This is a genomic window from Pseudanabaena sp. PCC 9330, assembly GCF_055795045.1.
In genome coordinates, this window is record NZ_JAYFES010000110.1 from 1 (window position 1) to 52,612 (window position 52,612).

The following is a 52,612-nucleotide window of genomic DNA, read 5'->3' on the forward strand; positions in this document are numbered from 1 at the left end:
GGCAGGTTGTCATGGCTTTTCGTCCAAGATCTTCTAGCCTGACCCTACCCCTTTCCTACAAATTCAGCCCCTGCCTCAATCCTTTGTGATCTACTGAAGCTAGGATAAAAGACACTGATAGCCCCTTTGGTTTTGAGCATGACCGGTAAAACCCTCTTAGTTGGCCTGCGGGCCGATCAGTTTCGGCATCCCCTTGACCTAGAGGCTACCCGAGCGCTAAAGCAACTGCCGGGGCTCGATGCCATGGTGCGTTTAGCCTTGGCTCCATTGGCGGAGCGATTCTTTCACCTCGATCATTTGGCGTCGAGCTTGCAGGTAAGCGATCGCCAGCTGCCCGACCTGTACCAGTCCCTCGTCGAGGCCTGCCGCATTTTAGACCTCGATGTGCCGCAGCTCTACGTGCGCCAAAACCCGGTGCCCAATGCCTACACCTTTGCCATGCGCGGCGAGCAGCCCTTCATCGTCATCCACACGGCCCTGATAGAGTTGCTGACCCCCGCCGAAACCCAGGCGGTGATTGCCCACGAGCTGGGGCATTTGAAATGTGAGCACAGCGTCTATCTCACCCTGGCCAACTTGCTGACCCTGGCAGCCAATGGGTTGCCCTTTGGGGAGGTGCTAGCCCAAAATCTGCAAAATCAGCTGATGGAGTGGGTACGCTGTGCCGAGTTTACCTGCGATCGCGCCGCTCTGCTGGTGGCCCAAGAGCCCCGCATTGTCGCCTCCCTGATGATGAAACTCTGCGGCGGGTCGCCCTCTCTGGTTGACCAACTCAACGTCGATGCCTTTATCGACCAGGCCCGCGCCTACGATGCCATTAGCACCGACGCCCTGGGCGAAGCACTCCGGCAAATGCGCACCCAGGGGCTGACCCACCCAGTGCCAGTACTGCGCGCCCGCGAAATTGACCGCTGGGCCACCACAAATGACTACTATCAGCTAGTTAAACGCCCGACAGTTGAGTATAATGACAACACATCCAAGGGCGGATGGCGGAATTGGTAGACGCACCACACTCAAAATGTGGCGACTTCGGTTGTGCGAGTTCGAGTCTCGCTCCGCCCATGATTCAAACCTTCATGACTTAAAGTCATAGCTGCTCGGCACCGCCAAGACCAGGGTGAGCGCTCGGGCCGCCATCAGCCCGACTAGGGCCAACCATAGTAAGTGGGCGCTGCCGAGCGATCGCGCTACCAAAGCCAGGGGCAAAAACCCCACCCCCGCCGCCAGCACCGTGGCGTTGCGCAGCACTCGGCCAGCGGTGAGGCCCAAAAAGTAGCCGTCGAGCATGTAGGCGATCGCCCCCAACCCCAGCACCGGCACCAGCCAGCCCACGTAGATCTGCACCGTCGCCATCACCTCTTGATGCGTCGTCAGCAGGCCAAACAGCGGCTGCGGGAACAGCACAAAGGCCAGCGCAAAGGAGAGCCCCAGGGCGATGCTGGTGCATCCTCCCAGGGTGAGCAGACGGCGTAGATGGCTGCTGTCACCACTGCCGTAGTAACGCCCTGCAAAGCTCTCGGTGGCAAAGGCAATGCCGTCGATAAAGTAGGCCGACAGGGTCACCACTTGTAGCAGCAGGGTATTGGCCGCCAGAGTCTGGGTACCCAGGGCGGCGCTGAAGCTGGTAAACAGGGCAAAGCTCAGCACCAGGGCAAAGGTGCGCACCAAAATGTCGCGATTCAGCAAAAACAAGCCTTTGATCGCCTGAGGGTGCCACCCCTGGGGCAGCACCGCCCGCAGATTTTGCCAGCCGCCTTCTCGCAGCAACAGTCCTAACCCGACAATCAGGGTCAAATATTGGCTCAGGGCCGTGCCCAAACCCGCTCCGGCGCTGGCCAACCCCAGCTGATTGATGAAAATGTAGTTAAACACCACGTTGCTGCCGTTGCCCACCATCGACAGGGCAATCACCCGGCGACCTTTTTCGCGGCCCAAAAACCAGCCCATTAGCACCAGGTTGAGCAGCACCGCCGGAGCATCCCAAATGCGGGCGTTGTAAAACTCAATGCCCGCCGATCGCACCTCCGGTTCGCCGCTGAGCAGGCCAAAGCCAAGGTCGCGAATTGGCCCCTGGAGCAATAGGATAGCGAAGCCAAAGGTGAGGGCGATCGCCCCGTTGCGCAGCAAGATCAGCCATAGATCTGCCCCATCTCCCCGCCCCCGCGCCTGGGCGGTGGTGCCCGTGGTGCCCATGCGCAAAAAGCCAAAGCTCCAGTAGACCACGTTAAAAATTACCGCTGCCAGGGCCACCCCACCCAGGTGGCGAATGTCATCTAGGTGGCCGAGAAAAGCGGTATCTACCAGGGCCGCCAGGGGCACCATCAGGTTGGAGATAATATTGGCCGCAGCCAGCTTCAGAAAGCTGGGTAGAAAGGCATGCGGTTGGGCCGCGATCGGGTTGCCTAGGATGTTTTTAGCCATGGGTAAGCCGCGAGTTCTTTCCTAGGGGGCTTTTAGGCTGGGCAATGAGATAGTGGGTCTCTCTTTTTAGACCCGGCTGGGCCACACCAACGTGGCGGTGTTGTCGATTGTCTGGGGGTTGCCGTCGCTGTCTATTGCGTTGTAGCAGGCCAAGCGCCGCTGCACATCCTCAGGCAGGTGCGAAAAGTCGATCTGAGTGTCGCCGTCGGCGATCGCCGCCCAAAAGTGTCGCAGCTGGGGCGCGATCGCCTCCGCCTCGGCCTGGGCCATGCCCACAGGGGGGCTAGTGAGAAACTTGGCCATAAACCCGCTGGCGCGATCGCACATCCACTGGTGCGACATGGCCTGCAAGTCATCCCAGGGATGCACGGCGGTGAGACGACGCGATCGCACCGCCATACACAAATCCCCATCCCCGTGCTCGATCTCCACAATTCGGTAGGGGTGGGGATAGCTCACCAGTGACCCAGTCAGCACCTCACACAGATCGCCCCGCCGGGCCACATCCTGCACATGCAGATGGCCGGTAAACATCAGCCGCACCCCCGCCGCCTCTAATCGTTGAATAATCGCCTCGGCATTGCTCACCATGTAGCGCTGGCCCAGGGGGCTTTGCGACTGCCCCGGCAGGTGCTCCAGCACATTGTGGTGCAGCATGACGAGAATCAGGTCATCAGAAAACTCTGCCAGGGTAGCCTCCAGCCAGTCGAGCTGGGCCTCGTCCACATAGCCCACCCGCACCTGTTCCCCATTGGGCTCAAAGGCGTTGGAGTTGAGCGCCACCAGCCGCACGCCGGGGAGAATTTCGTGCTGATAGTGGAGGGTTTTGCCGTCGCTGTAGCCAAAGTCTTGGTACAGACGCGGAAAGTCGGCCAGGCCAATGGCGCGATCCGTCGCATCGCGGGCAATCACGTCGTGGTTTCCCGGCACCACATAGGCCGGAAAGGGCAGCCGCCTGAGGCGCTCAATCAGCCACTGGTGGTTTACCCATTCACCATGCTGGGTCAGGTCGCCAGGCAGCAGCAAAAAATCTAAATCCAGCGTTTCTAAATGATCAAAAATTTGTTCAATACCCGGAATGCTGACTTCCACTAAGTGAAAGCGATGGGGGCCGTTGTAGATCGTCTCAGGTTGAGCAATGTGAGGGTCGCTGACGATCGCGAAGCGAAAACGCTGTCCCATGGAAATAAAACGCTGATTTTTATGCATGTCCATACCAGCCTAGCCGCTAGCTGCCCGATTCGGGAATGTTCAAACGCTCAAACGTTTGAACGGTTATCTGAAAGTGGCATCATAGGAAGCTGTGGTTTAAGGAGGTCAACGCTGTGGCAGTTGTTCGAGTGCGTCAGCATGTCAACCCCCTGAGCGGAAAATACCAGGCCCCGGTCGATAACCCCGTCTGGGAGACTGTCTACACCAACCCCCAGCAGCCTCTGCACATCGACATCGGCTGCGGCAAGGGCGTGTTTTTGCTGCAAATGGCCCAGCTAGCGCCCGAGTGGAATTTTCTCGGCCTCGAAATTCGCAAGCCCGTGGTCGAGTCGGCCCAAAAACGCCAGCAAGAGATGGGGCTGACCAACCTACATTTCATGTACTGCAACGTCAATATCTCCCTGCGCGCCCTGCTAGAGAGCTGGGGCGATCAAAACCCCCTCCAGCAGGTTTCTATCCAGTTCCCCGATCCGTGGTTCAAAAAGCGGCACCAAAAGCGGCGAGTGCTGCAACCCGAACTGGTCAGTACCCTAGCGGCGTTTTTGCCCTCTGGCGGGCGGCTGGTGGTGCAGTCGGATGTAGAAGAAGTGGCGGTGGATATGTGCGATCGCATCGCCGAAAAACCCCACTTCCTTCGCCAGGGCGACCTCTGGCTACCCGAAAGCCCCTTCCCCGCCCAAACCGATCGCGAGCGCGTCACCCTAGAGCAGGGCCTACCCGTGCACCGCGCCATCTTTACCCGCACTTGAAGCCCCACCTTCAGGCCAGGGTGTAAAATGGCTTCAGCTATATGTGCAGCAGACAAGGCAGATATCGGGACAGTCCAGAAAACTGGTAGGTCCCTTATTATCTTTTCGCCTTCATCCTTTTGCCTTTTAGCTCCCCCCTGGGGCTGTAGCTCAGCAGGATAGAGCGGCCGCCTCCTAAGCGGCAGGTCGTGGGTTCGAATCCCGCCAGCCCCGTACCCCAAAGTCCCGCCTGGATGGGACTTTCAACATTCACAATATGTCAGAGTATCCCTAGATATGTCAGAATCTTCCCTAGAAAGCAGGGAAGATTTAGGGAAGCTATAGGGAAGTGGCACGAGGCAAATTAACACTAGAGGCGATTAACGAGCGCCTGAAGTCTGCAAGTATTGGTGTAACAGTCAGGCAAAAGGGAAATCGTCTATATCTGCGGGCTACCCTGCCGCCCAAGCCATCCTCCAGCAAGGATCGCCCCCACCAGCAAGATGTGTCCCTGCAAATCTACGCCAACCCAGCTGGGCTGGAAAGGGCTGAAGCTGAAGCGAGTAAGTTAGGTGCGCTGATTGCATGTAAAGAATTTGACTGGGGTACCTATCGCCCTGATGTAGTCCAAACTGCGGAGACCTTGACCACTCGCCAGTGGGTAGAGCGATTCAAGACGGAGTACATGAGAACTCATAGCTTGAAGGAAACAACGTGGCATTTTCACTGGTGGTGCGTCTATAAGCGGCTGCCCTTGGATGAACCCCTTAAGGAAAGCACTTTGCTTTCAGTGGTTCATAAGACTGAGAAAGAGACACGGAACCGAAAGCAAACCTGTGAGAAGCTCCAAAAGTTAGCCGATTTTGCTGGGGTAGATGTAGATCTCAATCGTTATTCCGGCAGCTATTCATCATCCAAAGTGCAACCAAGAGATTTACCAACCGATGAAGTGATTTCTGAATGGCGGGAAAAAGTCCCTAATCTAGCCTGGCGATGGGTCTATGGAATGCTTGCTGCCTATGGTCTGCGACCTCATGAGGCTTTCTTTTGTAAATTCCTAAATGACTCTTCAGACCGTGTCATCCAAGTTACTGAAGGCAAGACTAAAGGAAGAAAAGTTTATCCCCTCTATCCAGAATGGGTAGAGAAGTGGGAGCTATGGAAAGTAAACTGCCCTGATATTACTGGCAAAACTTACAAAGAATACGGGAATAGGACAACCAGGCAATTTCAGCGCTATGAGATTCCTTTTCCTGCCTATGACTTACGCCATGCTTATGCAATTCGAGCATCTATTGTATTTAACTTTCCTGTGCCTACAGCTGCTGCATTTATGGGTCATTCTCCCACAGTTCACTGGAATCGGTATAACCGATGGATTTCTGAAAAGCAACATGCTGAGGTCTTTCAATCTCGAATCCAGGATAAGGATCGGCCTATAGCTCCATAGTCTTTTGCTTTTGTAGCGTCTTATTTTTTCCATCGTTTCTCTGGCCTCTCTGCCAAACGCTGAATGCACTTATCAATATGAAACTGATAACGTGGCAGACGAGCACTGGGCTTACGCCTATCCCTAACTTCATGACCTACTCTCAAGAGCCCTGAACGTACTGCATCTCTTAGCTGCTCAGCATTATCTAAATCAAGCAACTGATAGGCTGGATCGGTGTCATACCACTGCCGATTTCCTTGGGTCTGTGTCTCTTGCTGAAAGCCTAACATTTCTGCTAGCACCTCTCGGACGGCATTTTTTAACTCACTTTCAGGAATTAGCCTTTCATTAATTGCCGCGTTAGATTGTTGAGACTGTCCATTATTGCCAGAGTCAATCATCACTCGATTTCTCTTTGTTCAAAACTGAATTTGTCGACAAGGATTAGTGATCAAAAATTTGTTTTTGGCTTGCTTTCTATGCAGTCGAATGAGCAATAATAAAAAGCATTTTTGTCGCCAATGAGATCAGATCCTGGGCCGCTGCCTCATTAGGAATGTTGAAGAACAAACACTCCACACTGAGGCCCAGCAGGGGCGGATGGTAGAGGGCGTAGATCCCCTCCTCGTCACGCAGGTACAGCTCTAAAGAGACGTGGCCTAGAGAGATGCGGTCGTAGATCAGATAGCCCTGGTCAGCTAGCCAATCGACCCAGTTGTTCTCCCCTGCCTGGGCCAGGTCAAGCTTTACTTCGGTCTGAAGGTCGATGGCTTTAATCATGGTTCTGGGCCTCCTGCTGCACCCCCAGATAGGCCAGAATCTCGCTGACAGGTTTGCGCTGGGTGATCATGTCGTGGACTCGGTAAAGCTTCCCCGCTGGCACATAGCGCTTGCGGCAGGTGTCCCCGTCCAGCCATCCGTAGTAGTAGGAAACGCTAGGTGTCTTCCGCTTTTTATTGCCCTGACGTTCTTCTAGCCAGCCCGATGCCTTCCCTTTGGGGCTGTAACGGCGCTGCTGATTTCTTCGGATGGTTGGTATTTTCTCTAAGCAGTCCACCGGCAAGGGCACCTCGACCGGCCTGGCACCGCTCTGCCCGCGTAGCTTCACCCAAACCCGATTGCGGCTCAGCTTGTTGACTACTCCCCGCTGCCCGATCCAACGCTTCGGCTGGTGGAGCTGCACAGATAGAATTTTCACCTCGTCGCCAATGGCAAAGGCTTGTTCTGGGGATAGAGGCCGCTGATCGAACTCGGGCGACCGCTCGGTGACGATGATGATTGAGGGCGGAGGCTCCAGGCTGTAGAGTCCAGAGCTAGGTTGTTCTGGGGATAGTACGGCCTCACGCCAGGTACAGACTGGGCAAGAACCCGTCAGCCCCTTTGATACCCGCTGCTGAGTGCAGATGGCGCAGGCGGCGGGGTTGCTGACCAGGTAGGGGGCGACTCCTGGCAGCAGGGGAAGTTGGTACCCAATCAGGGGTTTCATAGCGTTACCTCCAAGATGCTGAGTTGTCCAAACCATTCGCGCAGTAAGGCCCGCTGCCGCGCGCGAAACTGGCGGTCATAGCGCAGGTGGCAGACCGTACAGAGAGCCTTCAAGTTGTTGTCGTCACAATTTGCCGGGGTTTGGTCGAGGTGAGCGACCGTCAGCAAGTACTGCCGGGGCTTGGCCTTCCCAATGCGCGATCGCAGCTGGGCCTTGGTTTCATCGGGTCGCTGGCACTGGCGACCGCATTGCTGACAGCACCAGTCGGCTTTCTCCTTCACCCCATAGGCGATCGCCTTCCAGTTGGCGGGATAGCGGCCTTTAATCATCGGCATTACCTTTCTCCTGTGGCCCACCAGGGCCGATAGTGAGATTCCAATCGGGGTTGTCGTCGATGGTCTTGCGGATACCGTCACGACAGATCGGGTTTGCCCAGAGCTGCTGGTATCGTGTGAGGCGGTCTGCCGGGGTGACTTCTTCGGGAGGGGGTAGGGCGGGTGGCCCGGTGTAGGCTGTAGGACTTCTCTGAGGCGCAGCAAGCCATGCCTGATACTCTGCGTACAGCTGTACTCCATGTTTTTCAATCCAGCCCCTTGCAGCGCTTCTAGGGGAGGCTGGCTTAGTCGGAAGTCGTGGAACCTTTTGGGTCAGCACCCAATCAAAAAAATCGTCGTCGGCCTCGGCGGAACCTTCAGTCCTGTCCGGTGGCTCTGGCTCAACAAGTGAATCTGTTAGAGCGTTAGGCTGAAGATAGGGATCCTGGGGTGGTGGTTCGGCCTGGTCGGTTTCGGTTCTGCCTGTGGAAAACTTTTCGCTTCTCTCTCTCTTTCTCTTGTTTAAAAGAGTATGAATAGTTTGATTAGTATGAGGGGATCTAGAGCCCTTGTCCTGCAAGGGTTTCAGAGGCCAAGTGTTGTCTACAGACAACAAGTGTTGTCTCAGGATCATGAGTGTTGTCTCAGGATCATGGGTGTTGCGTGGAGACAACAGTGTTGCGTCAGAACAACACCCCTCTTTAGGATCCAATTTCTCCCAAGAATCTTTCTGTGGATCCACTCCAGCGGCGCTATATGGAGGACTTTCGTTACCTTCGGGGACAGCTTCCAGGTGACGTTTCTCTAACCGCCGACTTCTGATCCGAACGCCCACCCTGAGCAAGTCGAGATTGATATGTTTTTGAGCATCCAGCGACTTTAGAGCACGGCTAACCGTACCGGGGTCATAGTTAAGAATGCGGGCGATCTCTCTCACCCCAAATTCCAGGTAGCGGTCGCCAAAGGGGTCGAGCGTTCGCAGGTAGTAGAGAACGTCCTTCTCAGCAGGTTTGAGGGTTCGGACAGCCTGAACCCATTCCTCATTGGTGAGGCGGTAGTGAAGGGAATTTTGCCGCTCTGATGGTCGGGGGTGCTGAGAATCTGTCATGATATTGGTAGATTTTTTAGAACCCCAGCACTGGATCCACAGGCTGGGGCATTTTTTAGGCAATCTTGTCCCCTAACCAGCGAAAACCGCAGGCAGAGCATTGATTGTCGTCAGGTTGTTGGATGGCTAAGCAGCGGGGGCAGGCGTCGGAGAGTTCATCCTCAGACCACCAACGATCGCCTGTGGTGGTCAGTTGGTAAAGCCATTGATCACGGGCTGGCTCATGCCGAATGCTTTGAATGAAGCCGCCTTTGCCTTGGTTAGGGACGTAAACACTGTCCTGAAAGTTATAACTGTGGTTGGGAAACGCCATGGGAACACGAGCTTGGAATAGATGCAGGAGAATCTGATGGCATTTGCGCGATCTGCTCCTTCACCAAACGTTCAAATACGGTCAGACAGGGACAGGCTTCGCATTGGGAACGAGTTCCAGGTCGGACGCAACCACACTCAGGCGACCAGCGCTTCAGTACCTCAGCAGCAGCGGCCTCATAGCGTAGAGCCGTTGTTTGTAGAAGCCGTGAAAGTGTCAAGCTGGCTCCTTCTGCAACTTCAAATGGGAAATTAACTTCGATGCCTTAGCCTCAGCAGCTTTGACTGAGTTCCAATCCTTACGCCTAAGATCAAAAGCCTTAAGCACTTCTTCCCGGTCAATCCCAAGAGCATCGGAAACGGTTTTAATGCTGGCCTCGGACATGCTTCGGGTGGAACTCCAAGCAGAAAAGTACCTTGCTGGAATATTGGTGAGAGCAGCAAGCTGAGTGGGCCGAAGATAGCGAATGTCTTCAACCGTTAGCATCAACCCATCTGAAAGGAACATCACAACAGCTCAGAACGCGATTGAATGTCACAGTAACACAATTTATTTCCTTATAGGGAAACAAATTTCCTTATAGGCTAATTTCCCTTGCTGTAAAGAAGCCGTTTCCTAACAAATCCTCCCTCAGGGGGTGTTCTGGTGATAAAAGAGAATAAGTGGGTGCAAATGATCAGGCTAATACTTCAGCTCAGTGAGAGTTTGTGAGGTTCTACGAAGCATTCAAAGAAACAATGCACAGATTCGACCTTAAAGGGGTGGATTTGTCCAAAAACAGCGGATTGAAACCTTCTCAGATCAGCAAGTTCCGAGGGGATCAGAATATCCGCATAGAGACTCTTGAGAAAATTCTGTTTGCTATGCCTCAGGATGCGCGTGAGTACATGCTTTCCCTGATAGCTCCAAATGATACGGAGGCAGAGCAGTTGCCCCCAAAGTCCAAGGATGGGGCTTAGCGTTCTTTTTACGTTTGACTTTTAGTCCAGCTTCACGTCCTCATGCCAACGGATGATGATCTCGCCGCCCATAGCTTTGACTAACTCTTCAATCGCCTGAAAGCTGGCCTTCTGCGGTTCTTTAAGGGTATTGCCCACGGCGGAGTTATACCGAGTCACTGGGGGGATCTCATCCCCCTCTGCCCGGAGTTTGCAAATTTCCTGAGTCACCTTGTACTGGGTATAGCCTAGCTGCTGCATTCGCTGGGCCATAGCCTCTCTAATGTCCATCAGGTTCATCCATGCCTTCAACGCCACGGTTATCATGCCTCATCCTCATCGCCGTAGGCAAAGGTTAAACATTCGGTTGCTCGGGTCAGCCACACGTATTTCAGGTTCATCTCCTGCTCTTTCTCCCAAGGCTTCTTAGCATTGGGGTGGGGCAGTAGGTGGGGATGGAGCAACACCACTCGGCGCGCCTCTAGCCCCTTGGCCTTATGGATGCTGGAGAGCCACACCTTCGCCCTCTGGTCGCTGAACAAATCAGTGATCGCCCGCACTAGCTCAGCCATATTCCGGGGTACGGTCGCCGCCTGAATGGCCAGGATCGTATCTACTCGGTCTTTGAAGTTGGTCATCACCATTTCAACCTCGTCCCTGTCCTGCCCCTGCCGGAGCTGACGCTGTTCGTCTAAGTACTTGTGTAGATAGACATCCAGGCGGTTGAAATGAAACCCTTGGGCTTCTTCAAGCTGGTGGAGGATGGCCACCAGGTTCTTGCCAATGTCCGTTCCCCGGATCCGGGCCGGGATACCAGCTCGAATCAGCTCAAAGCACACCGTCACTAGGGGTGCATTCGTCCGGCATAGAATCAGGTCGCCATCGTAGACGTTCTTGATAATGTCGGTGTCCTCAATCTCTCTCACGGTGCCGATGGGCGCTCCAGGGCGAGGCTCAATGCCGGGATAGACAGCATTGGCCAGTTCGATGTGAGAAGTGGGGCAGCGATAGCAGATGGACAGGGGCAACACGCTGGCCTGGGTGCGATCGGTAATGTTGGCAATGCTCTGGGTGTCTGCGCCTGTGAAGCCATAAATCGCCTGCCGCCGATCTCCAACGAACAGCATACGCCCACCCCTGGCACGGGCCTTCAGCACTAGCTCTAGCTGGGCTTGGTTTAAGTCCTGGGCCTCGTCCACAAATACCCAATCGGCTTTCCTTGGCTCCAGCCCCAGGGCGTGGGGTAGCCAAACCATATCGTTGTAGTCGATCACCTGCCGGGCCAGGTCAGTGCCGTCTTGCAGGATGGGTGCGATCGCTTTCCAGGTAAACTCCCAGTCTTTGCGGTCGAGGTCAAATCGGTCAGCGAGGGCTTTTAGGGCTGGTTCATCCTCGGGGTTGGTCAACGTCAACTGGGTGAGGCGCAGCAGTCCTCGTATGCGATCGCTGGCGTTTCTCAGCGCTTCTGGCTCGGTCACGTTCTGGTCAATAACGTACTGACGGATCAGTTTGCTGTATTTCTTTTCATCCAGCTCCGGGCGGCCCAGGCGGCTGAGGGCCGATAGGCCCAGGGAATGAATAGTCTGTGCTCTCATTCCCTGCAAGCGGGTCTTTAGCTCGGTGGCGATGTGTTTATTGAACGCGCAGAACAGGGCGTTACGGGACTCCAGACGCTTCGATGCCTCGACACAGGTAGTCGTCTTGCCGCTGCCGGGGACGGCATCCACAACGGCATCACCCGCGCCGCTGGCGACAAAATCAAAAATATCGGTCTGGTACTGGGAGGGTTGAAACATGGTGTTGACTGTAGCGCAGGGTGGGCAATGGGTTAAGCAGCAATCTGGTCTGTCCAGTGGACGGTCGCGTGAGACTGTGAGACTTGGATCTGAGCGGCGGCGACCTCGGCTTTGGGATGGCCCAACAGGCTCAGAATGTCTTCGATGTCTTCTGGGGTGATCGGGGTCTGGCGCAGGCGATCGCCCATTTGAATTTGGAGGGTGAAGTAGGTCATGGGGTGTTCTGGGGATAGGGTGGGGTTGCCCCTGTTTCCAGGGGCTTGGAACTAAGCGGCTTCAAGGATGACGACTGGGGCGACCAGCTCACGGATGATGGCGGCGGTTTCTTCGATGGTCTGGGCGTTCTTGCGGATCCTGCCGTCAAAGATGCAGACTCGTTGCCACTGGGCATGAGAGCGATTCCAGTTCACAGACCCCAGGCGCTCCAGGGTTGGGGCTACATCATCCAGGGGCAATAGGTCGTGAGCTACCCTGCCTAGGGCCGCAAGGCCCACGGCATTGAAGCAGAGGTAGTCCAGCCGCAGCAGCTTGCCGCTGGTGCCCCGCACCGCCTGGGGTTGCCATTCAGGAATCACGGCGGCAATGCCCGCCCACAAGTCGATCACCTGGTCAGGGTCAATGGCCTCTTGCTTGCCTACCGTGAGGGCGATCGCGTCATAGAGGGCTTTGAACGTCCATAGCTCCGGGCCTTTGTAGGCCGGGGAGAGCTGGGTCTTTTCGTGGTTCACCAGACCTCGGAACTGGGGGACAGCGGCCACCATCGCACGGGTCAGCTCAGCCACCCGATCCCGATGGTCAAAGTAGTGGGAGGTAGATTTGCTGGGCTTGCTCAGGTTGAGGTTGAGGTCAGTGAACATCTGGCGGGCTCTTTCTAGGCCCAGGTCACAGTGCAGGTCAACGCTTACGGATTCATCGGCCAGGTACTCAGCGATCGCCGGATCTAGTAGGGCGATTCTTAACCCCTCCATCCGGTGCTGGCCATCGTTGATCGTAAAGCTGGCTCCCTCGGCAACGTAGAGCGTGCCCAGGTCTGAATCGGGGCCGATGGGCCTAAATTCCATGCTGCCGCCCACGCTCACCACGACAGAGGCAAAGATGTAGCTTTCGAGGTGCTGGGCTACATAGCGGGCGATCTTCTTGGCGCGGGTGTGGTTGATCTGGCGCTGTACTTCCTTCCCGGCTTCTACTGAGTCTTCCTGAAAGACAAACAGGTTCACAGCATCGGCAATGCGAACTTTGGCGGTGTAGCATTCCCGGCCTGCCTGAATGCCGCGCATGGCTTCGAGGGCGATCGCCTTGGGGAATAGCTTGATTGAGGCGCGGATCGGGGTGTGTTCGGTCAGGGGTAGTTTGCGGCGGGTCATGGTGGTTTCTCCGGTAGTGGGGTTGCCCCTGTTTCCAGGGGCGTGGAACTAGGCCAGGGCAGCAGCAGCTTGGCGGGTAGTGTGGCCAGCGGCATAGAAGGTATCCACCTGGGCCACCTCGGCATTGGTCAGGTCGCGCTCCAGGCAGAGCTCCACCTCGGCTAGATAATCGTCGTACTCACTTGCTGCCCAGGGCCGCAGGGCGGTCTTGAGATCGGCTAAGGCAGATGCAAACTCGTAGTTGTCTATACAACTGGCTCGAATCACAGCGCGGGCAGCGGCAATTAATCGGTCTTCATTGGTAAGAGATTCAGGGGTGCTCATAGGGTGTTCTGGGGTTGGGGTTGGCAGGTGGGGCAGGGTTCTTCTTTGGGGCCAAAAGTGGACTCGAAGCGGCGGGTGATCGTCTGGGCCTGGTCGGCAGGGCAGGTGGTAACGTCCACCTCAAAAGCTTCTTTGGCCCACTGCTGGAACAGATCCCAGGCGGGGTTAGGGGCGGTGCCGATGTCTCCACAGGCAGGACAGATCGGCCCCCCTTCGTTGGGTGGTGTGGTCATGGTTGTTCTGGGGTAAAAGGTGGGGTGCCCTGGCGGGGCCAGGGCGGTGGGCCTACTTAATGGGGAAGATGGAGTCGATTTCTATGTCTGTATTGGCCTCAAGTAGGCGGGATGACCGCATTGGAACGCTGGCGCTACGGCCATAGGTACTTTGCAGCAGGGGCGTAATCTCCAAGCCTCTCAATGCCGCTTCCATGACATAGGGCTGTAGCCGTTCGTGCATGAACTCCAGGTTCTCCTTGGCCCGATCCTGCATGGACGCTTTGCTGAACTTGGGCTGAAACACAGCAATCAAGGGGTCGTCGAGCTGGGGACTGGTCAAGACTTCCACAGCGGCCTGAATCTTGGTGGCCAGGGAACGAATGGTGTTCAGCAGATGGTCATCGGTCATGCAGCAGATCAGCAGGGTGTCGCCGTTGGTGGTGGTGTGGATGTCGTACATGATGAGTTCTTAGGTAAAGGTTGATAGGTGTGCCCTGGCAGGGCCAGGGCGTTGACTTAGCTCGGTTTAGGCAGAGGGCAACTGAGGGGCTTGTAGCCGCTGTAAGACTTCGTGGGGCGTTAGTTCAGGCTCTAGCTTGGCGGTGTCTACCATCTGCTGCACCAGCAGGGATGGCAGGCCATCGACACACATCATTTCGCGGGTGCCGTCCAGGTCGAGCAACTGGGGGGCAGACTCCACAAAGTCAGCAATCTGCTTGAGCTGATCCACCTCTGGCTTGCCCTTACGCTCCCGCCAGTCAAATTTGACTGAGGCGTAGTTGCGATCGCCGTTGCTGTGGCGCTGGAAACTCACCCCAAAGATGCCTTCAGCCGGATTCACCCCTTCTCCCACCAGCCGGGTCACGGTCTGCTGTAGGGCGCTGAGGGAACGGGTTTTGATATAGCTCACACAAACCGTATTGGCGGGAAGTGCTTGACAACCGGGGGCGGGCACATAAAACAACTGCATCCAGGCAACGTTCCGGGTGCGGCCCAAGCTGCCAAAGTATCGGGATACCTTGATCACTGAAATTTCAGCTTCAGTACCCAAAAACTCAGTTTCGCTGATAGCCAACTGGCCAGCTTGGCAGTTAAACCGAACAGCAAAGGGGGCATCGGGCAGGTAGATCGCATTAGCGGGCTTGCAGCCAAAAATTTGAGAGAGTGCATCAGACATGGTGAATTTTTCCTTTTTGTTCTGGGGATTGCCCGTGTGGTTGGTTACGGGGGGCAGTTTCAAGCCATGCCCAGGGCGGCGGGTTAGAGTTCGTCGCAATTACAGAGATCTGGGCTGTCGTAGCCTCCGGTTAAGTAGGCGTTGCTGGGTAGGCTCCAAAGAACCTTTGAGCCGTCGGGGTGTACCCGCTCGTGGATGGTGGCTAGTTCTGTGATGACTCGCTTGGTACCCCAGCGGCGGATCATTTCCTCCAGGGCCAGGGCATCGAAGCCCCAGGTTTCTGCCATCTGGTCTTCGGCCTGCTCTCGGCGGGCCTGGTCGTGCTGGTAAGCAATCTCAATTGGTTCTCGTACAATCATGGGTAGATCCTCTTGTTCTGGGGATTACACCCCCTGTCGATCTGTGGTTGGAGAGGCAGGGGGCCGAACTGAGCCTTTTAACGCCATGCCCAGGGCGGAGGTTTATCGCAGATAGCAACTAACCATCTGGCGCTCAAATCGCTGCATTTGCTTAGCCCGGTTGCCGCTGAGAATGGATTGAAACTGCTGGGCCACAGTGCCACGCTTAACAGCGTGGTGGTTGTAATACTCAGTCACGCTATGTAGCAGACCGTAGGCGGTGTTGTAGGCCGATAGCTCACTTGAGCCTTTGCCCATGCCGTTGAAAAGCTTCAGGCAGGTTTGAACGATGCGGGGCTGTTCTTCAACGGGCTGGCCAGGTTCACCAAACGCGGCGATTAACTGCATGGTTGCCTCGGCCTTGTCGATGCCGACCGCCGCTAGGTTGGTCATCGTTTCTTTCTCTTCGTGCAGTGTGGCGCGGGCAGATTCCAAAATGGTTTCGATTCGGCCAGGGTTAAAGCTGCCAACGTGGGCGATGATCCGCTGCCCAGCCCTAACCGGAATCTTCATGCCGTTGGTGCAAATCAGGCGGTTGGCGTAGATGCTGACGCTTAACCCTTTGCCGTTGAGGTGCGAATCCTCAAGCAGCAGATACCCTTCGGTCAGGTCGCCCACCGCCTGAGCCGGTGCGATTCGCTCGGGCATCTTGGCGGCGGCGTACAGCATCCGGCCACCGTCCAGACTGCCCAGGTGGGTCATGGGCAAATTGGCATCATCACAAAAGCGATTGAAGGTTTCTACAATCTGGGCATTTTGCCAGGGTTGGCGCTTTGTGTAGATGTCAAAAAAAGTATTATTGTCGCCACGATAAGCCGCAAAGACAGGGGCTTTATGCTGCCCTTCTGGGCCATAGAAAACAGGAGATAGCTTAACTTCCCAGTCCAGTCCAGCGGCCTGCAACTGTTGCTCAACAGTGGAGCCGGGGATAATTTGTTTAGCGGTGCCACGGTGCCAAGTAGTCATGGTAAATCGTCCTTTTTGTTCTGGGTATATAGCCTGTGTGGTTGGTCACAGGGAGCCGTTTAACGCCATGCCCAGGGCGGCAAATTAAGCGGCGTAGGCGGCGGGTGCTTCGGCTGCTACCGGGAATGGGATAACTTTTTGGGCCTGGATGTAATCGTGTAGAGACCCAAAGCCCAGGTGGGCCAAGACTGCATAGCCGTGTTTGCAACAACCCCGCCCAAAAAACTCAAGCTGGTTGTTTAAGTCGTCGCAGGTGCAAAACACCCCATCAGCCCGCTTCTCGACCACATAGGCGGTATCTTTGGTCAGATTGCGAACGGTGTAGTGGTTGGTGATGTCTAGGCGCTCTGTCACCTTCAGGCTGCGGGCCTGGGCCTTGCGCCAGTCTGCAAAGTGGGCCTTAAATTTGGCCTTGCTGATGAAGGTGGGGCGCTGCCCTTTGACATGCACCCAAATGACTTTCTGAAAATCTTTAATCTCGACGGGGGCCGACGACTTGAGGCCCAGCAAGCGACGGGCGGCGGCGGCGGAATAGAGGATGTTACAGGCTGTGAGCATATAGTACGCTTGAACTCATAGCCTTACTATATCATCACAATGATATATTTGAGTCAGCAAAAATGCTGAGATAGAGCAAATGAACTAAAGCAGTGACCCTTGTACTGCTGGCGGTGCGATGTGAAACCAGCCGCCCTCAAGCGATCGCAACCCCCAACTCACCGGAGGCAGCACCCCAGGGGGCAGGAACACCAGGCAGGGCAGGCCCAACCCCACCGCAAAGGCCAGAGAAGCCCAGGTGCCCGAACCCTTGCCACAGAAGCAGCGGGAAGAGCGGCCAGAGGGCACCAGACCAGCCGGACAGGGGCCAGAAGGGAAGGCAACCCAAAGCCCCCTAGCAGCAGCCACAGCCCGCACACAGGCCACAGAACGAGCCGCAAAGGCACCCCGACCAGACCCAAAGGCCGCAGCCTGGAACACCTGAGCCGCAGGAAAGGCAAGCCGCGCCGCCTGGTCGATGCCGGGGGCGCAGCCTGTGACCACAGACACCCCATGAGTAACCTGGCCAGCCAGCCAACCCAAGGCCGATAGTGAGGCCGCACTGGGACGGCGGGAACCGGAGAAGCCCAGGCAAGACACCCCGGCCAGGAGAGCAACAGCAGAACGAGCCACAAAATAACCTAGATAATATCGCCCAATTATATCACTGCAATGATATAATATGAACAGGCAGGGGGCAAAAGCAGCCCGTAAGACGCGAAGGGGCTATACAAACGGCAGAAACCGGGAAACAACAGCGCAAGCCAGAAACAAGGGGAAACCGGGAAACGTGCCCGCTGGGGGCGAAACCCCAGCTAAGACGGCGCAGGGCAAGCCAAGCCAGCCACCACCCAGGCGGAAACCGACCGGAGTAAATGTGAGAGCTGCCCAGGGGCGCAAGGGCAGCAGCAGCAGAGCAACGGCAGCAGATGCAAGCCTGGGAGGAACGGCAACTCACCCACCCCAAAGGCCACGGGGTGGGGCCACCCCACCACCGCCGACCGGAACCACTACGAGGGGCACACCCTACCGGACGGAGGCAGAGGGGAGAACCCGAGAGGAACCCCTACCGGGGCCGTGCGGGGCCAGCCACCCGGCCACTATGGACTCTCGGCAGTGTGGCCCCGTTGTCAAGGGCGGAACGAAGTGGAGAGCGCAGCGGCCCTTGATCAATGGGGCTGCCGTGATAGCCTTTTTCGGCGGTGGCCTGGGCTGCACGGCATAAATTGCCTAACGAGAGTGTTTTGCCTGTCCAAGGGCGCGGCTGACGGCTCTGAGGAAGCGGCGCTGCTCCCCTGGGCCAGCGGTGGCCAGCAAGGATGGTTGCAGGAGGAAATAACAAGGTCACGGCTGGGCCAGTCGAGAGGATGCCTTAGCGAGACAGTCTCATAGGACAGAAGCGATCGCCATGGTCTACGGTGAATCTTCCTCTGACGCCAGAAGCTTGTAGACGGCTTTCTCTAGTTGAACGCTTTGACAATCAAAACCGGGCGCAAAAAAATGCCCCTAGCCAACAAAGGCCAAGGGCAAATTCAGAGTGCATCAACTATGTCTATGTAGAGAGTGCCCGTGGGCAGTAAAAACAAGTATCGACTCAGCAAAAAAGCTGAATTTGACCGCTCACTCAATCGGCGATCGCATCACTCGCTTATCACGCTGCATCTTCAGTGCTATCGGCATCAATCTGCTTCAGGTGAATATGCTTGTAGCCCAGCTTAATCTGAAACTCATCCCCAGTCTTGAGGCCCATTTCTTGGGTATAGGCTGCCCCAATCACGATCTGACCATTCTTATGAACAGTAAGGGTATACGAAGCTTCTCGGCCTCTACCATCGGTACTCTTCTCAGGCTCAAGCTGAATGCCCTTTGCTGCCAGTAGAGCATCATAAAATTCAGCCAGGTTCACACGAGTTTGCCCTTCTTTGCCCACCGTGTAGTAACCACATTCCTTGGCGAGTTCCCGCTTAGTGAGGCCATCATTCTCCTTGACCTTGGCCAGAAGATCCTTGCCTGTCAGAGCTTCCTTACTTTTCACCGCCATAATTCAAACCACCTGTAGGGTTAAACATCAAAAAACATGATGACCGGCATAAAGCTTACGCCAGGGTCATTTGATTCCCTTGGCCTTTCACTCTAACTATCAATTTGAGTGGAGGAGTAGAGACAATTAAGTTTATCTTACACTCATTATAGTTATCAATTGATTCAGTAACTCGTAAAGCTGATGTCAATAGTTAGTGAGATATACCCCTAACCAATTTTTTGCGATTCAGTCTACGAACCTAACCACTTTGCGAGTTGTTGTAGGGTAGGCACGATTTACGCTGGAAGACGCGATCTCTATAGTCAAGACGGCCAACAACACAGAGGATGCCTGGTTCTATGAAATGGTGATTTGTGGAGAAGTAGAGCAAAATGAATCGAGATCATGCTAGCCCGCTGTTAAATCCTCTACCTTTAGAGGGATGACAGTTTTCCCTTGTTTTTCAACCACTTCAACGCTTCCCGCCTGCTGAGGGATGCCAAGGCTGTTCTGGAGACAAAGGATTGAACCGCCCCAGGATCAGTTTTAGAGTATTCTCGCAATGCCCACCCAATCGCCTTTTGGATAAAGAACTCTGAGGAGTCCTGGTTCTCTTCTATCAGGGCAAACAGCAGGCTCTCATCTGTTTCTGTTTTATACCCAAGCTGGAACAGTAACGTGGTTCGGCGTAGCCAAAGATTATCCTGAACACGCCACTGATTGATCACACTGTCTCGACTAGACGGATACTGCTTCAACAGTCTTCCCACATTGTGACTCGCGATGGAGTCCACGGTATCCCACCAGGACTTGGTCGTGATCAGGTGCTCTAACAACGGCAAACAGTCAGGCGTCAGGTGCTTTTGAAATTTACCCAGAAAGGTGAGGGCCAGATACTGATACTCACGTTTAGGCCACCTCCAGAGTTCTCGTACAATCTCATCTAACTGGGATAGGTCAGGCAGACCATGCTCGGCGACGAACTGCTTGAAGAGGACTTTTTGAACAGGAGATTTGATGCCCAAGAAGTCAAACTGATTCCTCATGTACTGCTTCATCGGCTTGGCCTGGGCCGAGTCTGCCTGCTGCGCATAGAAGGTTTTGAGGTTTTGAAGATAGAGAGACATGGCCAATTGATGAGAACTAGGTACAGACTATGCGATCGCCCTCCTGCGATTTTCCTATCTACCCCCTAAGCTGATCAAGTGCTCAACCCATCGACGTGAACCCTATGAAGCAAAGAGATCAGAAGCCCGTTGCTCTAGTTACCGGAGGGGCGCAGGGTATTGGCCTGGGCATCACAAAGCATTTGCTCAATCAAGGCTGGCAAGTCGCTATAGCCGACATCAATGAAGCCGCAGGCCATGCCGCCCAGGAGATGCTGGCCCAGTTCCACGATTCTTTACTCTTTGTCCCCTGTGACGTTTCCCAGGAGGGCGACGTAGAACGCTATGTCCAGGCCACCATCGACCAATTTGGCCACATCAATGGCCTAGTCAACAACGCTGGCATTGCTAACCCCTATAGCGGCCCCGTGGAGGAATTATCGCTGGCAGACTGGAACCGCTGGATTGAAACTAATCTCACTGGCTGCTTCTTAATGGCCAAGTATGCCGTGCCTCACCTCCGGCCCACTAACGGCGCGATTCGCGAAGCGATCCCTGCGGGAATCGTTAACATTGCCTCTACCCGAGCGCTTCAGTCTGAGCCCCACTCAGAAGCCTATGCAGCCTCTAAGGGAGGCATTGTGGCTCTCACCCATGCCCTTGCCGTTAGCCTAGGCCCAGCCATCCGCGTCAACTGCATCAGCCCTGGCTGGATCGACGTGAGCGCTTACAAACATCCACCCCAAGCAGCAAACCTCAGCCCCATCGACCACGAACAGCACCCGGTGGGGCGCGTCGGCCAGGTTCAGGACATAGCCGAGATGGCCCACTTCCTGCTGTCGGATAAAGCAGGGTTCATCACTGGACAGAACATCGTTATAGATGGTGGTATGGGCCACAGGATGATCTATGAGGAATAGGAGGAACGCAAAAAAAGGGGCCGTAGCCCCCGAGAAACTACTGCCTGAGACGAACCCGGCTAGACAAGAGCACTTGGTACTCTGCCCTGAGCGGCTGCCCCAAGGCCAGATGGTCAGCTATCTCAAAAGCCATGAGACAGGCGTGTAATGGGCCAAACAGAGCAACATTGTCGTTGTAAGCCACTTGCTGAACAAAGTCGTAGTAAGACTGGTACATGATGGAGAAACCCCACGCAACAACGGGGCTAAGAGCGGGGGAGGGCAAGGCCAAAGCAGCCCAACAAAAAAGCGAAGCTCCTTGTTCCATCGGGCTGCTGTAGTGAATTTCAGCCTTGCGCCCCCCGCTACACTAGAGCCCCCTGCGTGCGGTATTCGGTGAGAGATTAGTTCTACGAAAAGTGCCTGATGGGAAGTTTGAGCGAGTTTGCCAGATGCGATGACGAAAGCCGATCCGTAATCAGTCAACTTCTCTTTGTATAAATTCGTGTGCCAGGAATCCAAGTGAGCTTTGCTTTCAAGCTTGCTCCTTTCTGTCTCTACTGGCTGAGCTTAATTCAAATGATTGACGATATTGACGTTGAGTATCTAAAGAATCGGCTCAATCTGCCGCTTCTACAGCGGCATGAGCTGATTAAGTTAGCGGTCTGCCACGGCAGCTATATTAATGAGCGCTACGGTCAGGAACCCCTTAAGAGGGAGAAACTACAGCGAGAGATTAAGCGTCTGGCCCACATTGGTGACGCCATCATGAATGCGGCTATCACGGATTACTTCTTCCACCGCCTCTCAGAGGCAGACCAGGGGAGGCTGACATTAAAAGCGATGCCCTTTAAGGAGCGCAGACGAGGGGCCGTATCCTTCGCCAAGGAGGTAGGGCTGAGCAATCTCAACGTTTGCAGGCTGGGCAAGGGTATCGGTGACAAAGCCTTAGCGGGTGACATGCTTGGGGAGATGTTCGAGGCGCTGATGGGAGGCATATACCTGGAAAGCGATCGTAATTTCACTGTCGCCCGTGACTGGTTTCACCAGGAATGTGGCGGATTGCTCAACTTCTAAACGATTGGGCTACTCCAAGCCAATTTCCAGGCGCTGCCCCTGGCGGCGCACTCCATAGAGAGTTTACTTATGGAAAACAAGGCGGTGGCCCGCAGGTTGCGGAGGGTCACGGCCTATACTCCTTACCGGAGTAAATTTGGAACCATAAAAAAACCCGACAGAGGCCGTAGACTCTGCCGGGAGAAACCTAAACCGCAGCCTGAACCAGAACGCGAGCACCCCGACGCTTGCCTAGAGTGCCCTTGCCGGTGACCAGCAGAGGAGTGGCACCGCTGGGAGCCGGAAACCACAGAGCCAGCTTGGCTGCTAACTCTGGGCTGGCCTGGAATGTGACCCACCGGTAGCCAGGCGCTGTAGAGCACTCGCCTGCCTGCTCGATAACTGCACCCTGGGCCTGAAGCCGCTCGATCGCCTGGGCGCTGCCGCTGACTGGGATGCCCCAGAGACAGTAACACCCGGCCCCGAGGGAGCGCCAGAACCGGACAGACGCCCACGAGCGGGGAACCTTGGCACCGGAGACAAGCGAGAGCTGTTGACGTGTAAACATGGCTGAATCTGCCGAAACTACAGCCGTTCTTCCCCGGTGCGATCGCCTCATACAGAGCGAGGGCTACTAGTGCCAGCGGCCTAAGCGACTCCCTTGGCACCAGCCCAAGCTCTAGCCTGGTGCCCTAGTGGAGCGCAGCACCAAGGGAGGGCCTTAGACGGTATTGAAGTCCTACCGATCACTCTGGAAAGGCCCGGAATAGGCGAGGCTGGCGCGGGTTGTTGTAGGGATAATGCCGACGGCTGGCTGTGGAGAGCATAAGCCGCCTAACGTGGGGCACTGTCTCGGGATTCCGGCCTAGCGATCGCAGTGGAATAGCACGCCGTGAACGGTTGCTTGAGCTTGGGGTGGGGGCTTTATGGAGCAGATTGGCTAAGAGTAAGGGCGGTACGAGAGCACGGGCCTTGTTCCTTCAGAGAGGGTGTGTTCTGAGGGAGATAAAGTGCGGTGCTCTTTCAGATCGGCATTGCCAACGCAGACTACGACTTTCTAAACACCCAAGTCATTCAATGCAAAGCGAATTTGCTCCAACCGTCGTCTATTCACGCCTAGATCGGATTCTCCCAATCGGGCTGCTGCTCGAACGTGGATGACTGGCTCATTCTCTGGAAAGTAAAATTCAGTATCGTCTATAAACCCCAGAAGTCGGCTGGTGGACTTCACTCGGATGTAACTCTCCTGCTGCGTTACAATCTCAGTCCGGGGCACAACTCCCAGCACTTTAGTTAGCAACTCCCGAGCGTCTTCTCTGCTGCCTGTATAGGCAATCGGCGCAATTGCATGGTCTTGGTCAGCCCCCTGGCTCACGACACAGTTGGACGTTGATGGGCAGGGGAATAGCTTGCCCTCCTGAATCCCTAGTTCAGGTGTCTTTCCTGCGAATATTCCTGATAAGACAGGAATCGCCCCTAGAGACTGAGGAGCAGGCGCTGCGATTGCAAAGGCTGAGGAAGTTGGGAAGATCCACAACGCGATCGCTAAAAGGGACGCAAGGATTGAAGCCATAGGATTTCGTCGAGGTATAACCTCACCATAGGCCAATCAGGCGCGGAGGGGGCAGGCGGTGTGCAGGCCTAGAGCGTGTTTGCTGGGGGCGATCGCAGAGGTTGAGCAAGTGGGATGGCCTGCCCCCTCGGCGGGGCATGGGGCGGGGCTTAGAAGAAAAGCTGGCGGCGAGTAAGGGCGGTGCGGTAGCTCGGCCCGTGTTGCTCCAGCGAGGGTGTTGTTCTGGAGAGAGTGCGATCGCCTTCCTCAATCAATGCAAAAAAAGGGGAGCCGAAGCCCCCCTGAGAACTAGCCCCGCAGCTGCACCCGTGACCCACGAGAAGCAGGCCCCAGAGACACCCGACCACCTGGAACAGTGCAGGGAATGGAAGCCGCAAACGCCCCCGGCCCTGAGGACACCCCACGCACCAGGATGGAGTAACCCACCACCGCTGCCCAGCGAGTGGAGAACTCAGACGGCAGCTCAGCGAACCACACCTCAGCCACGAAGCCGGTAAACGACCTATCGGACTCCCGCCAGTAGCACTCGACCGCACCGAACTCAGTAGCTAAACCCTGAACGAACTCGTAAGAAACTGGAAGCATGACAAAGCACCAACGCAACGCGCTTTCTATACGCCTGCATAGAGCATTCAGCTACCGAGAGTAGGCGCAAGGGCAAGGCAGGCCCAAGAACAGCCGCGCAGCACCTCTCCATCGGCCTGGCGCAGCTTGGGAACCCCTTGCGCCGATTCTAAGGCGTACAATAGCGTCCCCTGCGTTGGTCGCCCAGAGAGGATTCTGCTTATAGCCAGTCAGCGACAAACCCAAAGATGTATTGATTGAACAGGCTTACCTAGCATCCCAAGTGCGATCGCACCCCCAAACCCCTACAGCTGAGCCCTTTGGCGCTAGCACTCATTGAACGACCTGGACATCGGCCTAGCGGCAATAGACATACGCAGCGCAGATGCTTACGATCTACAGTAGCGACTCTAAAATCCACGCCCAATGCCCCCGACCCTGAACGAAACCCTTTCCCTCGAAATTTTTGAACAAATCAAAAGCAAAGCAGGCGCTCCCTTTGACAACACCCATCGAGCTGTGCTGACACTGACTGGAGCAACCTACGTTCAAGGGTTTGTGGTTTTGAATAACGGGCAGTATGAGCCTATCGAACACGCCTGGATTGAACTGGGTGAAGATATTATCGACCCGACGCTACCGCATATAAATAATGCCCGGCAAGAAATCTACTACTTTCCTGCCCAAAGCTTGAGCATCAAGGCATTAAAAGCCTCTATTGCAGAGGCCCAGGAAGATTACCCAGAGGATCCTCCGCTGCCGATTTACGGTGCTCCGCCCTACGAGTATTACGGTGACGTGATGCTAGGGGGAAAAGATTATGTGAATGCTTACCAAGCAGCCGAATCAAAGAGCAAAGAACTCAAGGCAGCTAAAGCAGAACACAAACAAAAAACCTGAAGGCCTATGGTGCCCGTGTCGTTGGTTGCGATCTACAGGGGTAAGCCATTTGGCTTGGGTCGCGGGGATATTTACTTGTAGGCGTATTCGCGATTCATCTATACCGAATCATCTACCCAACCGCAATGTCCACAGTCCCAGTGGATCTGGCCCTCAGTTGCTGTGGGAACAGGCATGTCACAGTTGGGGCACCGCCCAGTAAACAGCGGGTGAACATCCAGCAGCTCTAACTGCTGCTCCCGAACTAACCGTTGCACTGGGTCTAAAATCAGCTCACCATCGTAGTAGCTGGCCCCCTCTGGCTGCCATTGGTCGTCGTACCAAGCCAACGGATCATCGGGAACAGTCACCGCCCTGGTGGCCAATCTGAAGTCTGAGCACCTATCCCCCTCAACGCCACCAGGATGATCAGCACAGACCAGGTAGGGGCTATGGGCGCAATTTTCACAGAGATCGCAGCAGTCAAGCTTCATCAGTACCCGCAGTTCTCAGCCCCAAAAGACCTATTGATCGTACCGTCTGGCTCTAGCGTTGCGCACCAAACACCACCAGCCCGCCAGAGTTGATAGCGGTAGCCACCCTCGACTACAAGGAAGCAAGCAACCCCGATCAGGACAGCACCAACGGCGATCGCCCCCAATACCCGCAGAGGCCGAACCGTAGTAGGCGTAATCGATTGTGTGTCTTTCATTCTGCACCACAGACCTATGTTCGTAGATTGCCCGGATCCCTACAGAGTTGATACATCAGCTTGTCCAATAGCCGAAGAGAGTAGTAGTTAACCGAAAGATAAACTTTGGTATCAACTGGATAAATCCTTTTCTATCAGGAGTATTCTAATAACAAGAGGCGAAGAAAACTTCCCTCGATGTCAAAGGTTCAGTCCCGTTAAACAGGAGGTTTTTATCTCGTTAACGTCTGAATTTATCTTATCAAAATCAACGGTACTCCACTTAGCTGTTGATATTTCCTCCCCTAAAGCTTAGAGAGCACTGCGACAGATACCCAGTGGGTCAACGACCTCAAAAGGCTGTATTGAAGCATCTCTAAATAGCACTACCAATGTGAGGAATTCCCTCTGATCAGCGGTTGAGTGTCGTAAACGGAATATTCCACTTCAAAATTTCGTTTGAATCACATTAATAAATGCCCTGGATTCTGCCGTCAGAATCTGGGGCATTTTGCACTCTATCGACATCAACTATTCAGCTATCAACTCACCTGCCGCTTGTTATTAGCGTAGGCGTTGTAGTCTTCGGGGGAGAGAACCATTAGGGGAGTGATACAGCCTTTCTCTTCTCGGCAAAGCATCCGATAGCGGAGGCCCACCGGAATGCGAACCACCGATTTATCAAAATGCATCCGCTTACCGCTGAGCTTTTGAAAGTGTCTGGCCCTCTCCAGCTCTCCCAGGATATGCCGCGACTTGTTCACCACATGGACAGGTAGCCCTCTGAGGTCCACCACATTCCGCTCAAAGCTGGCCAGCCACTCGTTCCGCCGTTGCTATAGTTCTGCCGCCTCCTGGGCCAGTCTCGCGGCCTCCTGGGCCTCCTGCCGACAGCGGACACACTCTTTGCCGTGGCCTGTGTGGCCACAGGGAAACGTCTTCCTATGCTTTCGTTTGGCCATCGCTCAGCACCCGCAGTGATAATTAATACCCAGCATCTCTACATACTCCTCACCTGTCGTGAGGCTATTCAACCCCCCGCAGATAGAGAAGATGTTTGGTCGCGGCGCTCTATGGCTACCCTACCAAAAGCCCCCAGCGATGCCGGGGGCTTTGTCAAAAATGAAACCGGGGGCAGCTCAGGCGGCGGCTTGGGGTGGATCCACAACTTTCTTCAGTCAGTCGGTAGCCCTTTGATAAAGGCTAGTAGGGTGCTCTGAAGTTCTCGATGAACCCGTAAGCCAAGTTCAGTCATCTGAATTTCAACCACAGTTTCCGATGGATCGATGAGCGAAACTCCCTCCTTATCAACTTCAATCAAGTTGTGCTGAAGCAATCTATCTATCATGTTCTGATACTCTGGAGTTATTTGATCGGGCTTGAGCTGAAGACTACTTTCTCCCAACTCCAGAACAGCTAGTAGATCTTCGCGCCCAAGCTCATTGATCAAATTCATAGCTTCAAAGTCAGAACCTCTAATAAAGCTATCTGCATAAACCTCAATCTCTACTCCAGCGATATTAATCTTGCTTGTCCTTGACAAATTTGACGCAAGATTATCAATCAGACCGCTTATATCTGAATAAAAGAAAATCGAGAGAAAGACAACTGAAAAAGGCCAAACGAATTTACTTAGAAGCTCTATTGTTGATTCATACTTGTCAATCAGAGCGTTAACTAAGAAGCCTCTAAAAATTGATTCCTTGACCTTTTGAGAAGCAGATTCAACATCTTTTACAGCCAAATCAATACACCTCCCAACAGATCTTTAATTAAATGCCTGGGGCAAACTCTTACTCACAGACAATATAACTTCTGCCGTTACTACCAACCATTTTAACTGGATTGGTTCCCGCAGGGCAGACCAAAATTTCTGGGCCATTGAAGCCCGAATCGGTGGCACAATCCATCAAATCACCTAGATTAGCTGAATCGCCATAAAGTCCACCTGCCCATGCAGTGGTCCGAATAGGAGGCGTCAATGTTCTAAAATTCTCAGAAAATGTTTTGACGGTCACGACTACCGAAAACTTATCTCCATCAGATGAATTGTTGTAGTCTTCTATTGCGCGACCAAGATTTTCAAGTGCGGCGACAATCTCGGGAGCATTCTTTACTGTGGCTTCCATGGAAATCACCCTTTTAAGTACAACAACTATCCCTTCATACTTGAAGGGATTCTATGGTGTGGCCAATGCCCTGTCCCACTAGTTGCTTATACCTAATTAAACCACTCTAAAACTTGAAGAGCTTGGTTCCAATACAGCCTGCAAAGCTTCTTTAAGTAATTTAACTTAATTCCTGATCACGCTTTGCCGAAACTAGCCTCTGAAATAGAAGTTGAAGATAGAGTGCATAGGAAAAACGAGCCTATTCTTTGGGTTAACTTACTAGCCAATACTTCAATTTTGCTCATGCAACCTGATTGAGGACGGTGTTCACAGACCAGGCCACTACCACCCGGCCATAGTTCCCCGGCGATTGCTCTCCTTCCGCCTCAAAATGCTGCAACCGCTCGATCGCCATGCCCTCAGCAGGCGCAATCCATTCCTCCCGCTCGACCAGCTCCCAATGGGGCTCACCAAACTCGTTCGCAATCAGTTCTCCACCAACAGCAGCATGAACCACCATTAGAGGGCCGCTGCCATCGTGCCAGGGCTCACGGCTGGGCACTGAGCCCGATCGCCAGGTGGAAGCTCTCTAGAGTTGTCTCAGGCTCTAAAGGTTCGTAGGACTGTACCCGCGCGATCGCCCACCCATGGCCATAGGCTTCAAACTGCTGGCCCACCGCTGGGGCATCCTCACCAAAGGCCAGGTCGTAGTCCTCAATGCTGCCCTCTGGCACATAGCCCTCTGGAGCTTCCCAGCCGCTGGGGATATGGCCAGGAGGATAGACCATCACAGTCTTGATTAGATGCGTCATAGTTCACCTCAACCTCTGAACGTACAAACCCAACGGCCACCACTGCCGGGGGCGCTGCCGGGTTAGCCCTAACCTAAACTGCTGGCCCCATCACCAGGGCAGCAGAAACTGTGAGTGCTGCTGCACCCTTCCAATGGTTCATAATGCTGCTCCTAAACAAAACCCCCGTATCCGGGGGTCAACCTGGTCAGAACGCTAAATTGCCAGGACTACATCATTTTCAGCCCAGCGATCGCCCCTAAGGACTGCAAGTTCTCCAGGCGTTTCCCGCAGGCCATCGGATGTTCTAAGCCCATTGTCTGGGCCAGCTTGCCTACGGTGGTGACGGTGTAGATAGCTCCCTCCTGGAAGGACAGCAGAACCTCATAGAGCCGCCGTTGCCCTAGCGATAGGCTCCCCTTGTACTCAGGATCAACGGAGATGTAGGAGCAGTCTTCTAGCACCCCTGCCTGAGTGTCACCGCAGAGAATCAGCTTTGTTCTGGCAATGTCATCCAGCACCCCCTGCTCAATTTCCAGGCAATCGTAGGCATCGTCATGCTCGTACTCGACGGCCAGGTTCTCTAGGTGATTTAAGCGTGAATAGGTCATAGCGACCTCCAAGGTAAAGACGGGAGGGGAGTACAGAAATACTCCCACATTCTACTCTTATCGACCACTACCACCACGGGAAACGCGAAGCGGGTTGTTCAGAGCGCTCCTCGTCACTGGTATCGTCCTCCTGGTCGTGGGAGTCCTCCAGGTCTTCGCTCTGATCTACCACTGGCGCAGAGCGATAGCGATGTTGCTTGGGATCCCGACTGTCCACGATCCGGCTGGGCTGGTAGGTGTTGAGCAACTGCTCATCATTATCTCGATTCACTCCCGCATCGCGCAGAGCTTTAGTCGTCTTATCAACGTCAGCGGTTGGGATATTAGCAACCCAGTGATCACCGGCATCGTTGCTGATCTCAACCAGGCTTTGGTCTTCAGGTTCTTCTTCAGGCTTGAGCCAACCAAAAAATTTCATCGTTCTTGTCTCACTAAGTTGAAAATGCTTTGTCTGTGGTGGTTCTAGGCTTCACCCGTGTCCTGTATCCGCTTTTTCTTCAGCAGGTTGTAAGTGCCCAACTCGGCCTGGGTTTCGACCTTAAAGCGCCGCACCCCACGCATGGCCCCCTTGGCGCGGAACATATCGAGTTCGGCTTGGGTGAAGTCGTCCTCGACCTCGCCCAGCTGCTCCACAAAGGCTTCGATGTCAGCCATCTCTGCGGCAAGCTGAGTCTGAAGACTGCTGCCCTGGATCTGGAGTAGCGCCAGGGCATTGCCCACCTCATCGGGCATGAACTCCCCGTCGATTACCCCAGCATTGCCCCACTCATGGGAAAACCGCGCCTTGGCATCCTCCACCCAGGCTTTGGAGTCCATGCCCTCACGCTTCACTTTCTGAGCAAAGTCGTCAAAGAGTTCTGCTGCCAGGTCGGTATACAAATGCCCCTTCTTCAATAGCGGTTCTGGGGCTACCCGCTCTAACCACACGTACCAGCGAGTTCTGATAGTGACCTCCTTCACACCAATATCGGAGTAGCGCTCGGCAATCTGTTTAGCGCTGTAGAGGTTGCTGCCTGTGCGCCCTGGTGTGCGATCGCCCTGTGCAGGGGTGTGCGGTTGCACAGTATCTGTTACCTCCTCAATGTGCAGTGGTGCGTACTTGGGTGCGTTTTCCATCCGTGCATTCTCCTTTGGGAAAGTGATAAAACCCTTGAAATCAAAGCATTTTCACCTGTGCGGGTTGCTGCATCGGCCCTGCGCTTGGGGTGTTTGTTCCCCGTGCGGCTGACTGCGCAAAAACTGTGCGCCAGGTGTGCGCCTTCTCTGTTCGATAGCACGGCTGTACTGAAACAGTAAAGTACAGTAATGTACTTTTCATTCCCTGACTTTACTTTCAAGGATTTAGGATGATGGCTATCCCCAGAACAGCCCCTATGCCCACCACCAAAGAAGCGCTCTCGGTCTACCTAGAGCCAGAACTAAAAGAAGACCTAGCCACCATGGCTCAGGAGGAGGATCGCTCGATGGCTTACATCGCTGCGAAAGCCATTGAAAAAGCGGTTCAGGAGTGGAAAGCCTCGAAGCAAAATAAAACCCCCAGAAACGTTCCTGGGGGCGGGTAGGGAGATTTAAGGGATGTGGGCAATTGGCTAGTTCACCGGGGCGTAGAACGTCCCCTCCACCTCAAAGATGTCATCCTGGTTCAGTCGATCCACTTCGATGATGGTGCGGGGTGGGTAGGGGCCATCTCCCCAGAGCTCAGCCTGAATTTTGTTGGCAATGGGACGGTAGCGGTACATATCCGTCACATAGACCACGATTCGCACAGCATCTTGTAGGCTGGCCCCCTCAGACTCCGCAATCAGCTGCATATTCAGAAAGGCTTGTCTAATGCGCCCTTCCTCGTCGGGCACCAGCGTATTGGTGGCTGGGTCAATGCCGCGCATCCCAGCGACAAAGACAAAATCCCCAGCCCGAGTGCCCAGGTTCCAGGTGCCAGTTGGGGTGATGGCCCTCTCTGGCGCGAGCGTTCTAACGCCATTGGGAGAAACCGGGAACTCTTCTTGGGCATTACCTCCGGTGGCAAATGTAGCCCACAGACCCAGACTTGAAGCAAACGCCAAAATGAAACGACTCATAACTTGTAGACTCGATCACACCACCGAGAACTATAAGGACTGCCACAATTCCACCGCGTAGCTGGGATCACCAAACCCAGGATTTTTGAGCCATGGCTCACAAAAAAGCCCCAGAACTTAGTTCAGAGGGCTGGTGTGGGCGTGTTTCTATAGTGCAATTGTACTGCATCAGAGGTGTTCTGGGGTTAACAAACCCCTACATCCGCCCTAGATTAACTAGGACAGGCGGGGACCAGATTCCCCAACAAGCGTCACAGCCTGTAGTCGCCTGACCTCAAGGATTTCAGCTAGTCCACTGAACTGTTCTGGAGTTCACAAAACCTGCTGCTGTGGCTATGGTGTCGAGACAGTCCAGTGGACAACCACCATGTCTCAGTTTGAAAGCGTTCTCGTCGATGAACTGCCGGTTCAAAGCCTGCCCGACCGCTATGGGGTGGCCCGCTCCCAGGTCTACAACCGCATCAAAGCCCTGGGCATCGAAACCATCAAACGCAAGCAGAAAGCCTACGTCAATAAAGACCACCTGGATCTACTCGACCAACTCCACCAGCTGCTACAGCAGGACTACTCCCTCGATTCGGCGGTGCTGCTCATCCTGGGCGACCGTCCTCACCAGCAGGGCATGGTTCACATTCCCCAAGGGGTTGTAGAACAGTCCCACGGGACAGCCGGACAGTTGGAGATGATGCAGGCCTTGATGGCGATGATTGCTCACCAGCAGCCCGCAGCTGCACCCCCAGCTAACCCGCTCTCTCACTTTGAACAACTTCAGGCGATCGCAGACAACGACTGGCGACCCAGCACCAGTGAACTTGCTGAAATCCTTGGCCTCTCCTCGCTCTCTGGGCCAACCTTTGAGCGTTACGGCTTCCGCTTCACCAGGGCTGGGAAGAATGGCGCACAGTCGGCATGGAAAGTGGAGAAGCTGTAGTTATGGACTATCAGCTGACACGTCATGCTGTTGAAGAAATGAGCGATCGCAAGATCCCGCTCCAGTTAGTTGAGATGGTCTTGGCCGATCCAGAGCAGCAGTTCGAGGAAGATGGACTCATGATTTACCAGAGCAGATTCGAGGGGACACAGGGCAAAACCTACCTACTGCGGGTCTTTATCAACACCTCTGTTGCCCCCGCTAGAGTTGTTACCGTTTATAGAACCAGCAAGCTCAACAAGTACTGGAGATAGCCATGCAAGCCAAATATGACTCTGAGGTAGACGTTCTAAGAATCCGTTGGTCAGATGCCCCTATTGATGAAAGCGATGAGGATAAACCAGGAGTCATTCTTGACTACGACAAGGATGGCAACATCGTTGGGGTCGAGATTCTGAATGCCTCTAGACGCATTGAGGACATAGCCCAGCTATCGATCCAGGCCACCCAGGTTTCCCAGTAATCATGACGAAGGAGGAGATCGCCCTATGCCTTCTAAACCCAAAGACTTAACCTGCGGAGACCTGGTGAAGCTCAAAGACCCCTACCATGGCCGCTATGGCTGTGATGCGGTGGTCGAAATTGTCAGCTGTACTCGCTATAAGCTGCTATGAGCCTTGATCTGTTGAGAGGAGATTGGCTAAAACCCTCTCATGCAAAAAAGCTCCTAAATTGTAACGGGCGAGAGCAGAGACCCTGATTACCTAACACATTTTTTAAGCAGCCTCTTGAGATGGCGACTGGCATCTCAAGGCTTAGATTCTAGAGAATCAGATCAGGCATAATAACGGGCTTCAGCCAGTCTCAAAGCAAAATAGGATTTAGGGCCACCAGTGGATAGCGCAAGGGGCATGAGTACTCCTGCCCCTTGCGCTATCCGTTCCATTGAACCAGTACAGCTCGATTCAACAGACCAGCATTTAAGGCTGTTCTCAAGGTTCTAGGAGAGTCTGAGACAGAGCTTCACTTCAGTGACATTGTTCTGCAGATTCCATATTCTTTTGCTGATGCTTACGAATTGCCGCAATCCCCATACCAATTAGACCCGGCAGAAGGGCAGGAGTGGGAATTGGCTCTGGCGGCTGGGCTCCAAACGTCACAGTTCCTAAAAAGATTCCGTCGTTTGTTCCGTACTCAAAGGTTGTTCCTTGTATGCCAAACGATTGGACTGGGTCAGGGATAGAAGTGGATAATAAATTTACAAAATAATTTAATCCAGTGAGAGAGCCATTAGTGAAGATCGCTTGAGGCGTCCCACCTGAAGGAAATAAAAACCCAATGTCGTCCTTTTCAGTGAATGTTTTGCCGAGAAAATCAAATGAAAGACTCTTTAGGCCATTGTCGGGAGATAGAACAATGAGAGGCAAAGTGAAAAGCTCACCAAATGGAAACAAAAAAGTATCATCGTACTGAATGGTGCCATAAAAGGATTGTTCTAGAAGCGTACCACCCGTTATATCAACTTGAAAACTTTCGGTAATTACTGCTGCTGAAGCTGGAGCACAGCCAAGCAAACTTAATGTGATCGCTGCGGCTCCAGTCTTTACCACTCCCACTGTTCTGATATTCAACACAATAACGCTCCTTACATCAGGTTATAGATACTGGTAGATGCAAGGTTATTCTCATAAGGCTATTAAAACTTGTTTGCCAAAGGAATGTAATGAATGATGTATTTCCCAATAAAAACTTGTTTTAGATGAAGAAGAGAGATCGCGACTACCACACCCATCGGATTGCCGTTTAACGCCCACTAGGCAATTGGTTCGTTTACAGGAAAGCATTGAACCCTTCTTATACAAAGGAATTTTTGGGCTGACAAAGGACGAGAATAGAGGCTTGTCGCCTTTTCAGGTAAGAATGCTAGTACTCCCTTGCCCCAGTCTGCGATAGATAGCATGGAACAAGACAGACTCGAAGGGAGAGGCCATATTGATAACCTGGGTCAAGCTATTCCACACCATTGTCTTTGTGGTGATGTTCGGAGTCATCCGGTTCCTGCTGTATTGCGGCCTGACAAATCAGCTCAGAGTATGGACAGTGATCGCCTTCGGCCTCATCAGCATTGAGGTTATGCTCTACGCTGCCAACTGCTTCCGCTACCCCCTGAGAACGTGGGCTGAAAACTTTAGCCCCGCAGGGAAAGCCATACAAGACATCTACCACCAGCCCGTGTAGTAACCATCTCTACGCCGCTGCTTGGGGTCGCCTACCTTCTCCTTGTAGGGCGTTTATTAACGAGATGACAGCAGTAGCGTAAGACAGTCCTACAGACGGTAGATTACTCTGCCTGAATGGACCGATGCTTAGCGATAACCTGGCGCATCTCTTCTCGCACCAGACGATGGAGTTTCGGGTCGGCCTCAAGCGGTTCTGAGAAGTCTGGAGCAATTAGGAAAGCATTGCCGTCTTTATCGAAGGCTAAGCGCATTTCCTTCACGTCCACAAAGGGTTCCAACTCCTTCAAGAGATGGTGGAAGGTGTTGAAAATCTGCCCAGCGTTTTGAGATGAAGCCATAATATTTTAGCTGTCTGGCCAACTATCCTACGTAAACACAGGACAGTCCTACAGGACAACCTAACCACCCCTTTAACTATGGCCTTTCCCGTCCCCGGCGATGCCATCGAGCAAAGCCTAGACCTCAACCACCACCTGATCCACAACCCCGCTGCCACCTTCTTCATGCGAGTCGAGGCAGATATGGCGACTGGCCAGGAGGTGCAACCTGGAGATCTGCTGGTGGTCGATCGCTCTGTGGCTGCCCAGGATGGCTCTCTGGTAGTGGCGGCGATCGCAGGCGTTCTCCAAGTCCTCAAAGTCCAAAAGCACCACGGCAAGCTCGTGCCTGCTGTGGGCTGGACACCAGGGCAAACGCTAGATATGGAAATCTGGGGTGCGGTCACTCACCTAATCCGCAAAGTCTGAGCCATAAAAAACCCCGCTGGCAACAGCGGGGTAGGAGAGGTCGTTGTCTGTTGAGAGGAAATCTATGGCCTAGCGGGTGTAGTGAACGCCGCGATAGGTCAATTCTGAGGGCTGCTGACGCTGGGCAACGGTGAACTGCTTACGAAAGTAGGGACGGCCCATGAAGGTTGCGGTTTCGCCAGTTGCGATTGCATTAACAGCGAGAGGAGAAGTTTCGTAGGATTGGCCGCGATAGGTGAGTTGCATAGCTGGGGGCTCCGAGTGACGGGGGTTTGTCTCAATGAACCTATCGTCGCCTGAACACCCAATTCGCGAGGTGACGGGGGTATTGATGGGCCGGTGACAGTTCTGGCGGGTAAGTGTGAGCAAACCTGACTCTACTGCTGCCTGAGATCACATCAGACCCGAGGTATACGCCAAACGGCGCAACCTAGCCACCTCCCCCAACTCCCTCCTAGACTACGGGCACCAATAGGCTTACAGCGGAGTTCCTGAGAAGATTCTAGAGCGTAGATGCAGCTTGAATACAACCCCCATTGGTGGCGCTGGCCAGTGGGGGTTTTGTTTGCCTTGACGATGGCCCTGGGCTGAGTATGTTTTACGCGGTAGATGCATACCAAAGCCCCCAAATTTTCAGGGGCTTTTCTCTTCCATCACGGTTGATTTCCCACTGGTGCCGTGCCAGTGGGATTTTTTTGAGAACAAGCGTTAACCGGCTGTCCCTAAAGGCAGCAGCTTTACTCTTGGCCTCAGGAAAACAGGACAGTCTCGTAGGACTGTAGGACACTGACCACAGCAGCAGATAGTATAGAGATACTATCGCATCTATCTCTCACTACCGCTAATGCTGTAAATCCCTGTCCTCCGTAGGATCTGGCCATGTTCGCCCTGGTAGATTGCAACTCCTTTTTTGCCTCCTGCGAGAAGGTCTTTCGGCCAGACCTGGAGGGTAAGCCCGTGGTGGTGCTCTCTAACAACGATGGCTGCGTCGTCGCGCGATCGCCCGAAGCCAAACCCCTGGTGGCCATGCAGGCAACCCTGTACTCAATCCAAAACCTGGTGAGCCGGGGCCAGATCCACGCCTTCTCATCCAACCCCGTGCTCTACAAAGACATGTCATGCCGGGTCATACAGACCCTCCAGCACTTCAGCCCGGAGGTCGAGCAGTATTCCATCGACGAAGCCTTCCTAGGTCTGCATGGGTTCACCAAAGCCGACATGGGCGACTACGGCCAAAAGATTCGCTCCACCGTCAGGCAGTGGACGGGCATTCCCGTATCGGTGGGCATCGCTAAAACCAAGACCCTGGCCAAGCTAGCGGCCCACGAGGCCAAGCGCTACCCCAACCTCAACGGAGTCCTCAACTTTGAAACCCTGGCCGACCCAGACGTTGTGCTGGCTGGCCTCGATGTGGGGGAGGTGTGGGGCATTGGCAAGAACCTCAAAGCCAAGCTCAACAGCATGGGCATCAAAACGGTGCTTCAGCTCAAACAGGCCGATGAGCGGGTGATCAAGAAGAAGTTTGGGGTGCTGGGCCTGAGAACCGTATTGGAATTGCGCGGCACCGCCTGCTTCCCTATGGAACCCGTGGCCGCCCCCGTCACCATGCGGATTGTCTCTCGTTCCTTCGGCCACCTGGTGACAGAACTATCCGACATCAAAGAAGCCGTGGCCACCTATACCACCCGCTGCGCTGAAAAGCTGAGGGCCGATGGCCTGGTGGCGGGGCACTTCACTGTCTCCATTCGTACCAGCTACTACCGCCCCGAGAACCAGTATGGAGCGGCCCGCTCTGTGGCCCTCGACCCGCCCACCAACGACACCGCAGTGCTTATCCATGAGGCCATGAAGCTAGCAGAAGCGGCCTTTACCCCCGGCTATGAGTACCTGAAGGCCAAGGTCATCGCCACCGAGCTAACCCCCGTGGGAGAGGTGCAAGGAAGTTTGTTTGCCGCCCCGGTGGACACAGAGAAGCGCGATCGCCTGATGGCAGCAATGGATAACCTTAACCGCAAGCTCAGCCCCGATGTGGTCAAGTTTGGGGCACTGGGCCTAAAGCCCACCTGGGCCATGCGCTCAGACTATTTCTCACAGAGGTATACAACCCACTGGGGAGAACTGCCCACTGTAAAGGCTTGGCAAACGACTCATAAGCAATCAACAAGACTGTCCTGCGAGACTGTCCGATGAGACACCCCTTAAATCCGGGCAACCTAGACTGAAACCTCGTCTCGGTAGTCTCTCTCCAAAAGCCATGCGGTTCTTGTTCCTCAAGCTGCCATCCCTGATCACCAGAACCCTGTTCTACTTGGCAGTCTTTTTGTCCCCGGTGTTAGGCGTATGGCTGGCTTCCTCGCTGGTGGCCTATATCAATGGCCCCAAGCTGCTGACGGTCTTCTCAGGGATTCTGCTGTTTCCCCTGGTGCCCATCCTGTGGGACATGCGGGGCCGCAAGCGGCGCAAAGAGCCTGGGATTCTCACCTGGGGCGATCGCGTGGTGTTGAGGACATTGGTGCTCAACCTGGCCTTTCTCTTCCTGCTGCTGGCCCTACGGCCCCAAACCTCATTCCTCGCCCTGTCTACCCGTGGCGATTGGTTCCTCGACGGCGTGTATAGCCCCCAAGCAGAACTAACCCGCAAAGGACTGTTCACCGCCGCTAGGAGTCTGGAAGGGCTATACCTGCGGTTCCACAAAAATCCCTTCGACGAGTACGCAGACACCACACAGGTGCGGCCTCAGCCCTCTCTCCAACCCAGACCCATAGGACAGACTGGACAGGGTAAGGGGTGGCCCTGGATAGGAGCCGAGCTGCATCCCGCTGTGGTCAACATGCCCGCTAACGCCGAAACCAGCATTGAGGCGGTGGCCCAATACATCGCCAGCCGAGAGAAAGACCCCCTGCTGCGGGTCAAAGCGCTTCATGACTATGTGGCCGACCGCATTGCCTACGATGCCCCCAACTACTTTGCAGGTATCTACCCGCCCCAAGATGCCGAAACTGTCTTCCAGCGCCGGGTGGCCGTCTGCGCGGGCTATGCCAAGCTGCTTGAAGCCCTGGGGCAGGCCATTGGTGAAGAGATTGTCTACGTCACTGGCGACTCCCGCAACTCCACTAGCGATCTTGAAGGTCAGAGCCACGCTTGGAATGCCGCGAAGATCAACGGTCAGTGGCACCTGATCGACCCCACTTGGAACAGTGGCTATGTGAGCCGGGAGAAGGGTTTCACCAAGGCTTACAAAACCGACTACCTGTTCCCACCTCCAGAGGTGATGGGTATCAGCCATTTCCCTCAGGACGAAGCATGGCAGCTGCGGCCCCAGCCCATCAGCCGAGGTGAGTTCTTGCGCCAGCCGATGATGAGAGCCCAGTTCTTTGCTGAGGGGATGAAGCTGGTTGCCCCCATGCGATCGCAGACGGACACTAACCAAACAGCGGTGATCCAACTTCAAAACCCCAATCAGCGCTGGCTTCTCTCTAGCTATTCGCTCAAAGGCTCTACCCAGGCTGAACGCTGTACCGATGGCGCTACCCAAGGCCCGCAGATTACCTGCTCACTACCTACGTCGGGCACCTACGAAGTCAGCTTGTTCAGTGGCGATGAGCAGTATGGAGACTTTGGCTATGTAGGCCAGGTGGAGTTTAATCGACGATAATCCACTGAGCAGTCCTATCAGTCAGTAGGACACTCCAAGATCACACTGTTGAGAGTTGGTGTAAGCAGTTTGATTCGACGCATCCTTGCATCAGCGCTCTGTGTGGGCCTTTGCCTGTTTTTCTGGCTTGGCAGGGCTGGATTGTCCCAAAGCACTCTGGCAGTCGCTACCGGACGAGGGGGCGCTGTAGCTACTGTCGATGCCGATGCTACCCGGATTGGTCTAGAGGTGCTGCGCCGGGGCGGTAATGCCATTGATGCTGCGGTCGCCGCTGCCGCTGCCGTGGGCGTTACCGATCCCTTCTCTGCTGGCATTGGCGGGGGTGGGTTCATGGTCATCTACCTCAAAGACAGCGATCGCGTGATCACCCTCGATGGCCGGGAGCAAGCCCCAGCAGCCACTACCGTAGACCTTTTCCAAGATCCCCAGAACCCTGGCGATCTGCTGCCCTTCTTCCCCAATCGCATTTCCTCGGGAATAGCCGTTGGAGTACCTGGCACCCCCCTAGAGTGGGCCGAAGCCCTCAGCCGCTATGGCACCCTCTCGCTAGCCAAAGCCCTCCAGCCCGCCATCACGCTGGCAGAGAATGGCTTTGTGGTCGATAACACCTTTGCTCAGCAGGTTGAGCAAAACCAGGCCCGCTTTGCCGCATTCACCTCTACCCAAGCGCTGTTTTTACCCAATGGCCAACCCCCAACGGTGGGCACCCGGTTCAAAAATCTTGAGCTGGCCAAAACCTACCGACTCCTGGCTGAGCAGGGGGTGAACGCCTTTTATCGGGGTGAGATTGCTGAGGCAATCGCTCAAACAGTTCAACAGCCGCCGATAGTAGCGACTCCCCCCTTTCAGGTTGTCCCTGGAGCCATGACCCTAACTGACCTCGACCACTACGCTGTGCGTGTGCGGCCCCCCACAATCACTCAATATCGAGGCTATACGCTTTATGGCATGGGCCTGCCCAGCAGCGGCGGCATCACCACCGGGGAAATTCTCAGCATTCTAGAGGGGTTTGACTTAGCCCAGGGCAATCGCATGAAAGCTTGGCACACCGTCATCGAAGCAGAGCGACTGGCCTTTGCCGACCGCAATGCCTACCTGGGCGATCCAGAGTTTGTCGATGTGCCCTTGGTTGGTCTTCAGAACGAGGATTTTATTCAAACTAGGCGGGCAATGGTGGGTGATCGCGCACCCGACAATCCGGACTTCCGCGCCGCCCCAGGCGACCCGCTGCCCTTTCAGACAGACCCCAGCCCCAGTCTGACCGGCCTACCGACAGTGGCTCAGGTACAAGAACAATCGGGCCTATCCACCACTCACCTGGTGGTCACTGATCGCTGGGGCAACCTCGTCTCCTACACCTGCACAATCGAATCTGTTGGCGGCTCTGGCATCGTTGTTCCAGGCTATGGCTTCATCCTCAACAATGAGCTGACAGACTTTGACCCCATCAGCCCCCATCCCAATGCGCCTGAGCCCTACAAACGACCCCGCAGCAGCATGACCCCAACCATCGCCCGCAGCCCCGATGGCACGATGCTGGCCTTTGGCTCTCCGGGTGGCCCCACCATCATTACAACCGTGGCTGGCATTGCCATCAACCTGATCGACTTCGGCCTATCTCTCCCCGATGCGATCGCCGCCCCCCGTATTTCTCAGCGCAACACTGGCATGACCCAAGTAGACAGCCAGCTCGAACAGACCGCACTGGGCAAAGAGTTAGCGGCCCTTGGTCATTCCTTGGCCCATGTACCTGAGATCGGAGCAGCGGTCGGGTTGGTTGTCCAGTCTGACGGTTCTATCCTGGCAGCGGCAGAACCCAACCGACGGGGTGGCGGGGCCGCAATGGTAGTTGAACGCTAGCATCAGGTCATACTTCTCCCAGCGCTACACAACCCATTGGGGGGAGATTCCAACTGTGAAGGTTTGGCAAGTGTTAGGCCGTGAATCAACAAGACTGTCTTACGAGACAGTTCTATAGGACATCTAGAGAACTAGGAACCCTACCCTAGAGAGGGTTAAATTCTCTTTGTTACCCATTCGCCACTCCAGCATGAGCTACTGTTTTCATCCCACTTGCCCTGGTCCAGAGAACGCAGACAATAAAAAAGTCTGTGGTGCCTGCGGTACTGGGCTACTGCTCAAAGATCGGTATAAAGCTAATTCTTTAATTTCAAATGGTACCTTTGTCCGCTCCTTTTCAGGAGTTGATTTACAACACAATAAGCCAGTTTTCATTAAGCAAATTCATTTGCCAGTTGAAATCCTTCGAAATCGACAAAAACGGCAAATAATAAACAGCCTTTTCTCAGAAGCTGCGTTTAAGTTGCATGAGCTAGCTGATATCGAAGGTATTCATACCCCATTAGATTACTCTGCTGTCAGCAACGGACTTTATCTAATCGAAGAATTGGTTGTCGGTCAAACTCTTGAACAAATCATTAAGACTCAAGGCCAATTATCTGAAAAGCAAATCAGAGAGCTGCTATTAAATCTGCTGCCAGCATTGCAGGAGCTTCATCACAAGACACTTTTGCATCGAGATATTAAGCCTGAAAATATTATCTACTCACAAGACTCTGGAAAATTTATATTTACCAACCTCGGGCTTCCACAGATGGTAGCTGAGTATTTGCGAGAAGATATTCCCTCTATCGGAGAATATCTCTTAGGTGATCCTAGCTATTCCGCTCCAGATCAAGTTCAGGGAAAAGCTTCATGTACAAGTGATTTATATAGTCTTGGCGTGGTTTGCCTAGAAGCAGCTACTGGAATTAGTCCTATCGACTTAATGAATATCCAGGGGACGGGGTGGGAGTATCAATCGTATCTCGAATCAAATCCCATTACTCAGCAGCTTCAACAAGTCATTGAGCAACTTGCATGTTCATCTATTCTAGATAGATATACCCATGCATCTGAAGCCTTCGCTGATTTGGCAAAGGATAATAATATATTTTCTGTTGATTTCCTCAAGCAAGTGTCAGCAGTTACAGCGGCAACAGCAGCGACGCCATTCACTCTGTTGCAATCTGGCGCAGAACTTTTAAGTGATACTATTGCCAAATTTCCTAGCAAGAAAAAGAGGTGGTTCTAGCTTGCTGATACGATGATCTCTACTGCCTCAGATAAAGTCATCAGCACCATTCTCAAGCACGATACGAAAGTAACGAGCTACAAGATTGCGCTGCTGCGGGCCATCAACGATGTGGTGCTGACCTACCCCGATCTGAGAACCTACCAGAGCGATGTGGCGGTGCCCCTCAAACTGCTGGCCGAGTTCTGGATCGCCTACTACTGGCCTTTCGTAGACCCCAACGACCCCATCCAGCAGGGGCAACGGGCCAACCGCCAAGGGCAGACCATCAACGACATGGCCTTCAGACTAGCCCTGACCGAACTGAGGCAGCAGTGGGAGCAGGTGATTGGGGGCATGAAAAACCCCGCCGATGGCTTCTTCCTGATCAACGAGCTGCGATCGCCCCGCAAACACCAGCGCTACCCCCAGCCACTCATTGATGCTTACCAGGCTGCCATTGGGGCGATCGCCAAAACCATCGAGATGCCCATTCGCTACGCTGGCCCCGGCAACTGGAGCATCTTCGAGAAACCCCAAGCCTATAACCAGGTCGCCAGCCGGACTGTTGCTGTACCAGGGACAAGGGCAAAAGACCGTTGCCTGGTGATTTCCCTCGACCTCTGGGCCACGTTTCGCCAGATGTCGCTCTGGGTAGAAGCCCTCTGTATCCATGAATGGTGTCTGTTCACCGGCAGAGTGAGCGACCACCACCGGGGCTACATCTACGGCCTGCTGACTTCTCGCCCTGACAACCGCCGCCCGCTGACCTGGGAACGCAACCAGATCGATCTCCTGATTATGGAGGGCACCACCTTTACCTGCCCCTGGACTGAGAAGCCCATCAATCAGGGCACCGCCTACGACCTCGACCACATCCTGCCCATCGCGGTCTACCCCACCAATGAGCTGTGGAACCTGGTGCCCGCTGACCCAGACTTTAACTCCCACAAGAAGCGCGATCGCTTGCCCACGGCTGAGCGGTTGGCGGTGGCCACCCCACACCTGGAGCGAACTTACCTGAGCTATGGGGCTTCAAAGCCCTTGATGGAGGTGCTGCGCGAGGATGTGGCTTTGCGGTTTGCCACGGTTGAGGCGGGTGCTTTCTCAGAAAGTTTGTCTGTGGCAGTTGCGGGTCTGGTTGAGGAAGTAGCTGAGGCCCGAAATCTCGCCAGGTTCTAGCCTGGTTGCCTGACACAATGGCCGCAAGCCTTCGAGGGGGGCAGGAGTTTCCTACGCCACCAAACACGGGTGTTAGGATACTGTCAGTTCTGGCATGAGCATAAATTTGTCGGATCCGACACCTGCTTGCAGTGCTGTAATAGGAAAATTACAGAATGACTGAACCACAACCTTTTCTCTTACGTGCCCATCAGATTGAAGCTAATTTGCAATCATTCTCCCATCCGTGGAATCCTCAATCTGAAATTATCGGTGCCTACTTAGGACGTGCAGTTGGCTTAACACGAGTTGGGGTCAACTTAGCCAAGATTCCTCCTAAAAAAGAATCATTTATTTATCACAGCCACCACCGAGAAGAGGAATGGATTTATATTTTATCTGGCCACGGGGTTGCTGAAATCAATGAGCAAGAGTTTGAAGTCCATCCAGGTGACTTCATGGCGTTTCCTACGCCTTCTGTTGCACATCATCTCCGCAACCCCAGTGATGAGGATCTGGTTTATCTAATGGGAGGTGAAAACCTAGACATTGAAATTGCTGATTTTCCTCGCCTAGGAAAACGCATGTTCCGGCAGGCAGATGCGGTCGAGATTTTCAACCTCTCTGACGTGGAGCCGTTTGGTCCACTGTAGAAAATCTAGCAACCCCGATTGATGTGGACAAAGAACACAGGGTTGCGGTTTGCCACAGGTGACTTGGGCACCTTTTCAGAAAGTTTAGGGGTGGCGGGTCTGGCGAAAAAGGTAGCCGAAGCCCGCCACCTAGCCCGATTTTAGAAAGACTTAGAAACGCTCCCTAACTACATTTGATTTGCCTGACTTATCACCATACTGAGTCCAGATAATTCGAGTTCCAGTGACATCAGACCGTCCAGATTGGACCTCTAGAAAACCTACCACATAGATCTCATCGATATCTCGTCTTCTTCGCAGGCTAGGAATTGCCCCCCACGGCTTATCCTCATCTAATAGGCGTCTTTGAATACGCTGAACACCTGTGACAGTAAATAATCCACCGCTAAGCCGATAAAAGGTGGGTGTTGTAAAATCCGCAGCTGCAAGGCGGTCATCTCGCAATGGGCTGTCATCACCCCAGACCTCTATATAAATGCGATAGAACTCATCTAGATGGTTGACGCTCCAATCTACATCAATCTCAACTCGCATTTCTGCGAAGGTATCATCGAGGATTTCGATTTCTAATCTCGGCTGACCAATAATTCCTGCCATCTTACACTCCCTACCCTTGAATAAGGGAAACGTAGTTTTTGGCACCCGTACAACAAATTATGGCAAGCGTCTTTACTCTCGAAAATTACCCGCTCGGGTACTCTTAATTCTCCTTTTCAAAAAAGAAAATATTGCCGATCATTACTCGGCCAAAGAAAATTAAAGCAGGCAGTCCGATCGGGTTCTAGCTACCCCACTGAATCCGGTCAAACCGCCTGGGGTTCGCTGCCGTGTACCTCACGGTGTGCTGAATGTTCTTGTGCCCCAGGTAAGCCTGAATGTCGCGGGTCGGCATTCCCTGCTCGGCCAGGTGGTAGCCACAGCTATGCCGCAGCATGTGAGGATGGACGGGCAACGGCAGCTGGGCCAACTTCTCGGCCCGCTCCACAATCTTGGCGATCGCATCCGTGCTCAGCTTTGCCCCCCGCTCACTCGTAAACAAATAGGAGCTCTCCGGGTATCTCTCTCTCAATTCCCCCAGCGCTTTGAGTTCATCGTCTTGCAGCCGATGGACTCCACTTTCGCCCCGCTTCAGCCGCTTAATACTGATCGCCCCAGCGTCGAACATGATCGCATCCCATCGCAAGATGACCGCTTCCCCAGCTCGTAGCCCGTGGCGAAACATTAATAGGAGTAGAGTGCGATCGCGCAGGCGATGACGCCCTCGTTCACCCGCCGCCTCGATCAGTCGCGTCACTTCTTCCAGAGTCAGATGCTCTCGACTCCGGTAGACCTCATTTTTTGCTCGAACTGGGGTGTACATGAGTACCATTCTACAAACTGTCCGTAAAATAGGCAAAAATCCGACAGTTTTGGGGCCTCAAACCCGCATTTTCTCGTGAAATGGGCTTTTCAGCTTTCCTTATTGAGAATTATTCCTACATCTCTCTCCGCACATTTTCGGATCTGACTCACCCGAATCTGGTCAAGCCCCCAGAAACCATTGTTCACAAAATCAACCCGGTTAGGTTTGGCCCCATCACCCTGTTAGGGTTGGTCTACTCTGTCTCACCTGAGACACCTGTTTTCACCCGGTTAGGTGGGGGGTAGTCACCCGGTTAGGGTTTAGCCAGTTTTCGCCCGATTCTGGGCAAATTAGAGAGCAACCCGATTCGGTGGATCTAGATGTATTCCGGTACTTTGAGTGCGATCGCCAGCGCCGCTGACTTCCTCACCTACTTCCGCAAGCTGCCGCGCACACAGCAGGACTTGATCGCGCCCCATCTGGATGAGCCCCAGCGTATGGCCCTGAAAGTGCTGAACTGCTGTAGTGAGTTGGAAGGGCAGTCAGTAGGGGCGATCGCCAACCTAGCTAAGCTGCATCAGGAATCGACCCGCGCAATACTGAAGTCTTTAGAAGGAAAGATGGTGGCAGCCGAGGTGACGGCTGGAGGAAAGCTATGGAAGCTTAATCAATAAATATTGGTTAAGAACGATTAGCTCAAATCCTAAGTATGCTGAAGCCATTATTCTTAAAGCGTAGAGCTATTCTGAAGGTCTAACCAATGGCTGATTTAACTGCTGGCGAGTGGGCAAAGATCAATGCTCTCTTAGCAAGTGACTCCACTAAATACGGCATTCCTCGCCGCACCTATGGATCAGCTGTATTGGGTTCTTTCAATATTCGAAAATTAGGTAAAGCAAATAGTCGAAGTACAAATACCTGGGACTTTCTCGCTCATATTTGTAAATACTTCGATTTGCTATCCGTCCAGGAAATCATGGACGATCTAGAGGGCTTTGAGAAGTTGGTAAGCTTGATGGGGCCTGAGTATAGCGCTATTGTTTCCGATAAGACGGGGCAATTTCCTGGTGAACAAGGACTGGGTGAACGTTTAGGGTTTATTTATAATCGAAATTTGATTCGTCTAGGCAACATTGTCTCTGATATTTCCTATGACCGTACTAAGGTACTAAAAACTATTGTTGACAACTACAAAGTGCTGGTAGAAACAGCTACGCCTTATGTTCATTATCTCCAGGCCCGTGACATTTGGCGAGACGATCCTGTTGGGCCTGAGCCAAAAGCACCAAAGGTTCAGATTCCAGTCTTTCTGAATTTTATTCGTCAGCCCTTCTGTGCCAGCTTTGAAATAGTCGGACATCCTGAGACAAAACCCTATCAAATCATGGCGGTGAATGCTCATCTTTACTTTGGTGAGTCTGTTGAAGATCGCCGCCAGGAATTTGATGCATTAATGGAGTGGATTCTGGGTCGAGTGGAGGAGCAAGAAAATACCTATTTTTCTAACTATATCTTGATGGGTGACCTTAACTTGTGTTTTGGCAACCCAGAAAAGGATAGACCGCGTATCGAGAAACACATCAAGACCTTTAATCAAAGAATGCAGGCTACTGGTAGCAGTACTAACGTCAATTTTCCGTTTTTGGATGTTCACAAAGGCTCAACTGAACCATTTCGTACTAATGCGCGTTTGAGTGAAACATTTGACCAAATTGGTTTGTTTAGTCAAGATTCGCGCCTGCCCTCCTATGCCAAGAACCCGGAGATGGGGCCTGAGCCACCCCAAGGGCCAGATTATGGTGTCGTAAATTTTGTAGAACTGTTTCGTGAGGCTCTTGGGCTACCGCCTATCGAGAGCTTAACTAACGAGGAAAAGAAAGCCTTCTTTAGGAAATTTGAACATGAGGTGAGTGATCATCTTCCCATCTGGTTACGATTGCCCTTACCTGAGGTTTAACTAAGTAGGCTTTTTGGTGTGCTTACGATGTGTCTGCTAGGCTTTGCCTCTGTTCTGGGGATAACTAAGCATAGTGGCCCATCTCAGCATCTATGGCTCTCACGATCCCCGAAACCATCCCCTCCACTGTCAGCCAGGGTGAGCAGCGCCTCTTCCACATCCTCAAAGCCAAGCTGCCAAAGGATTTCATTGTTTGGTATGAGCCCCGGCTTCAGGGCAACCTCTATCCTGACTTCACCATCCTGAGTCCCACCTTTGGCCTGTTGATCATCGAGGTGAAGGGGTGGTTCGCTGGCAATATTGTTGAGGCAGGAGAGCAGTTCTTCAAGGTCAAGGGCAAGCAGGGCATCGAGAGCCACCAATCCCCCCTACGCCAAGCCCACGGCTACTTCTGTGAGGCGGCAGAGCGCTTCAAGGGGTTCTCTATCCTGCGCCAGCCCGAGGGCAACTACCAGGGCAAGCTAGTCTTCCCCGTGGGCACCGCCGCTGTGATGAGTAACATCACCGAACCCCAGGCCCACACAGAACACCTCTACAACTTCCTCCAACAGCCCCAGGTCGCCTATCGAGATGAGTTGCTGGAGTGGGAGAGCTACAGCCCCGAGATGCTGATCCAGCGCCTGCGGGATATGTTCAAGGTCTACTTTGACTTCCCGGTGCTGACGGTAGACCAGGTGAACACGATCAAGGGCTGTCTGCATCATGAAACCGTCATCAAAGAGAAGCCTGCTAAGCCTGAGAGTGTGACCACTAAAGCCCCCCTGCCCGAAGGCAGCACTGTGATTGTCCCCCTCGACATCGACCAGGAACGCACCGCTCGCAATATGAAGGATGGCCACCGCCTGATCTCTGGGGTAGCTGGCTCTGGCAAAACCTTGATCCTGCTGGCCCGCGCCAAAGTCTTGGCCAACCGCCTGCTTGACCAACGCATCCTGATCCTTTGCTTCAACATCACTCTTGCCGCCCACCTGCGATCGCTCCTACATGGCGACTCCATGAACCCCCAGTACCAAGACCGCATCGAGGTTATGCACTTCCACGACTGGGCCAAGAGCCTGATCAAGTGGCTCCCCAGCTACAACAGCTTCAAGACTGAGGAAGAGTGCAACGCCCACATCGGTCAAAAGGTTCTAGCCAAACTCCAGCAGATGCCCGAAGCCGAGCGATGGGACTCCATTCTGGTGGATGAGGCCCACACCTTTACCCGCGAATGGTTTGAGTGCTGTGTCGCTGGCTTGAAAGACCCAGAGAACGGCGACTTGGTAGTTGTCTCAGACGGCAACCAGAGCCTCTACAAACGGTCTAAGTTCACCTGGAAATCGGTGGGCATCAAGGCCCAGGGCCGCACGATGAAGCTGGCCCAGAACTACCGCAACACCCGCGAGATTTTAGAAGCTGCCTGGACAGTGGTGCGAAATACTGACCAAGACCTCACCGACGATGCTACCTTTCCCACCGTGATGCCCGAAGTTGCTCTGCGCCAGGGGCCAAAGCCAACCCTCTACCAGGCGGGCACTAAGACCAGAGCTGTAGATGTCGCTATCGAGCAGGTGCAACGCCTGGTGATGCTGGGCTACAGCCCCTCAGAGATTGCCATCCTCTACCGCTACAAGCCCAAGAAGGATGATGCTCTGTTCAACTCCATGCTCCAGCGCCTGCAAGACCTGGGCCTACCCGTCTACTGGGTCACAGAGAGCCAGAAAACCAAAGTCAGCTACAGCGCCCGCCAACCGGGGGTAAGAGTCATTACCACGCTATCGTCCCTGGGCCTTGAGTTTAAGGCGGTGCTGCTGCTGTGGGTCGAGCAGTTTGAAGACTGCTTTGCTGAGGATTTGGAAATGCGATCGCTGGCGAGAAGACAACTCTATGTCGCTATGACCAGGGCACAGGATGAGTTGCACTTGTTGGCTGGGGGACAAGCTAGAGTAGCCGAAGCATTAGGCAATAGCGATGCGGTGAACCTTTGCTCGATGGCAGCTTGGCCTGCGGCTAGGCACCGCATCTAATTGGTAGCAAACACACTAATATTCAACGTAGTAATTTGACTTTAAAGCCTGCTTACAAAGCCCTCGAAAAAGCAGTAGATTGCTTTAGCAGAAAATGATTCGCAAAGCCCTTGAATGCTTTGCGAACGGCCTGTCATTTCTCCACAACTATGAGTTCAAAGACTTTTCAGCTTAATGGCATAGCTCGCATATTCAAAGTCCGATTCAACACGATTAAGGACGCCATGCTGTCTCATTAGTCACTTTTCCTATTCTGATGTTGTGCCAGAATCAGTCGCCTGAATGACATTGCAGAATAATTCTGCAGCAATGAGTAAGAGGAGTGGATTGGTGAACGATAAGCAGCATATGAAGAGATATGGAATTTCGCGACGTCAATTCATGCGAGGCAGTGCTGCTACTGGCTTTGCAGCAACTACAGCTAGTATTATTGGTAGCAACTTGTTGATGAAGCGGCAAGCAATCGCTCAAGAAATTTCAATGGCGATGGCTCCTAGTAGTATTTTGGAAGCTGCCCAAGGCTTGCGAGATGGATCCCTTACATCCGTTAAGCTAACTCGCCATTATCTAGCGTGTATTAAGTCCTTAGAATCTCAGCTAAATGCTTTCATTACTATTAATGAAACTGAAGCATTGGAGGTAGCCGCAGCCTTGGATGCTGAATTAGAGCGAGGCCAGGATCGAGGAATGTTGCATGGCATCCCCATTGTTCAAAAAGATATTTATGACACAGCGGGTACGCTAACAACAGTTGGCTCAGAATTTTTCAAAGGCCGGATACCTGAAACAGATGCTAGTACCGTTTCAGCTCTGAAGACAGCAGGCACTGTGATGCTTGGGAAAACCAACCTTAATGAGTTTGCAGCTGGAGTTTCAGGCACTAACTCACACTACGGTAATGTTCATAATCCCTGGAAGTTGGAGTACTCTCCTGGCGGATCTTCTAGCGGTACTGGGGCCGCAATTGCAGCCGGTCTGTGCTTGGGAGGGACAGGAACAGATACAGGTGGTTCTATTCGTATTCCAGCAGCATGGTGTGGTATTTCAGGAATACGGCCCACCTATGGCTTAGTTAGTTTGGCTGGCGTTTACCCAAGAGCCTACAGTTTAGATGTGGCAGGGCCACTAGCGCGTACAGTCACAGATGTAGCGATATTATTGGACGCAATGGCGGGTTATGATCCACGCGATCTCAACTCATCCCTTAGCCAAATACGAGGCAGCTATACTGATGGATTAGATCAGGGGGTGCAGGGTCTTCGTCTAGGTATCATAAACAATTACAGCTTTCGGGATGTTGATGCTGAGGTCGTCGCCGCTGTTCGAGCAGCAGCAGAGCAATATGCTTCGCTTGGAGCAGAGATTGTAGAAATTGATATTCCATTGTTAAGTAGTGGTCCCCTGGAATATTCGGATCTGTTTAACATTCTGCTTTATGAGTTCAACCAAATCTTGGGAGATGAATTTAACGCAGAGCCAAATAAAGCACTATTTGGCTCCACTGTGCAGAACAACATTGCAACAGGTTCCCAAATCTCATCAGATATTTATGAAGCAGCGCTACGGGATCGGCCTCAACAGGTTGCTGAACTCAAATCTGTCTTTAGTGAGGTTGATGCGCTGATCACTCCAGCGTTGCCGATGGTTGCTCCTCCGCTAACAGCAGGAGCTGATGTTTTTAATCGAGGGCGACAGTTCACTTTACCCTTTAGCTTTACCGCTCTGCCATCAGCTGTAGTTCCTTGTGGCTTTAGCTCAGAGGGATTGCCGATTGGTATGCAGATTATTGGCAACCACTATGAGGAGGCGCTCATCCTTCAAATCGCAGCCGCGTTTGAATCTGCAACTGATTATCACACCCAGCGTCCGTCGCTATACTGCGATACGTTGATGGCTTAGACCCGCTAAGTTAGTGAGTGCTCCTAAACCTTTGATTCTTTAGAGGAGCACTCACCTCTATGTGCGCTTAGGTCAGTAGACAAGCCGAAGATCAAGAGAATCATTGATACTTGAAAGCTTCTCTGAGACATAAACTAAGGAATTAGGAGCTGCCTAGAGATTCGGGCTACTGAGGGTGAGAGGTAAAACAGGATGACGCATTGGGGATGCAGAGAACAGTCCTAGATAGTCTGGAACGTGTAGCAATTGCACTCAGGTAGATGGTCATATTACGGGCTCAGAAGATGGCCCCAGCCTGCCCAGTTATAAGCCGCCGTTAGGCTGATGTTGTCCTGAGATGTCATCAGTACATCAGGGTCAGGAAACGCCTGATCAGCCCAGTCTTCAAGGTCAGCCAACGCCCTGGGGTAGATGTCATCCGGCACCCGCCACATATTGCTGTAGATCCGGCCCCGGTACGCTCCCATAAGACTGTCCACTGTACTCTCACGGGACAGGTCAGCAACCACCACAGTCTCCAGCGTAGCCCCCTGCGCCTGCAAGCGGCCCACTATATCCTCTGTGACCCCGCCAGTAAAGCCAGAGTCATAGCCATAGCCCGCTAGAATCTCTCTCCACTGCCGTCCAATGGCATCGCGGGTAGCGTTCTTGTTCGTGGGGTGGTGGAAATAGATGAACACCCCCGAGGGCTTCAGCACCCGGCGCAGCTCATCCATAGCCGCCTGCCAGTCAGCGATCAGATGGAGGATGTGAGGGGCAATGGCCACATCAAAGCTGTCGTCCTCCAGCGGTAGTGCCGTCGCGTCAGCATTGATCAACGTCAGCCGGTGTGCCTTCCCCTCCAACTTCCGCCTGAGCTTATCCATCATGGCCTCAGACACATCCACCCCGGTGTAGGCGTAACCCTGCTCGACTATGGGCAGAGCCACCCGCCCGGTGCCGATACCCGGCTCAAAGAAGGTAGTGTCAGGGGTAGCCCGCCCCAGCCTTAGAATCTCTACCGTGAGCCGTTCAGACACCTCTGGGGTCAGGGTGCGGGTGTTGTCGTAGAAGTCGGCGGCTCGGTCAAAGGAGATGGTCATGGGCTATTTCTATCTCTACTGGGTCTGTTTCCAGCCCTCATAGCTGGGCGGAAAGCCTTCTACATTGTCATAGCCCAACAGCCGCAGTGCCATCATCCCTATGCCTGTGCGGTAGCCCGTCGAGCAGTAAAGCATCACCGGCTGGTCGTGGGGTACTTGGTCGAGGTGCTGGGCCAACTCCCGCAGAGGAATGTTGATCGCCTCTGGAATGTGGCCACCCACAAATTCTGATGGCTCTCTCACGTCGATAAACAGCGTCTTGCCCTCTGTGACCTTCGCCTGAATCTTGGCCACGTCCCGCACCCCATAGAAGCCACGGGGAATGTTCTGGAGAAATGCGTCAACAGTCGTTTCAAGGCTAGCGGAAGCATCAAGGGCGGAGGCTGCGATGGTCAGAGACCCGCCAAAGGCGATCGCTGGCTGGCTCATCCACCCCTGGCTCAGTAGTAACCCCAGGCCGATGATCAGAACGAACTGCTGAAGAGTTTGGCTGACTCGGTTCCAAATCATGGCAAACGCTCTCCAATTCACTGCCTTAGCCCTACTATCCTGCTTTATCCCCAGAACAAACTTCACTAGGCCACAAAGGTTTACTCGTCGGCCTGAGCGTCTTCTGGCTGATCCGCCTGCCTTGGGTACTCTGAAATAGATTCAATCAGGTTGGACTTATGCGCAGTTGTTACCAGGCGGTCTTGGCAATGGGTTTAGTAGGGGCGATCGCCAGTTGCTCAGGGGCAGCCGTAGATCTCCAGCAACAGGCCCAGGTGACAGACCCCGCCCCAGCGATCGCCAGTTCTAATCTACCTACCGCCA

At 53.8% G+C, this 52,612-nt stretch carries 68 protein-coding genes and 2 tRNA genes (1 of these 70 cut by a window edge); 26 read left to right on the forward strand and 44 right to left on the reverse strand.

Annotated features, from left to right (window positions below; translation table 11 throughout):
• Positions 1 to 138 precede the first annotated feature (138 nt).
• Together AC0QKW_RS15895 and AC0QKW_RS15900 are read left to right on the forward strand one after the other, a co-directional pair.
• Complete coding sequence (locus AC0QKW_RS15895) at positions 139 to 1,005, forward strand: M48 family metallopeptidase (RefSeq protein WP_473152062.1); 867 nt, start codon at positions 139 to 141, stop codon at positions 1,003 to 1,005.
• Positions 984 to 1,065: transfer RNA gene (locus AC0QKW_RS15900), tRNA-Leu, on the forward strand. The genes AC0QKW_RS15895 and AC0QKW_RS15900 overlap by 22 nt, the downstream gene beginning before the upstream one ends.
• Before the next feature lie 12 nt (positions 1,066 to 1,077).
• On the opposite strand, the gene gntT is transcribed toward AC0QKW_RS15900, so the two are convergent.
• Together gntT and AC0QKW_RS15910 are read right to left on the reverse strand one after the other, a co-directional pair.
• The gene (gene gntT / locus AC0QKW_RS15905) at positions 1,078 to 2,424 is read right to left on the reverse strand and encodes a guanitoxin biosynthesis MATE family efflux transporter GntT (protein WP_473152063.1); all 1,347 of its coding nucleotides are present in this window, start codon (positions 2,422 to 2,424) and stop codon (positions 1,078 to 1,080) included.
• Between the two features lie 66 nt (positions 2,425 to 2,490).
• Positions 2,491 to 3,606 carry a metallophosphoesterase family protein gene (locus AC0QKW_RS15910; RefSeq protein ID WP_473152064.1) on the reverse strand — a complete coding sequence of 372 codons (1,116 nt, stop codon included), beginning with the start codon at positions 3,604 to 3,606 and terminating at the stop codon, positions 2,491 to 2,493.
• 143 nt (positions 3,607 to 3,749) lie between these two features.
• On the opposite strand from AC0QKW_RS15910, the gene trmB reads away from it, so the two are divergent.
• From trmB to AC0QKW_RS15925, 3 genes are all read left to right on the forward strand, one after another.
• The gene (gene trmB / locus AC0QKW_RS15915; RefSeq protein WP_473152065.1) at positions 3,750 to 4,385 is read left to right on the forward strand and encodes a tRNA (guanosine(46)-N7)-methyltransferase TrmB; all 636 of its coding nucleotides are present in this window, start codon (positions 3,750 to 3,752) and stop codon (positions 4,383 to 4,385) included.
• 139 nt (positions 4,386 to 4,524) lie between these two features.
• Positions 4,525 to 4,598, forward strand: a tRNA-Arg gene (locus tag AC0QKW_RS15920).
• A gap of 115 nt (positions 4,599 to 4,713) precedes the next feature.
• Positions 4,714 to 5,814, forward strand: a complete 1,101-nt coding sequence (locus AC0QKW_RS15925; RefSeq protein WP_473152066.1) for a site-specific integrase — start codon at positions 4,714 to 4,716, stop codon at positions 5,812 to 5,814.
• 20 nt (positions 5,815 to 5,834) lie between these two features.
• On the opposite strand, the gene AC0QKW_RS15930 is transcribed toward AC0QKW_RS15925, so the two are convergent.
• From AC0QKW_RS15930 to AC0QKW_RS16030, 21 genes are all read right to left on the reverse strand, one after another.
• On the reverse strand, positions 5,835 to 6,197 hold the full coding sequence (locus tag AC0QKW_RS15930) for a hypothetical protein (protein WP_473152067.1): 363 nt from the start codon (positions 6,195 to 6,197) through the stop codon (positions 5,835 to 5,837).
• A 76-nt stretch (positions 6,198 to 6,273) separates the two neighbouring features.
• A complete protein-coding gene (locus AC0QKW_RS15935; protein ID WP_473152068.1) occupies positions 6,274 to 6,576 on the reverse strand; it encodes a hypothetical protein in 303 nt (100 codons plus the stop codon).
• Positions 6,569 to 7,282 carry a hypothetical protein gene (locus tag AC0QKW_RS15940; protein ID WP_473152069.1) on the reverse strand — a complete coding sequence of 238 codons (714 nt, stop codon included), beginning with the start codon at positions 7,280 to 7,282 and terminating at the stop codon, positions 6,569 to 6,571. Before AC0QKW_RS15940 ends, AC0QKW_RS15935 begins: the two co-directional genes overlap by 8 nt.
• Positions 7,279 to 7,617: an HNH endonuclease gene (locus tag AC0QKW_RS15945; RefSeq protein ID WP_473152070.1), complete on the reverse strand. Its 339-nt coding sequence runs from the start codon at positions 7,615 to 7,617 to the stop codon at positions 7,279 to 7,281. The genes AC0QKW_RS15940 and AC0QKW_RS15945 overlap by 4 nt, the downstream gene beginning before the upstream one ends.
• The gene (locus AC0QKW_RS15950) at positions 7,604 to 8,704 is read right to left on the reverse strand and encodes a hypothetical protein (RefSeq protein ID WP_473152071.1); all 1,101 of its coding nucleotides are present in this window, start codon (positions 8,702 to 8,704) and stop codon (positions 7,604 to 7,606) included. The genes AC0QKW_RS15945 and AC0QKW_RS15950 overlap by 14 nt, the downstream gene beginning before the upstream one ends.
• A gap of 55 nt (positions 8,705 to 8,759) precedes the next feature.
• Entirely contained in the window at positions 8,760 to 9,017 is a 258-nt protein-coding gene (locus AC0QKW_RS15955) for a hypothetical protein (RefSeq protein ID WP_473152072.1), read from the reverse strand.
• Positions 9,018 to 9,233: 216 nt separating this feature from the next.
• The gene (locus AC0QKW_RS15960; protein ID WP_473152073.1) at positions 9,234 to 9,527 is read right to left on the reverse strand and encodes an HAD family hydrolase; all 294 of its coding nucleotides are present in this window, start codon (positions 9,525 to 9,527) and stop codon (positions 9,234 to 9,236) included.
• Between the two features lie 470 nt (positions 9,528 to 9,997).
• Positions 9,998 to 10,273 carry a hypothetical protein gene (locus AC0QKW_RS15965; protein WP_473152074.1) on the reverse strand — a complete coding sequence of 92 codons (276 nt, stop codon included), beginning with the start codon at positions 10,271 to 10,273 and terminating at the stop codon, positions 9,998 to 10,000.
• A 5-nt stretch (positions 10,274 to 10,278) separates the two neighbouring features.
• Complete coding sequence (locus AC0QKW_RS15970; protein WP_473152075.1) at positions 10,279 to 11,751, reverse strand: UvrD-helicase domain-containing protein; 1,473 nt, start codon at positions 11,749 to 11,751, stop codon at positions 10,279 to 10,281.
• A 32-nt stretch (positions 11,752 to 11,783) separates the two neighbouring features.
• Complete coding sequence (locus tag AC0QKW_RS15975; protein WP_473152076.1) at positions 11,784 to 11,966, reverse strand: hypothetical protein; 183 nt, start codon at positions 11,964 to 11,966, stop codon at positions 11,784 to 11,786.
• Between the two features lie 51 nt (positions 11,967 to 12,017).
• Complete coding sequence (locus AC0QKW_RS15980) at positions 12,018 to 13,115, reverse strand: DNA sulfur modification protein DndB (RefSeq protein ID WP_473152077.1); 1,098 nt, start codon at positions 13,113 to 13,115, stop codon at positions 12,018 to 12,020.
• Between the two features lie 48 nt (positions 13,116 to 13,163).
• Complete coding sequence (locus AC0QKW_RS15985) at positions 13,164 to 13,439, reverse strand: hypothetical protein (protein ID WP_473152078.1); 276 nt, start codon at positions 13,437 to 13,439, stop codon at positions 13,164 to 13,166.
• Entirely contained in the window at positions 13,436 to 13,672 is a 237-nt protein-coding gene (locus AC0QKW_RS15990; RefSeq protein WP_473152079.1) for a hypothetical protein, read from the reverse strand. The genes AC0QKW_RS15985 and AC0QKW_RS15990 overlap by 4 nt, the downstream gene beginning before the upstream one ends.
• Before the next feature lie 52 nt (positions 13,673 to 13,724).
• Positions 13,725 to 14,114: a hypothetical protein gene (locus tag AC0QKW_RS15995; RefSeq protein WP_473152080.1), complete on the reverse strand. Its 390-nt coding sequence runs from the start codon at positions 14,112 to 14,114 to the stop codon at positions 13,725 to 13,727.
• A gap of 66 nt (positions 14,115 to 14,180) precedes the next feature.
• Positions 14,181 to 14,831 (reverse strand): hypothetical protein, encoded by a 651-nt coding sequence (locus AC0QKW_RS16000; RefSeq protein WP_473152081.1) that lies wholly within the window; start codon positions 14,829 to 14,831, stop codon positions 14,181 to 14,183.
• An 83-nt stretch (positions 14,832 to 14,914) separates the two neighbouring features.
• The gene (locus AC0QKW_RS16005) at positions 14,915 to 15,190 is read right to left on the reverse strand and encodes a hypothetical protein (protein ID WP_473152082.1); all 276 of its coding nucleotides are present in this window, start codon (positions 15,188 to 15,190) and stop codon (positions 14,915 to 14,917) included.
• A gap of 102 nt (positions 15,191 to 15,292) precedes the next feature.
• Positions 15,293 to 16,195 carry a DUF932 domain-containing protein gene (locus AC0QKW_RS16010; protein ID WP_473152083.1) on the reverse strand — a complete coding sequence of 301 codons (903 nt, stop codon included), beginning with the start codon at positions 16,193 to 16,195 and terminating at the stop codon, positions 15,293 to 15,295.
• An 84-nt stretch (positions 16,196 to 16,279) separates the two neighbouring features.
• Entirely contained in the window at positions 16,280 to 16,753 is a 474-nt protein-coding gene (locus tag AC0QKW_RS16015; protein ID WP_473152084.1) for a hypothetical protein, read from the reverse strand.
• An 84-nt stretch (positions 16,754 to 16,837) separates the two neighbouring features.
• Positions 16,838 to 17,365 carry a hypothetical protein gene (locus AC0QKW_RS16020; protein WP_473152085.1) on the reverse strand — a complete coding sequence of 176 codons (528 nt, stop codon included), beginning with the start codon at positions 17,363 to 17,365 and terminating at the stop codon, positions 16,838 to 16,840.
• A gap of 1,018 nt (positions 17,366 to 18,383) precedes the next feature.
• A complete protein-coding gene (locus AC0QKW_RS16025) occupies positions 18,384 to 18,773 on the reverse strand; it encodes an AbrB family transcriptional regulator (RefSeq protein WP_473152086.1) in 390 nt (129 codons plus the stop codon).
• Positions 18,774 to 19,189: 416 nt separating this feature from the next.
• The gene (locus AC0QKW_RS16030; protein ID WP_473152087.1) at positions 19,190 to 19,882 is read right to left on the reverse strand and encodes a DNA alkylation repair protein; all 693 of its coding nucleotides are present in this window, start codon (positions 19,880 to 19,882) and stop codon (positions 19,190 to 19,192) included.
• Between the two features lie 104 nt (positions 19,883 to 19,986).
• On the opposite strand from AC0QKW_RS16030, the gene AC0QKW_RS16035 reads away from it, so the two are divergent.
• Positions 19,987 to 20,781, forward strand: a complete 795-nt coding sequence (locus tag AC0QKW_RS16035; protein ID WP_473152088.1) for an SDR family oxidoreductase — start codon at positions 19,987 to 19,989, stop codon at positions 20,779 to 20,781.
• Positions 20,782 to 21,339: 558 nt separating this feature from the next.
• Positions 21,340 to 21,837 (forward strand): ribonuclease III domain-containing protein, encoded by a 498-nt coding sequence (locus AC0QKW_RS16040; protein WP_473152089.1) that lies wholly within the window; start codon positions 21,340 to 21,342, stop codon positions 21,835 to 21,837.
• Positions 21,838 to 22,024: 187 nt separating this feature from the next.
• Here AC0QKW_RS16040 and AC0QKW_RS16045 read toward each other — a convergent pair whose 3' ends face one another.
• The 3 genes from AC0QKW_RS16045 to AC0QKW_RS16055 all read right to left on the reverse strand — a co-directional run bounded on the left by AC0QKW_RS16045 (position 22,025) and on the right by AC0QKW_RS16055 (position 23,974).
• Positions 22,025 to 22,384 (reverse strand): hypothetical protein, encoded by a 360-nt coding sequence (locus AC0QKW_RS16045; protein WP_473152090.1) that lies wholly within the window; start codon positions 22,382 to 22,384, stop codon positions 22,025 to 22,027.
• A 489-nt stretch (positions 22,385 to 22,873) separates the two neighbouring features.
• Positions 22,874 to 23,389 (reverse strand): DUF1499 domain-containing protein, encoded by a 516-nt coding sequence (locus tag AC0QKW_RS16050; protein WP_473152091.1) that lies wholly within the window; start codon positions 23,387 to 23,389, stop codon positions 22,874 to 22,876.
• A 288-nt stretch (positions 23,390 to 23,677) separates the two neighbouring features.
• The gene (locus AC0QKW_RS16055; protein ID WP_473152092.1) at positions 23,678 to 23,974 is read right to left on the reverse strand and encodes a hypothetical protein; all 297 of its coding nucleotides are present in this window, start codon (positions 23,972 to 23,974) and stop codon (positions 23,678 to 23,680) included.
• A 405-nt stretch (positions 23,975 to 24,379) separates the two neighbouring features.
• Here AC0QKW_RS16055 and AC0QKW_RS16060 point away from each other — a divergent pair, with 405 nt between their 5' ends.
• Entirely contained in the window at positions 24,380 to 24,853 is a 474-nt protein-coding gene (locus AC0QKW_RS16060; RefSeq protein ID WP_473152093.1) for a hypothetical protein, read from the forward strand.
• Positions 24,854 to 24,951: 98 nt separating this feature from the next.
• On the opposite strand, the gene AC0QKW_RS16065 is transcribed toward AC0QKW_RS16060, so the two are convergent.
• The 10 genes from AC0QKW_RS16065 to AC0QKW_RS16110 all read right to left on the reverse strand — a co-directional run bounded on the left by AC0QKW_RS16065 (position 24,952) and on the right by AC0QKW_RS16110 (position 30,152).
• Positions 24,952 to 25,203: a hypothetical protein gene (locus tag AC0QKW_RS16065; RefSeq protein WP_473152094.1), complete on the reverse strand. Its 252-nt coding sequence runs from the start codon at positions 25,201 to 25,203 to the stop codon at positions 24,952 to 24,954.
• Positions 25,204 to 26,065: 862 nt separating this feature from the next.
• A complete protein-coding gene (locus tag AC0QKW_RS16070) occupies positions 26,066 to 26,320 on the reverse strand; it encodes a ParE family toxin-like protein (protein ID WP_473152095.1) in 255 nt (84 codons plus the stop codon).
• Positions 26,321 to 26,359: 39 nt separating this feature from the next.
• Positions 26,360 to 26,485 carry a DUF7682 family zinc-binding protein gene (locus AC0QKW_RS16075; RefSeq protein ID WP_473152096.1) on the reverse strand — a complete coding sequence of 42 codons (126 nt, stop codon included), beginning with the start codon at positions 26,483 to 26,485 and terminating at the stop codon, positions 26,360 to 26,362.
• A gap of 212 nt (positions 26,486 to 26,697) precedes the next feature.
• Positions 26,698 to 27,267, reverse strand: coding sequence for a hypothetical protein (locus AC0QKW_RS16080; protein WP_473152097.1), 570 nt, complete (start codon positions 27,265 to 27,267; stop codon positions 26,698 to 26,700).
• Between the two features lie 49 nt (positions 27,268 to 27,316).
• On the reverse strand, positions 27,317 to 27,652 hold the full coding sequence (locus tag AC0QKW_RS16085; RefSeq protein ID WP_473152098.1) for a hypothetical protein: 336 nt from the start codon (positions 27,650 to 27,652) through the stop codon (positions 27,317 to 27,319).
• Between the two features lie 283 nt (positions 27,653 to 27,935).
• On the reverse strand, positions 27,936 to 28,154 hold the full coding sequence (locus AC0QKW_RS16090) for a hypothetical protein (protein WP_473152099.1): 219 nt from the start codon (positions 28,152 to 28,154) through the stop codon (positions 27,936 to 27,938).
• A gap of 28 nt (positions 28,155 to 28,182) precedes the next feature.
• Positions 28,183 to 28,446 carry a hypothetical protein gene (locus tag AC0QKW_RS16095; RefSeq protein WP_473152100.1) on the reverse strand — a complete coding sequence of 88 codons (264 nt, stop codon included), beginning with the start codon at positions 28,444 to 28,446 and terminating at the stop codon, positions 28,183 to 28,185.
• Between the two features lie 209 nt (positions 28,447 to 28,655).
• Complete coding sequence (locus AC0QKW_RS16100; RefSeq protein ID WP_473152101.1) at positions 28,656 to 29,036, reverse strand: hypothetical protein; 381 nt, start codon at positions 29,034 to 29,036, stop codon at positions 28,656 to 28,658.
• A gap of 67 nt (positions 29,037 to 29,103) precedes the next feature.
• Complete coding sequence (locus AC0QKW_RS16105) at positions 29,104 to 29,454, reverse strand: hypothetical protein (protein ID WP_473152102.1); 351 nt, start codon at positions 29,452 to 29,454, stop codon at positions 29,104 to 29,106.
• Between the two features lie 44 nt (positions 29,455 to 29,498).
• Positions 29,499 to 30,152, reverse strand: coding sequence for a hypothetical protein (locus AC0QKW_RS16110; protein WP_473152103.1), 654 nt, complete (start codon positions 30,150 to 30,152; stop codon positions 29,499 to 29,501).
• Between the two features lie 257 nt (positions 30,153 to 30,409).
• Here AC0QKW_RS16110 and AC0QKW_RS16115 point away from each other — a divergent pair, with 257 nt between their 5' ends.
• Positions 30,410 to 30,598, forward strand: a complete 189-nt coding sequence (locus tag AC0QKW_RS16115) for a ribbon-helix-helix domain-containing protein (RefSeq protein WP_473152104.1) — start codon at positions 30,410 to 30,412, stop codon at positions 30,596 to 30,598.
• Positions 30,599 to 30,625: 27 nt separating this feature from the next.
• On the opposite strand, the gene AC0QKW_RS16120 is transcribed toward AC0QKW_RS16115, so the two are convergent.
• Positions 30,626 to 31,114: a RidA family protein gene (locus tag AC0QKW_RS16120; RefSeq protein ID WP_473152105.1), complete on the reverse strand. Its 489-nt coding sequence runs from the start codon at positions 31,112 to 31,114 to the stop codon at positions 30,626 to 30,628.
• Between the two features lie 367 nt (positions 31,115 to 31,481).
• Between AC0QKW_RS16120 and AC0QKW_RS16125 the strand changes: the two genes are divergently transcribed.
• Genes AC0QKW_RS16125 through AC0QKW_RS16140 form a run of 4 tightly spaced genes read left to right on the forward strand, consistent with a single transcriptional unit; the run spans position 31,482 to position 32,659 of the window.
• The gene (locus AC0QKW_RS16125) at positions 31,482 to 32,045 is read left to right on the forward strand and encodes a hypothetical protein (protein ID WP_473152106.1); all 564 of its coding nucleotides are present in this window, start codon (positions 31,482 to 31,484) and stop codon (positions 32,043 to 32,045) included.
• A 2-nt stretch (positions 32,046 to 32,047) separates the two neighbouring features.
• On the forward strand, positions 32,048 to 32,299 hold the full coding sequence (locus AC0QKW_RS16130) for a DUF4258 domain-containing protein (RefSeq protein WP_473152107.1): 252 nt from the start codon (positions 32,048 to 32,050) through the stop codon (positions 32,297 to 32,299).
• A 2-nt stretch (positions 32,300 to 32,301) separates the two neighbouring features.
• Positions 32,302 to 32,508, forward strand: coding sequence for a DUF2283 domain-containing protein (locus AC0QKW_RS16135; RefSeq protein WP_473152108.1), 207 nt, complete (start codon positions 32,302 to 32,304; stop codon positions 32,506 to 32,508).
• 25 nt (positions 32,509 to 32,533) lie between these two features.
• Positions 32,534 to 32,659: a hypothetical protein gene (locus AC0QKW_RS16140; protein ID WP_473152109.1), complete on the forward strand. Its 126-nt coding sequence runs from the start codon at positions 32,534 to 32,536 to the stop codon at positions 32,657 to 32,659.
• A 354-nt stretch (positions 32,660 to 33,013) separates the two neighbouring features.
• Here AC0QKW_RS16140 and AC0QKW_RS16145 read toward each other — a convergent pair whose 3' ends face one another.
• A complete protein-coding gene (locus AC0QKW_RS16145) occupies positions 33,014 to 33,619 on the reverse strand; it encodes a PTPA-CTERM sorting domain-containing protein (RefSeq protein WP_473152110.1) in 606 nt (201 codons plus the stop codon).
• A gap of 358 nt (positions 33,620 to 33,977) precedes the next feature.
• Between AC0QKW_RS16145 and AC0QKW_RS16150 the strand changes: the two genes are divergently transcribed.
• Complete coding sequence (locus tag AC0QKW_RS16150; protein ID WP_473152111.1) at positions 33,978 to 34,223, forward strand: hypothetical protein; 246 nt, start codon at positions 33,978 to 33,980, stop codon at positions 34,221 to 34,223.
• A 103-nt stretch (positions 34,224 to 34,326) separates the two neighbouring features.
• Here the strand turns inward: AC0QKW_RS16150 and AC0QKW_RS16155 are convergent, their stop codons facing one another.
• Complete coding sequence (locus AC0QKW_RS16155; RefSeq protein WP_473152112.1) at positions 34,327 to 34,563, reverse strand: hypothetical protein; 237 nt, start codon at positions 34,561 to 34,563, stop codon at positions 34,327 to 34,329.
• A 78-nt stretch (positions 34,564 to 34,641) separates the two neighbouring features.
• Between AC0QKW_RS16155 and AC0QKW_RS16160 the strand changes: the two genes are divergently transcribed.
• Entirely contained in the window at positions 34,642 to 34,971 is a 330-nt protein-coding gene (locus AC0QKW_RS16160; protein WP_473152113.1) for a S24 family peptidase, read from the forward strand.
• 69 nt (positions 34,972 to 35,040) lie between these two features.
• Here AC0QKW_RS16160 and AC0QKW_RS16165 read toward each other — a convergent pair whose 3' ends face one another.
• Positions 35,041 to 35,217, reverse strand: coding sequence for a DUF4278 domain-containing protein (locus AC0QKW_RS16165; RefSeq protein WP_473152114.1), 177 nt, complete (start codon positions 35,215 to 35,217; stop codon positions 35,041 to 35,043).
• A gap of 633 nt (positions 35,218 to 35,850) precedes the next feature.
• Between AC0QKW_RS16165 and AC0QKW_RS16170 the strand changes: the two genes are divergently transcribed.
• The 6 genes from AC0QKW_RS16170 to AC0QKW_RS16195 all read left to right on the forward strand — a co-directional run bounded on the left by AC0QKW_RS16170 (position 35,851) and on the right by AC0QKW_RS16195 (position 43,513).
• The gene (locus AC0QKW_RS16170) at positions 35,851 to 37,161 is read left to right on the forward strand and encodes a Y-family DNA polymerase (RefSeq protein WP_473152115.1); all 1,311 of its coding nucleotides are present in this window, start codon (positions 35,851 to 35,853) and stop codon (positions 37,159 to 37,161) included.
• A 64-nt stretch (positions 37,162 to 37,225) separates the two neighbouring features.
• A complete protein-coding gene (locus tag AC0QKW_RS16175; RefSeq protein WP_473152116.1) occupies positions 37,226 to 38,626 on the forward strand; it encodes a transglutaminase domain-containing protein in 1,401 nt (466 codons plus the stop codon).
• A 141-nt stretch (positions 38,627 to 38,767) separates the two neighbouring features.
• Positions 38,768 to 40,486, forward strand: coding sequence for a gamma-glutamyltransferase (gene ggt / locus AC0QKW_RS16180; RefSeq protein WP_473152117.1), 1,719 nt, complete (start codon positions 38,768 to 38,770; stop codon positions 40,484 to 40,486).
• Between the two features lie 190 nt (positions 40,487 to 40,676).
• Positions 40,677 to 41,720 carry a protein kinase domain-containing protein gene (locus AC0QKW_RS16185; protein ID WP_473152118.1) on the forward strand — a complete coding sequence of 348 codons (1,044 nt, stop codon included), beginning with the start codon at positions 40,677 to 40,679 and terminating at the stop codon, positions 41,718 to 41,720.
• Positions 41,721 to 41,732: 12 nt separating this feature from the next.
• Positions 41,733 to 42,881: an HNH endonuclease domain-containing protein gene (locus tag AC0QKW_RS16190; RefSeq protein ID WP_473152119.1), complete on the forward strand. Its 1,149-nt coding sequence runs from the start codon at positions 41,733 to 41,735 to the stop codon at positions 42,879 to 42,881.
• A gap of 155 nt (positions 42,882 to 43,036) precedes the next feature.
• A complete protein-coding gene (locus AC0QKW_RS16195) occupies positions 43,037 to 43,513 on the forward strand; it encodes a cupin domain-containing protein (protein WP_473152120.1) in 477 nt (158 codons plus the stop codon).
• Between the two features lie 150 nt (positions 43,514 to 43,663).
• On the opposite strand, the gene AC0QKW_RS16200 is transcribed toward AC0QKW_RS16195, so the two are convergent.
• Positions 43,664 to 44,110 (reverse strand): hypothetical protein, encoded by a 447-nt coding sequence (locus tag AC0QKW_RS16200; protein ID WP_473152121.1) that lies wholly within the window; start codon positions 44,108 to 44,110, stop codon positions 43,664 to 43,666.
• Between the two features lie 184 nt (positions 44,111 to 44,294).
• Positions 44,295 to 44,873 (reverse strand): tyrosine-type recombinase/integrase, encoded by a 579-nt coding sequence (locus tag AC0QKW_RS16205; protein ID WP_473152122.1) that lies wholly within the window; start codon positions 44,871 to 44,873, stop codon positions 44,295 to 44,297.
• Positions 44,874 to 45,235: 362 nt separating this feature from the next.
• Between AC0QKW_RS16205 and AC0QKW_RS16210 the strand changes: the two genes are divergently transcribed.
• From AC0QKW_RS16210 to AC0QKW_RS16225, 4 genes are all read left to right on the forward strand, one after another.
• Positions 45,236 to 45,529, forward strand: a complete 294-nt coding sequence (locus tag AC0QKW_RS16210) for a hypothetical protein (protein ID WP_473152123.1) — start codon at positions 45,236 to 45,238, stop codon at positions 45,527 to 45,529.
• A gap of 86 nt (positions 45,530 to 45,615) precedes the next feature.
• Positions 45,616 to 46,812: an exonuclease/endonuclease/phosphatase family protein gene (locus AC0QKW_RS16215; protein ID WP_473152124.1), complete on the forward strand. Its 1,197-nt coding sequence runs from the start codon at positions 45,616 to 45,618 to the stop codon at positions 46,810 to 46,812.
• A 92-nt stretch (positions 46,813 to 46,904) separates the two neighbouring features.
• Complete coding sequence (locus AC0QKW_RS16220; protein ID WP_473152125.1) at positions 46,905 to 48,818, forward strand: DEAD/DEAH box helicase; 1,914 nt, start codon at positions 46,905 to 46,907, stop codon at positions 48,816 to 48,818.
• 330 nt (positions 48,819 to 49,148) lie between these two features.
• Entirely contained in the window at positions 49,149 to 50,717 is a 1,569-nt protein-coding gene (locus AC0QKW_RS16225; protein ID WP_473152126.1) for an amidase, read from the forward strand.
• 269 nt (positions 50,718 to 50,986) lie between these two features.
• On the opposite strand, the gene AC0QKW_RS16230 is transcribed toward AC0QKW_RS16225, so the two are convergent.
• Both AC0QKW_RS16230 and AC0QKW_RS16235 read right to left on the reverse strand, forming a co-directional pair.
• Entirely contained in the window at positions 50,987 to 51,799 is an 813-nt protein-coding gene (locus tag AC0QKW_RS16230; protein ID WP_473152127.1) for a class I SAM-dependent methyltransferase, read from the reverse strand.
• A gap of 15 nt (positions 51,800 to 51,814) precedes the next feature.
• Positions 51,815 to 52,309: a rhodanese-like domain-containing protein gene (locus AC0QKW_RS16235; protein WP_473152128.1), complete on the reverse strand. Its 495-nt coding sequence runs from the start codon at positions 52,307 to 52,309 to the stop codon at positions 51,815 to 51,817.
• A 158-nt stretch (positions 52,310 to 52,467) separates the two neighbouring features.
• Here AC0QKW_RS16235 and AC0QKW_RS16240 point away from each other — a divergent pair, with 158 nt between their 5' ends.
• Positions 52,468 to 52,612, forward strand: partial view of a thermonuclease family protein gene (locus tag AC0QKW_RS16240; protein ID WP_473152129.1) — the start only. The gene runs 419 nt beyond the window's last position; the window shows 145 of its 564 coding nt (coding positions 1-145); it begins with the start codon at positions 52,468 to 52,470; its stop codon lies off the right edge, out of view.

What these genes read in the sequence shown, in the direction of transcription:
- AC0QKW_RS16235 (WP_473152128.1), bottom strand. Translation starts at nt 52,309, where the DNA reads ATGATTTGGAACCGAGTCAGCCAAACTCTTCAGCAGTTCGTTCTGATC.
- AC0QKW_RS15990 (WP_473152079.1), bottom strand. Translation starts at nt 13,672, where the DNA reads ATGACCACACCACCCAACGAAGGGGGGCCGATCTGTCCTGCCTGTGGA.
- AC0QKW_RS16185 (WP_473152118.1), top strand. Translation starts at nt 40,677, where the DNA reads ATGAGCTACTGTTTTCATCCCACTTGCCCTGGTCCAGAGAACGCAGAC.
- AC0QKW_RS16075 (WP_473152096.1), bottom strand. Translation starts at nt 26,485, where the DNA reads ATGGCCAAACGAAAGCATAGGAAGACGTTTCCCTGTGGCCACACAGGC.
- AC0QKW_RS16100 (WP_473152101.1), bottom strand. Translation starts at nt 29,036, where the DNA reads ATGACCTATTCACGCTTAAATCACCTAGAGAACCTGGCCGTCGAGTAC.
- AC0QKW_RS15910 (WP_473152064.1), bottom strand. Translation starts at nt 3,606, where the DNA reads ATGGGACAGCGTTTTCGCTTCGCGATCGTCAGCGACCCTCACATTGCT.
- AC0QKW_RS16090 (WP_473152099.1), bottom strand. Translation starts at nt 28,154, where the DNA reads ATGGTGGTTCATGCTGCTGTTGGTGGAGAACTGATTGCGAACGAGTTT.
- AC0QKW_RS16010 (WP_473152083.1), bottom strand. Translation starts at nt 16,195, where the DNA reads ATGACTACTTGGCACCGTGGCACCGCTAAACAAATTATCCCCGGCTCC.
- AC0QKW_RS16205 (WP_473152122.1), bottom strand. Translation starts at nt 44,873, where the DNA reads ATGTACACCCCAGTTCGAGCAAAAAATGAGGTCTACCGGAGTCGAGAG.
- AC0QKW_RS16190 (WP_473152119.1), top strand. Translation starts at nt 41,733, where the DNA reads ATGATCTCTACTGCCTCAGATAAAGTCATCAGCACCATTCTCAAGCAC.
- AC0QKW_RS16170 (WP_473152115.1), top strand. Translation starts at nt 35,851, where the DNA reads ATGTTCGCCCTGGTAGATTGCAACTCCTTTTTTGCCTCCTGCGAGAAG.
- AC0QKW_RS16230 (WP_473152127.1), bottom strand. Translation starts at nt 51,799, where the DNA reads ATGACCATCTCCTTTGACCGAGCCGCCGACTTCTACGACAACACCCGC.
- AC0QKW_RS16000 (WP_473152081.1), bottom strand. Translation starts at nt 14,831, where the DNA reads ATGTCTGATGCACTCTCTCAAATTTTTGGCTGCAAGCCCGCTAATGCG.
- AC0QKW_RS16050 (WP_473152091.1), bottom strand. Translation starts at nt 23,389, where the DNA reads ATGGCTTCAATCCTTGCGTCCCTTTTAGCGATCGCGTTGTGGATCTTC.
- AC0QKW_RS16085 (WP_473152098.1), bottom strand. Translation starts at nt 27,652, where the DNA reads ATGGAAGCCACAGTAAAGAATGCTCCCGAGATTGTCGCCGCACTTGAA.
- AC0QKW_RS15995 (WP_473152080.1), bottom strand. Translation starts at nt 14,114, where the DNA reads ATGTACGACATCCACACCACCACCAACGGCGACACCCTGCTGATCTGC.
- AC0QKW_RS16160 (WP_473152113.1), top strand. Translation starts at nt 34,642, where the DNA reads ATGGCCTTTCCCGTCCCCGGCGATGCCATCGAGCAAAGCCTAGACCTC.
- AC0QKW_RS16140 (WP_473152109.1), top strand. Translation starts at nt 32,534, where the DNA reads ATGCCTTCTAAACCCAAAGACTTAACCTGCGGAGACCTGGTGAAGCTC.
- AC0QKW_RS16060 (WP_473152093.1), top strand. Translation starts at nt 24,380, where the DNA reads ATGCCCCCGACCCTGAACGAAACCCTTTCCCTCGAAATTTTTGAACAA.
- AC0QKW_RS16015 (WP_473152084.1), bottom strand. Translation starts at nt 16,753, where the DNA reads ATGCTCACAGCCTGTAACATCCTCTATTCCGCCGCCGCCGCCCGTCGC.
- AC0QKW_RS16055 (WP_473152092.1), bottom strand. Translation starts at nt 23,974, where the DNA reads ATGCTTCCAGTTTCTTACGAGTTCGTTCAGGGTTTAGCTACTGAGTTC.
- AC0QKW_RS15985 (WP_473152078.1), bottom strand. Translation starts at nt 13,439, where the DNA reads ATGAGCACCCCTGAATCTCTTACCAATGAAGACCGATTAATTGCCGCT.
- AC0QKW_RS16165 (WP_473152114.1), bottom strand. Translation starts at nt 35,217, where the DNA reads ATGCAACTCACCTATCGCGGCCAATCCTACGAAACTTCTCCTCTCGCT.
- AC0QKW_RS16215 (WP_473152124.1), top strand. Translation starts at nt 45,616, where the DNA reads ATGGCTGATTTAACTGCTGGCGAGTGGGCAAAGATCAATGCTCTCTTA.
- AC0QKW_RS15945 (WP_473152070.1), bottom strand. Translation starts at nt 7,617, where the DNA reads ATGCCGATGATTAAAGGCCGCTATCCCGCCAACTGGAAGGCGATCGCC.
- AC0QKW_RS16210 (WP_473152123.1), top strand. Translation starts at nt 45,236, where the DNA reads ATGTATTCCGGTACTTTGAGTGCGATCGCCAGCGCCGCTGACTTCCTC.
- AC0QKW_RS16035 (WP_473152088.1), top strand. Translation starts at nt 19,987, where the DNA reads ATGAAGCAAAGAGATCAGAAGCCCGTTGCTCTAGTTACCGGAGGGGCG.
- AC0QKW_RS16030 (WP_473152087.1), bottom strand. Translation starts at nt 19,882, where the DNA reads ATGTCTCTCTATCTTCAAAACCTCAAAACCTTCTATGCGCAGCAGGCA.
- AC0QKW_RS16095 (WP_473152100.1), bottom strand. Translation starts at nt 28,446, where the DNA reads ATGACGCATCTAATCAAGACTGTGATGGTCTATCCTCCTGGCCATATC.
- AC0QKW_RS16105 (WP_473152102.1), bottom strand. Translation starts at nt 29,454, where the DNA reads ATGAAATTTTTTGGTTGGCTCAAGCCTGAAGAAGAACCTGAAGACCAA.
- AC0QKW_RS16120 (WP_473152105.1), bottom strand. Translation starts at nt 31,114, where the DNA reads ATGAGTCGTTTCATTTTGGCGTTTGCTTCAAGTCTGGGTCTGTGGGCT.
- AC0QKW_RS15935 (WP_473152068.1), bottom strand. Translation starts at nt 6,576, where the DNA reads ATGATTAAAGCCATCGACCTTCAGACCGAAGTAAAGCTTGACCTGGCC.
- AC0QKW_RS16115 (WP_473152104.1), top strand. Translation starts at nt 30,410, where the DNA reads ATGCCCACCACCAAAGAAGCGCTCTCGGTCTACCTAGAGCCAGAACTA.
- AC0QKW_RS16025 (WP_473152086.1), bottom strand. Translation starts at nt 18,773, where the DNA reads ATGGCGGTGAAAAGTAAGGAAGCTCTGACAGGCAAGGATCTTCTGGCC.
- AC0QKW_RS16175 (WP_473152116.1), top strand. Translation starts at nt 37,226, where the DNA reads ATGCGGTTCTTGTTCCTCAAGCTGCCATCCCTGATCACCAGAACCCTG.
- AC0QKW_RS15955 (WP_473152072.1), bottom strand. Translation starts at nt 9,017, where the DNA reads ATGGCGTTTCCCAACCACAGTTATAACTTTCAGGACAGTGTTTACGTC.
- AC0QKW_RS15895 (WP_473152062.1), top strand. Translation starts at nt 139, where the DNA reads ATGACCGGTAAAACCCTCTTAGTTGGCCTGCGGGCCGATCAGTTTCGG.
- AC0QKW_RS16005 (WP_473152082.1), bottom strand. Translation starts at nt 15,190, where the DNA reads ATGATTGTACGAGAACCAATTGAGATTGCTTACCAGCACGACCAGGCC.
- AC0QKW_RS15975 (WP_473152076.1), bottom strand. Translation starts at nt 11,966, where the DNA reads ATGACCTACTTCACCCTCCAAATTCAAATGGGCGATCGCCTGCGCCAG.
- AC0QKW_RS15970 (WP_473152075.1), bottom strand. Translation starts at nt 11,751, where the DNA reads ATGTTTCAACCCTCCCAGTACCAGACCGATATTTTTGATTTTGTCGCC.
- AC0QKW_RS16200 (WP_473152121.1), bottom strand. Translation starts at nt 44,110, where the DNA reads ATGGCAGGAATTATTGGTCAGCCGAGATTAGAAATCGAAATCCTCGAT.
- AC0QKW_RS16125 (WP_473152106.1), top strand. Translation starts at nt 31,482, where the DNA reads ATGTCTCAGTTTGAAAGCGTTCTCGTCGATGAACTGCCGGTTCAAAGC.
- AC0QKW_RS16220 (WP_473152125.1), top strand. Translation starts at nt 46,905, where the DNA reads ATGGCTCTCACGATCCCCGAAACCATCCCCTCCACTGTCAGCCAGGGT.
- AC0QKW_RS15980 (WP_473152077.1), bottom strand. Translation starts at nt 13,115, where the DNA reads ATGACCCGCCGCAAACTACCCCTGACCGAACACACCCCGATCCGCGCC.
- AC0QKW_RS16130 (WP_473152107.1), top strand. Translation starts at nt 32,048, where the DNA reads ATGGACTATCAGCTGACACGTCATGCTGTTGAAGAAATGAGCGATCGC.
- AC0QKW_RS15930 (WP_473152067.1), bottom strand. Translation starts at nt 6,197, where the DNA reads ATGATTGACTCTGGCAATAATGGACAGTCTCAACAATCTAACGCGGCA.
- AC0QKW_RS16195 (WP_473152120.1), top strand. Translation starts at nt 43,037, where the DNA reads ATGACTGAACCACAACCTTTTCTCTTACGTGCCCATCAGATTGAAGCT.
- AC0QKW_RS16155 (WP_473152112.1), bottom strand. Translation starts at nt 34,563, where the DNA reads ATGGCTTCATCTCAAAACGCTGGGCAGATTTTCAACACCTTCCACCAT.
- AC0QKW_RS15940 (WP_473152069.1), bottom strand. Translation starts at nt 7,282, where the DNA reads ATGAAACCCCTGATTGGGTACCAACTTCCCCTGCTGCCAGGAGTCGCC.
- AC0QKW_RS16110 (WP_473152103.1), bottom strand. Translation starts at nt 30,152, where the DNA reads ATGGAAAACGCACCCAAGTACGCACCACTGCACATTGAGGAGGTAACA.
- AC0QKW_RS16045 (WP_473152090.1), bottom strand. Translation starts at nt 22,384, where the DNA reads ATGTTTACACGTCAACAGCTCTCGCTTGTCTCCGGTGCCAAGGTTCCC.
- gntT (WP_473152063.1), bottom strand. Translation starts at nt 2,424, where the DNA reads ATGGCTAAAAACATCCTAGGCAACCCGATCGCGGCCCAACCGCATGCC.
- AC0QKW_RS16040 (WP_473152089.1), top strand. Translation starts at nt 21,340, where the DNA reads ATGATTGACGATATTGACGTTGAGTATCTAAAGAATCGGCTCAATCTG.
- AC0QKW_RS15950 (WP_473152071.1), bottom strand. Translation starts at nt 8,704, where the DNA reads ATGACAGATTCTCAGCACCCCCGACCATCAGAGCGGCAAAATTCCCTT.
- AC0QKW_RS16135 (WP_473152108.1), top strand. Translation starts at nt 32,302, where the DNA reads ATGCAAGCCAAATATGACTCTGAGGTAGACGTTCTAAGAATCCGTTGG.